General features: G+C 58.4%; 45 protein-coding genes and 1 tRNA gene (1 of these 46 running past the window's edge). 27 read left to right on the forward strand and 19 right to left on the reverse strand.

Going from position 1 to position 57,671, the window contains the following annotated elements:
- From AC5S3R_RS06205 to AC5S3R_RS06225, 5 genes are all read left to right on the forward strand, one after another.
- Positions 1–1,216, forward strand: a 1,216-nt coding sequence (locus tag AC5S3R_RS06205) for a circularly permuted type 2 ATP-grasp protein (RefSeq protein ID WP_494266145.1), incomplete at its 5' end; no start/stop codon positions are given.
- Positions 1,198–2,208, forward strand: a complete 1,011-nt coding sequence (locus tag AC5S3R_RS06210; RefSeq protein WP_494266146.1) for an alpha-E domain-containing protein — start codon at positions 1,198–1,200, stop codon at positions 2,206–2,208. The genes AC5S3R_RS06205 and AC5S3R_RS06210, both read left to right, overlap by 19 nt.
- A 7-nt stretch (positions 2,209–2,215) precedes the next feature.
- The gene (locus tag AC5S3R_RS06215) at positions 2,216–3,199 is read left to right on the forward strand and encodes a transglutaminase family protein (protein WP_494266147.1); all 984 of its coding nucleotides are present in this window, start codon (positions 2,216–2,218) and stop codon (positions 3,197–3,199) included.
- Positions 3,200–3,449: 250 nt separating this feature from the next.
- Positions 3,450–7,244 carry a TonB-dependent receptor domain-containing protein gene (locus tag AC5S3R_RS06220; protein WP_494266148.1) on the forward strand — a complete coding sequence of 1,265 codons (3,795 nt, stop codon included), beginning with the start codon at positions 3,450–3,452 and terminating at the stop codon, positions 7,242–7,244.
- A gap of 541 nt (positions 7,245–7,785) precedes the next feature.
- Complete coding sequence (locus AC5S3R_RS06225; RefSeq protein WP_494266149.1) at positions 7,786–8,766, forward strand: hypothetical protein; 981 nt, start codon at positions 7,786–7,788, stop codon at positions 8,764–8,766.
- A gap of 15 nt (positions 8,767–8,781) precedes the next feature.
- On the opposite strand, the gene AC5S3R_RS06230 is transcribed toward AC5S3R_RS06225, so the two are convergent.
- On the reverse strand, positions 8,782–9,459 hold the full coding sequence (locus tag AC5S3R_RS06230; RefSeq protein WP_494266150.1) for a response regulator transcription factor: 678 nt from the start codon (positions 9,457–9,459) through the stop codon (positions 8,782–8,784).
- A 320-nt stretch (positions 9,460–9,779) separates the two neighbouring features.
- Here AC5S3R_RS06230 and AC5S3R_RS06235 point away from each other — a divergent pair, with 320 nt between their 5' ends.
- From AC5S3R_RS06235 to AC5S3R_RS06265, 7 genes are all read left to right on the forward strand, one after another.
- Positions 9,780–11,444: an NAD(P)/FAD-dependent oxidoreductase gene (locus tag AC5S3R_RS06235; RefSeq protein ID WP_494266151.1), complete on the forward strand. Its 1,665-nt coding sequence runs from the start codon at positions 9,780–9,782 to the stop codon at positions 11,442–11,444.
- Between the two features lie 228 nt (positions 11,445–11,672).
- On the forward strand, positions 11,673–13,127 hold the full coding sequence (locus AC5S3R_RS06240; protein ID WP_494266152.1) for a sensor histidine kinase: 1,455 nt from the start codon (positions 11,673–11,675) through the stop codon (positions 13,125–13,127).
- Between the two features lie 88 nt (positions 13,128–13,215).
- Positions 13,216–13,599 carry a hypothetical protein gene (locus tag AC5S3R_RS06245; RefSeq protein WP_494266153.1) on the forward strand — a complete coding sequence of 128 codons (384 nt, stop codon included), beginning with the start codon at positions 13,216–13,218 and terminating at the stop codon, positions 13,597–13,599.
- A 129-nt stretch (positions 13,600–13,728) separates the two neighbouring features.
- Positions 13,729–16,623 (forward strand): TonB-dependent receptor, encoded by a 2,895-nt coding sequence (locus AC5S3R_RS06250; protein ID WP_494266154.1) that lies wholly within the window; start codon positions 13,729–13,731, stop codon positions 16,621–16,623.
- Between the two features lie 176 nt (positions 16,624–16,799).
- Positions 16,800–17,198: a LysM peptidoglycan-binding domain-containing protein gene (locus AC5S3R_RS06255; RefSeq protein ID WP_494266155.1), complete on the forward strand. Its 399-nt coding sequence runs from the start codon at positions 16,800–16,802 to the stop codon at positions 17,196–17,198.
- Between the two features lie 159 nt (positions 17,199–17,357).
- A complete protein-coding gene (gene motA, locus AC5S3R_RS06260; protein WP_494266156.1) occupies positions 17,358–18,230 on the forward strand; it encodes a flagellar motor stator protein MotA in 873 nt (290 codons plus the stop codon).
- Between the two features lie 14 nt (positions 18,231–18,244).
- A complete protein-coding gene (locus AC5S3R_RS06265; RefSeq protein ID WP_494266157.1) occupies positions 18,245–19,018 on the forward strand; it encodes a flagellar motor protein MotB in 774 nt (257 codons plus the stop codon).
- Positions 19,019–19,654: 636 nt separating this feature from the next.
- Here the strand turns inward: AC5S3R_RS06265 and AC5S3R_RS06270 are convergent.
- From AC5S3R_RS06270 to AC5S3R_RS06280, 3 genes are all read right to left on the reverse strand, one after another.
- Positions 19,655–20,419, reverse strand: coding sequence for a DUF6454 family protein (locus AC5S3R_RS06270; protein ID WP_494266158.1), 765 nt, complete (start codon positions 20,417–20,419; stop codon positions 19,655–19,657).
- 104 nt (positions 20,420–20,523) lie between these two features.
- Complete coding sequence (locus tag AC5S3R_RS06275) at positions 20,524–21,522, reverse strand: acyl-CoA desaturase (RefSeq protein WP_494266159.1); 999 nt, start codon at positions 21,520–21,522, stop codon at positions 20,524–20,526.
- Positions 21,523–21,780: 258 nt separating this feature from the next.
- A complete protein-coding gene (locus AC5S3R_RS06280; protein WP_494266160.1) occupies positions 21,781–23,253 on the reverse strand; it encodes a hypothetical protein in 1,473 nt (490 codons plus the stop codon).
- Between AC5S3R_RS06280 and bcp the strand changes: the two genes are divergently transcribed.
- From bcp to AC5S3R_RS06295, 3 genes are all read left to right on the forward strand, one after another.
- Positions 23,236–23,757: a thioredoxin-dependent thiol peroxidase gene (gene bcp / locus AC5S3R_RS06285; protein WP_494266161.1), complete on the forward strand. Its 522-nt coding sequence runs from the start codon at positions 23,236–23,238 to the stop codon at positions 23,755–23,757. The two genes, AC5S3R_RS06280 and bcp, sit on opposite strands and share 18 nt — an antisense overlap.
- Complete coding sequence (locus AC5S3R_RS06290; RefSeq protein ID WP_494266162.1) at positions 23,757–24,455, forward strand: DNA-3-methyladenine glycosylase; 699 nt, start codon at positions 23,757–23,759, stop codon at positions 24,453–24,455. The genes bcp and AC5S3R_RS06290 overlap by 1 nt, the downstream gene beginning before the upstream one ends.
- Before the next feature lie 143 nt (positions 24,456–24,598).
- The gene (locus AC5S3R_RS06295; protein WP_494266163.1) at positions 24,599–25,114 is read left to right on the forward strand and encodes a c-type cytochrome; all 516 of its coding nucleotides are present in this window, start codon (positions 24,599–24,601) and stop codon (positions 25,112–25,114) included.
- 173 nt (positions 25,115–25,287) lie between these two features.
- Here AC5S3R_RS06295 and moaC read toward each other — a convergent pair whose 3' ends face one another.
- From moaC to AC5S3R_RS06315, 4 genes are all read right to left on the reverse strand, one after another.
- Positions 25,288–25,752: a cyclic pyranopterin monophosphate synthase MoaC gene (gene moaC / locus AC5S3R_RS06300; protein ID WP_494266164.1), complete on the reverse strand. Its 465-nt coding sequence runs from the start codon at positions 25,750–25,752 to the stop codon at positions 25,288–25,290.
- A 9-nt stretch (positions 25,753–25,761) separates the two neighbouring features.
- Positions 25,762–26,988: a molybdopterin molybdotransferase MoeA gene (locus AC5S3R_RS06305; protein ID WP_494266165.1), complete on the reverse strand. Its 1,227-nt coding sequence runs from the start codon at positions 26,986–26,988 to the stop codon at positions 25,762–25,764.
- Positions 26,989–27,051: 63 nt separating this feature from the next.
- Complete coding sequence (locus tag AC5S3R_RS06310; RefSeq protein WP_494266166.1) at positions 27,052–27,453, reverse strand: DUF1801 domain-containing protein; 402 nt, start codon at positions 27,451–27,453, stop codon at positions 27,052–27,054.
- 110 nt (positions 27,454–27,563) lie between these two features.
- Complete coding sequence (locus AC5S3R_RS06315; RefSeq protein ID WP_494266167.1) at positions 27,564–28,745, reverse strand: tetratricopeptide repeat protein; 1,182 nt, start codon at positions 28,743–28,745, stop codon at positions 27,564–27,566.
- 334 nt (positions 28,746–29,079) lie between these two features.
- Between AC5S3R_RS06315 and AC5S3R_RS06320 the strand changes: the two genes are divergently transcribed.
- The 3 genes from AC5S3R_RS06320 (at position 29,080) to AC5S3R_RS06330 (ending at position 32,279) form a co-directional block, all read left to right on the forward strand.
- Positions 29,080–29,574 (forward strand): GNAT family N-acetyltransferase, encoded by a 495-nt coding sequence (locus AC5S3R_RS06320; RefSeq protein WP_494266168.1) that lies wholly within the window; start codon positions 29,080–29,082, stop codon positions 29,572–29,574.
- Positions 29,575–29,650: 76 nt separating this feature from the next.
- Positions 29,651–31,006, forward strand: coding sequence for a methylenetetrahydrofolate--tRNA-(uracil(54)-C(5))-methyltransferase (FADH(2)-oxidizing) TrmFO (trmFO, locus tag AC5S3R_RS06325; RefSeq protein WP_494266169.1), 1,356 nt, complete (start codon positions 29,651–29,653; stop codon positions 31,004–31,006).
- 31 nt (positions 31,007–31,037) lie between these two features.
- A complete protein-coding gene (locus AC5S3R_RS06330; protein WP_494266170.1) occupies positions 31,038–32,279 on the forward strand; it encodes a DUF6599 family protein in 1,242 nt (413 codons plus the stop codon).
- Between the two features lie 587 nt (positions 32,280–32,866).
- Here AC5S3R_RS06330 and AC5S3R_RS06335 read toward each other — a convergent pair.
- Positions 32,867–33,142, reverse strand: coding sequence for a hypothetical protein (locus AC5S3R_RS06335; RefSeq protein WP_494266171.1), 276 nt, complete (start codon positions 33,140–33,142; stop codon positions 32,867–32,869).
- A 92-nt stretch (positions 33,143–33,234) separates the two neighbouring features.
- Between AC5S3R_RS06335 and AC5S3R_RS06340 the strand changes: the two genes are divergently transcribed.
- The 7 genes from AC5S3R_RS06340 to AC5S3R_RS06370 all read left to right on the forward strand — a co-directional run bounded on the left by AC5S3R_RS06340 (position 33,235) and on the right by AC5S3R_RS06370 (position 44,793).
- Positions 33,235–33,310 (forward strand) — tRNA-Thr (locus AC5S3R_RS06340).
- Positions 33,311–33,704: 394 nt separating this feature from the next.
- Positions 33,705–34,691, forward strand: coding sequence for an Ig-like domain repeat protein (locus AC5S3R_RS06345; RefSeq protein ID WP_494266172.1), 987 nt, complete (start codon positions 33,705–33,707; stop codon positions 34,689–34,691).
- Between the two features lie 57 nt (positions 34,692–34,748).
- Complete coding sequence (locus AC5S3R_RS06350; RefSeq protein ID WP_494266173.1) at positions 34,749–36,776, forward strand: alpha/beta hydrolase domain-containing protein; 2,028 nt, start codon at positions 34,749–34,751, stop codon at positions 36,774–36,776.
- Between the two features lie 310 nt (positions 36,777–37,086).
- Positions 37,087–38,079, forward strand: a complete 993-nt coding sequence (locus AC5S3R_RS06355; protein WP_494266174.1) for a tetratricopeptide repeat protein — start codon at positions 37,087–37,089, stop codon at positions 38,077–38,079.
- Positions 38,080–38,633: 554 nt separating this feature from the next.
- Complete coding sequence (locus AC5S3R_RS06360) at positions 38,634–41,681, forward strand: S53 family peptidase (protein ID WP_494266175.1); 3,048 nt, start codon at positions 38,634–38,636, stop codon at positions 41,679–41,681.
- A gap of 108 nt (positions 41,682–41,789) precedes the next feature.
- Positions 41,790–42,956 carry an acyl-CoA dehydrogenase gene (locus AC5S3R_RS06365; protein ID WP_494266176.1) on the forward strand — a complete coding sequence of 389 codons (1,167 nt, stop codon included), beginning with the start codon at positions 41,790–41,792 and terminating at the stop codon, positions 42,954–42,956.
- A gap of 121 nt (positions 42,957–43,077) precedes the next feature.
- On the forward strand, positions 43,078–44,793 hold the full coding sequence (locus AC5S3R_RS06370) for a M1 family metallopeptidase (protein ID WP_494266177.1): 1,716 nt from the start codon (positions 43,078–43,080) through the stop codon (positions 44,791–44,793).
- Positions 44,794–44,882: 89 nt separating this feature from the next.
- Here AC5S3R_RS06370 and AC5S3R_RS06375 read toward each other — a convergent pair whose 3' ends face one another.
- From AC5S3R_RS06375 to AC5S3R_RS06410, 8 genes are all read right to left on the reverse strand, one after another.
- Positions 44,883–46,313, reverse strand: a complete 1,431-nt coding sequence (locus AC5S3R_RS06375; protein WP_494266178.1) for a metallophosphoesterase — start codon at positions 46,311–46,313, stop codon at positions 44,883–44,885.
- A 48-nt stretch (positions 46,314–46,361) separates the two neighbouring features.
- Positions 46,362–47,189: a LytR/AlgR family response regulator transcription factor gene (locus tag AC5S3R_RS06380; protein WP_494266179.1), complete on the reverse strand. Its 828-nt coding sequence runs from the start codon at positions 47,187–47,189 to the stop codon at positions 46,362–46,364.
- A 173-nt stretch (positions 47,190–47,362) separates the two neighbouring features.
- Positions 47,363–47,887 (reverse strand): zinc ribbon domain-containing protein, encoded by a 525-nt coding sequence (locus AC5S3R_RS06385; RefSeq protein ID WP_494266180.1) that lies wholly within the window; start codon positions 47,885–47,887, stop codon positions 47,363–47,365.
- A 174-nt stretch (positions 47,888–48,061) separates the two neighbouring features.
- A complete protein-coding gene (locus tag AC5S3R_RS06390) occupies positions 48,062–48,562 on the reverse strand; it encodes a hypothetical protein (protein ID WP_494266181.1) in 501 nt (166 codons plus the stop codon).
- A 95-nt stretch (positions 48,563–48,657) separates the two neighbouring features.
- The gene (locus AC5S3R_RS06395) at positions 48,658–50,106 is read right to left on the reverse strand and encodes a bifunctional 2-methylcitrate dehydratase/aconitate hydratase (RefSeq protein WP_494266182.1); all 1,449 of its coding nucleotides are present in this window, start codon (positions 50,104–50,106) and stop codon (positions 48,658–48,660) included.
- A 67-nt stretch (positions 50,107–50,173) separates the two neighbouring features.
- Positions 50,174–51,325, reverse strand: coding sequence for a bifunctional 2-methylcitrate synthase/citrate synthase (gene prpC / locus AC5S3R_RS06400; protein WP_494266183.1), 1,152 nt, complete (start codon positions 51,323–51,325; stop codon positions 50,174–50,176).
- A gap of 477 nt (positions 51,326–51,802) precedes the next feature.
- Complete coding sequence (locus tag AC5S3R_RS06405) at positions 51,803–53,803, reverse strand: ArnT family glycosyltransferase (RefSeq protein WP_494266184.1); 2,001 nt, start codon at positions 53,801–53,803, stop codon at positions 51,803–51,805.
- A gap of 170 nt (positions 53,804–53,973) precedes the next feature.
- On the reverse strand, positions 53,974–54,240 hold the full coding sequence (locus AC5S3R_RS06410; protein WP_494266185.1) for a transcriptional regulator: 267 nt from the start codon (positions 54,238–54,240) through the stop codon (positions 53,974–53,976).
- 210 nt (positions 54,241–54,450) lie between these two features.
- On the opposite strand from AC5S3R_RS06410, the gene AC5S3R_RS06415 reads away from it, so the two are divergent.
- Together AC5S3R_RS06415 and AC5S3R_RS06420 are read left to right on the forward strand one after the other, a co-directional pair.
- Positions 54,451–54,924, forward strand: coding sequence for a hypothetical protein (locus tag AC5S3R_RS06415; RefSeq protein WP_494266186.1), 474 nt, complete (start codon positions 54,451–54,453; stop codon positions 54,922–54,924).
- A gap of 128 nt (positions 54,925–55,052) precedes the next feature.
- Positions 55,053–56,618, forward strand: coding sequence for a Ppx/GppA phosphatase family protein (locus AC5S3R_RS06420; protein WP_494266187.1), 1,566 nt, complete (start codon positions 55,053–55,055; stop codon positions 56,616–56,618).
- Here the strand turns inward: AC5S3R_RS06420 and sixA are convergent.
- Entirely contained in the window at positions 56,570–57,097 is a 528-nt protein-coding gene (gene sixA / locus AC5S3R_RS06425) for a phosphohistidine phosphatase SixA (protein WP_494266188.1), read from the reverse strand. The two genes, AC5S3R_RS06420 and sixA, sit on opposite strands and share 49 nt — an antisense overlap.
- Before the next feature lie 152 nt (positions 57,098–57,249).
- On the reverse strand, positions 57,250–57,671 hold the 3' portion of the coding sequence (locus AC5S3R_RS06430) for a class I SAM-dependent methyltransferase (protein ID WP_494266189.1). The gene runs 349 nt beyond the window's last position; the window shows 422 of its 771 coding nt (coding positions 350–771); its start codon lies off the right edge, out of view — the gene reads right to left on this strand; its stop codon occupies positions 57,250–57,252.

Consider the following 57,671-nt stretch of genomic DNA (forward strand, 5'->3'; position numbering starts at 1 on the left):
CTATGACCTGCTCCCGCGCCTCATCCGCGCCAGCGAGTGGGAACTCATTGAGCGCGGCCTCACTCAGCGCATCACCGCTCTCAATCTCTTCCTTCGCGACATCTACTCGGAAGCCCGCATCCTCAACGAGCGCGTAGTCCCGCAGGAGCTGGTCTATAGCTGCAAGCAGTTCCGCCGCCAGATGCGCGGCCTTCAGGTTCCGCGCAACGTTTACATCGCCGTCATCGGCTCGGACCTGCTGCGCCTCAACACCGGCGAATTCGTAGTCCTCGAAGACAACCTGCGCGTTCCCTCCGGCGTAAGCTACATGCTCACCAACCGCCGTGTCATGAAGCGCACCTTCCCCGAGCTCTTTCACAACTACGGCGTGCGCCCCATCGAGCGTTACCCGCAACTGCTGCTCAACACGCTCCGATCACTCGCGCCCGAAGGCCGCCCCGAGCCGAACATTGTCCTGCTCACTCCCGGCGTCTTCAACTCGGCTTATTTCGAGCACACCTATCTCGCCCGCCAGATGGGCATCGACCTCGTAGAAGGCCGCGACCTCGTCACACACGACAACATCGTTTATATGCGCACCACTGACGGCCTCAAGCGCGTCGATGTCATCTACCGCCGCGTTGACGACGACTTCAGCGACCCGCTCATCTTCCGTCCCGATTCGATGCTAGGCTGCGCAGGCCTCTTCAACGCCTATCGCGCCGGCAACGTAACGGTGACTAACGCCTTCGGTACCGGCGTAGCCGACGACAAAGCTCTCTACGCCTACGTCCCGCGCATCATCCGCTACTACCTCGGCGAAGACCCGATTCTCAACAACGTAGAAACCTATCTGCTGACCGAAGAAAAGGAACGCCAACACGTTCTTGCCAACCTCGACAAACTCGTCGTCAAAGCCGTAGGAGAAAGCGGCGGATACGGCATGCTCATCGGCCCGCAGTCCACCGCGGCGCAGCGCGAAGAGTTCGCCCGCCGTATTGAAGCCAACCCGCGCAACTACATCGCCCAGCCCACGCTCGATTTTTCCCGTGCGCCATGTCTCATCGGCGACCACCTCGAACCGCGCCATGTCGATCTGCGTCCTTACATCCTCTTCGGCGACAAGGTAAACATCGTCCCCGGCGGACTCACCCGTGTAGCCCTTGAAAAGGGCTCGCTCGTGGTGAATTCCTCGCAGGGCGGCGGCAGCAAAGACACATGGGTACTGCAGGACTGATGAACACAGCCATCCGAGAAAACGCAAGCATGTTGAGCCGCGTCGCAGACAGTCTCTACTGGATGAGCCGTTACCTGGAGCGCGCCGAAAACACCGTGCGCCAGCTCGACGTAACCATGAATCTTATGCTCGACCCCGGCGGAGCCAGCGCAGACACCCGCTGGCATCGCTTCGTCGCCGCTCTCGGCAACCCGCCCAACCTCGAATGGAACGGCAACCTCGACGAGATGGCCTGGAGGCTCATCTTCGACAGCACAAACCACGCATCCGTGGTCTACTGCATTAACGCCGCCCGCGAAAACGCCCGCCAGGTCCGCGAAGAAATCTCCTCCGAACAGTGGCAGCGCCTCAACCGCCTCTATCACCACATCCATTCGCCCGCCACGCAGGCGCAGGCCCGCGTCAACATGAGTGATGTCTTCTCCTCCATCCTCGACGGCATCCACCTCTTCAAAGGCGTGAGCGACACCACCATGATTCACGGTCAGGGATGGCAATTCATCCGCCTTGGACGCTACCTTGAGCGCTCCTACAGTACGGCCACCCTGCTCGAAGTCTCCTACCCCGATCTAGCCGCCATCTGCGATCAGGAGCAATCCAGTTATAGGTATCTCGAACAGGTCGGCCTCCTCCGCTGTTGCACAGCCTTTGAAGCCTACTGTCAGGTCTACACCGCCGACATCGTAGCCGACCGCATCCTCGAATTCCTCCTGCTCAACCGCGACTTTCCTCACGCCATCCGCTACTGCGTAGAAAGCACGCTCGACGCCGTCGAAGCCATCCAGCGCAGCGGTGGCCGCCGTCCTCCCGAAGAACTCCGCGCCTCTATCGGCCGCCTCAATGCCATGCTCGGATACACCACCATCAACGAAATCGTCTCCGAAGATGCCGCCACATTCCTGCACTCCATCCGCAAGCAATGTATGGCCACCCACGAGCAGATCTATCGTCACTACGTCCACTACAGCATCCAATCGGCCCTGACCGTCTGAGAGCGAAATGAACTTCTATTCCATCCGCCACCTCACCCGCTTCCGCTACTCCCGCTCCATCAGCGAGAGCATCATGGAAACGCGCATGCACCCGCGCTCGGACGCTCTCCAGCACTGCCTCTCATTCTCGCTCTCCGTCAGCCCCCGTTGCCGCGTCTTCGCCTACCGCGACTACCTCGGCAACAACGTGCACCACTTCGACATTCCCGGCGACCACAAGCAGCTCATCATCATCGCCGAGTCCGTAGTCGAGCAGCAGACCGCACCCGACGTCCCCGCCTTTCTTTCCCCTGACGCATGGCAAGCCCTCGACGATCTCATCCAAACCGGCGACTATCAGGAAATGCTTTTGCCAAGCACCTACGTCATCGAATCCCCCAAACTCATCGAATTCGCCAGGCAGTTAGAAGTCACCCGCCGCGATGACCCTGCCATGCTCGTCCATGAGCTGAACCAGCGCCTCTTTGAGTACTTCGAGTACGTCCCCAAATCCACGCGCGTCGATTCCCCCATCGACGAAGCCATCGCTACCCGCCGCGGCGTCTGCCAGGACTTCACCCACACCATGATCGCCCTGCTCCGCCACGTCGGCATCCCCGCCCGCTACGTCTCCGGTTATCTCTATAGGGGAAGGGAAGATCACGACCGCTCCACCCCCGACGCCACCCACGCCTGGGTAGACGTCCTGCTCCCCTACCTGGGCTGGGTAGGCTTTGACCCCACCAACAACCTCGTCGCCCATCACCGCCACATCCGCACCGCCGTAGGCCGCGACTACGCCGACGTCCCGCCCACCCGCGGCATCTTTCGCGGCCAAACCGACTCCGAACTCTACGTAGCTGTCCACGTCGAAGCCGGTGAAAAAGCTCCCGAACTCGACCGAAACCTGCCAATTCCTGAGGATTGGTCCGTTCTCGTCGAGCGCGCGCAGGAGCCAGTTCCCGCCGCCGCGCCCTCTCTGGAACTCCAGCAGATGCAGCAACAGCAATAAAGTCAGCAATCTTTATGGGATCTTTTGACTTCCCTTTATAGATTCTTCATTGAATACCCAGTGAATTTCCGAAAAGATCTCTTTTAAGATTCTTCCGCCACTTCCGTCCCCGCGGCATACGGAGAATTCTCAAACTCTGATTTTGTTTTTCAGAGTACTGCCAGCTACGCTCGGCAGTACTCCCTGCAACAAAAAGAAGCGGCAGAAATTTCTTCCGCTCGCAATTGAGTTTTTCTTTGGAGGAACAGACGTGAAAAGATTCCTTATGGGATGGATGCTTCTCTGCATCCTTTCCATCACTTCCTGCCTTTGTGCCCAGACTGCATTTACCTCGCTGCGCGGCACCATCAAGGACCCCGCCGGAGCCCTTGTCCCCGGAGCCAAGGTCACCATCAAGGACAGCACCTCGGACCGTACCTACACCGCCACCGCAAACTCTGGTGGTGAATATCTGTTCGCGCAGATTCCTCCCGCGAAATATGTAATCACGGTCTCGGCTTCCGGCTTTGGTGACCAGTCCAAGTCCGCAGAACTGCTCGTCAACCAACCGGCCACTATCGACTTTGTTCTTTCAATTCAGTCCACAGCCGTCACCGTGGACGTCTCCGGCACTGCCCAGACGCTCAACACCACCGACGCCTCGCTCGGCAACTCCATGGGCAACACCATGATTCAGGCCATACCTACGGAAACCCGTAACGTGCCTGACCTGCTCGCCCTCCAGCCCGGCGTTCTCTATCTTCCCGGCACCACCGACTCCCGCACCGGCGCCGTCAATGGCGGCCGCTCCGATCAGGGCAACATCACCATCGACGGTATCGACGACAACGACCAGATCAGCGGTACCGCCTTCACCGGCGTTCTCCGCCAGACCCAGGACTCCATCGAGGAGTTCCGCGTCGTCACCGGCGGCGGCAACGCCGACGCGGGCCGCTCTTCCGGCGCACAGGTCTCCATGGTCACCAAGTCCGGCACCAACAAATTCCACGGCGGCGCCTACGAGTACCATCGCCCCACCTTCACCGTCGCCAATGACTGGTTCGTCAAGCAGGCGCAGGTCGCAGGCGACCAGCCCAACATCCCCGGTAAGCTCATCCGCAATATCTTCGGCGCGGATCTCGGCGGTCCCATCAAGAAGGACAAGCTCTTCCTCTTCATGAACTACGAAGGAAGCCGTCAGGCGGAAAACGCCCCAGTGCAACGGACCGCGCCGACAGCCTCTTTCCAGCAAGGCATCCTCAGGTATTTTGATGGGGGCAATAATGTCATCACTCTGGAGCCCGGTGATGTGGCCAACCTTGACAGCGGCTGCACTGCAGTCTGCAACTCGGCTGATTATCCCAACCCGCCCGGACCCGACCCGATGGCTGTTGAATACTTCAACTCCATGCCCGCAGCAAACGGCACCGGCCTGGGAGATCATCTCAACACCGGCTCCTACACCTTCTCATCTCATAATCCTAAGAACTACGACACCTACATCGCGCGGCTCGATTACACGCTCTCCCCTCGCCACAGCATCTTCGTGCGCGGCCAGTTGCAGAAAGACGCTATTCTTGCGGTCGAGCAGTTCCCCGGACAGGGCCCTTCCAGCAGCACCGTTGCCGATAACCGCGGCCTGATTGCCGGCCACACTTGGACCATCAAGAACAACCTCATCAACGATTTCCGCTACGGCTTCGTCCGCCAGGCCGGCGGCACTGCGGGCGCTGGCAAGGGCAGCTACGTGGACTTCCGCGGCATGGACACCGCCACCTCGGAGTCTCGCAGCACCATTACTACTACCCCGGTCAACAACATTGTGGAAACCCTCTCGTGGACCAAGGGAAGCCACTCCTTGTCCTTCGGCTTCAACTGGCGCGGCGTCTCCCATAGCAGCATCTCCGACAGCAACTCGTATGATGGCGCCAGCACCAATCCATCATGGCTCGCCGGTAACGCTCCCTCGCCTGCCATCACCCCCGCATCTGCCACTGATTACAAGTACGCTTTTAACAACTTGGTAGGCTCTATTCCTTCGCGTACAAACAACTACAACTATCATGTAGATTCAGCTTCCTCCGGCACCGCGCTGGCCGAGGGCGTACCCGTCGAGCGGCACTTCAAGGCAAACGAGTATGAGGGCTACGCGCAGGACTCCTGGCGCATCAAGCCGAATCTTACCTTCACCTTCGGTCTCCGCTACACCATCCTCCAGACCCCTTGGGAGACCAAGGGGCAGGAAGTCATTCCCACCGTGGATACGCACCAATGGTTCGAGGAGCGCGGAAAGGCTGCAGCAGCCGGCAAGGTCGACCAGCCGCTGCTGAGCTTCGCGCCTGGCGGTAAGTTCTACAACAAGCCCGGCTTCTTCCCCATGAACAAGAACAATTTCGCTCCGCGCCTGGCTATTGCCTACGCGCCAAGCGCCCACACCTCCTTCCGCGCCGGCGCCGGTATCTTCTATGACCACTTTGGCGAAGGTATGGTCAGCACCCTCTCCAGCCGTGCCTCCTACGGCATGTCCACCTCCATCACCAATCCTGCCTCGGTCTATGGCATTGAAGGTTCCTGCGCCGTCTACGATGCGGACACCTGCCCCCATCCGGCCGCGCCGCGCTACACGGGACGCAACAACCTTCCCAACATCGATCTGGGGCAGGCGCCGCCTACCACGGCAAGCTTCCCGTATACGTATCCCGATTATTCGCTTGCCATCAAGGCAGGCGTGGATAACCACATTAAGGCTCCTTACTCCGAGACCTTCAACCTCTCCTTCCAGCACGAGTTTGCCGGAGGTCTCACCTTCGAGGCTGCCTACGTCGGTCGCATCGGGCGCCACCTCCTTCAGAACCTCGACATCGCCGAGCCCGTCAATTACGTCGATCCCAAAGGCGGCGGCGACTACTTCTCCAATGCCACCAAGATGTCTAAGCTCGCTGACGCAAATGGTGGCGCTGGCGGCCTTACAGAAGGCACCTACAATAACCCCAGCGACTGTAGGGGAGCAATCGGTTACGCTGTGACACTCGCCCCCATTCCATACTTCGAAGATGTCTTCCCCTTTATGAAGAACGTCTGCGGTCTGGGCGAAAACGCCACTACGGCCATTTACAACAACGAGTGGGCATGGGCGCGCTATACGTACGGAGAAACCAACGCCATCTATGACCTTGACTACGGCGACCCGAGCGCAGTTGACTCGCTCGGTAACCCGGAGCTTCACTTCTTCCAGAACCAGTTCTCCTCCTTCTATACCCTCTCCTCAATCGGCAATAGTGCCTACAATGCTGGGCAGTTTACCCTTCGCCACCCCATGAGCCACGGCTTCGCTGGCGACCTCAGCTATACCTGGTCCAAGTCCATCGACATGGGCTCCGACACGGAAGCGCACTCCTTCTACGGCGGCAGCTCCCTGTCGTCCATCTACAATTCTTGGAACCCCGGACTCAACAAGGGGGTCTCCGAATTCGATACCCGCCACCTCATCACCGCCGACTACCTCTATCTGCTGCCTTTTGGCCGCGGCAAAGCCTACGGCGGCAACTCCAACGTCCTCCTCGACGCCCTCATCGGCGGCTGGCAGCTCTCCGGTGGCCTCCACTGGTCCAGCGCGCTTCCTTTCTCGCTCTACGATCCCGGCTGGAACACCAACTGGGAGCTTTCGAGCTACACCACCGTCACCGACCCATCGAAGACCAAAGTCAAGCGTCGCTATGATGCGAACGGCAATCCGCAGTACTTTGACGACGATGGGAACACCATTGCGTTTGGCGCTTATACCGGCACCCCGGTCCGTCTCTCCTATCCCGGGGAAGCCGGTCAGCGCAACCGCTTCCGCGGCGACGGCTTCTTCAACCTTGACTCCGGCCTCTCCAAGACCTGGAAGACCGGCGAATTCGGCAAGCTCAAGTTCGCCTGGGAGGTCTACAACGTCACCAACACTGTTCGTTTCGACCCGCAGTCGATTGCGGCCCAGCTCACCTCCACTGGCCTTGGCATAGCCAGTAACCCCACGCTCTCCACCCCCCGCCGTATGCAGTTTGCCCTGCGCTACGACTTCTAAGCCGCAGCGTCACAAACCAGAACGCCGGAAGAGCCTAAGCTCTTCCGGCGTTTTCCTTTTCTCTGCCTTCCTGTGGAAAACCTGTGTCAAGCCTTTTCATAGGAAATATTTCCTAAGTCCTTTATCATCAACGCAAAAATCCTCGACCAATTTGCGCTCAATTATGGGCATTTATGCCACACTAAGAATGAGTAGAAAAACGGCCCGGTTCCGCAAAGGAACCGGGCCGTTCTATTTTCCCGTTAACTCGCTGACTCGCTAAGCGCCGCTAACTAGCCAACCCAAAAGAAAGGAGCCCACATGCACCCAATAGTAGGCACACCCCACTTGTCCCTTGTCCCTGCCTTCCGCACAGTTCCACCGTTCACGCATAAAGATTCTGCACAGTCCCTGTGCAATCCATCGCAACCCAAACAAAACAAACAGCCTGGGAAAGCACCCCGCTGTGCGCATACACACGGCGTCCATTCTGCTTGCTATCCCGTCAGCAACGCGATACAAATGCGTAACGCTCCGGGCCCTGAAAACACGAACGTCCAGCATGCCCACAGACAAAAGCAAAGACAAGCCAACAACTGGCAGACGAATCGACGTCTGGGTGGTATTCGCCATGCTCGGAATGCTCGCCATTCCGGCAATCCCAACCCTGCACACTGTCCATCGCACCGCCTACACGGACGTAACCGCACAAAACCCTTCGCCATTCGGCTACACCGTCAGCCTTTTGCTTTTCGTCGTCCCAATCCTGATGATTGCTCTGTGGTTCCTGCCGCAAGCCGGAATCAAAATCTCGCAAAAAGCCTTCTGGACAACAATTGCAATCCTGTTCCCGCTAGGCGCCCTGTTGGATTTCTTCTTCGCCACCAACTTCTTTCTCTTTCCCGATCCCTCGGCAATGCTGGGCATCTTTATCCCCGCCTGGCGTGGTGCGGTGCCGGTGGAGGAGTACGCCTTCTATCTCACCGGCTTCATGGCCGTTCTGCTGCTCTACATCTGGCTGGACGAGTACTGGCTGAACGCATACAGCGTCCCAGCGGACGCCCTGAGCCGCAAAGCCTACGACCGCCTGCTCCGTTTTCACCCCTGGTCGCTGGTTCTGGCCGTACTGCTGATTGCCGCAGCCTTCGTCGTTCGCAACACACTGCAACCGGGTGCGCCCGGCTTTCCCGGCTACTTCCTGTTTCTAGTAATCACATCCCTCGGCCCGTCAGCGCTGCTACTACCCTCAGCCAGACCCATGATTAACTGGCGGGCTTTCAGCCTGACGCTGTATATCATCGCCCTGACAAGCCTGCTCTGGGAGGCAACATTGGCGTTACCCTACGGCTGGTGGGGATACCAGAAATCGCAAATGATGGGGCTTTCGATAACCGCGTGGGATGGCCTGCCGGTTGAAGCCGTTGTAGTCTGGTTAGCCGTCACGTTCACAACGGTAATTGCCTACGAAACAATAAAAAACTGGAAAGCATCCGGCAAACCTGCTCTCCACGCCTTCTTCGGAATTGTGCCAGGACGGGATTGAAGCGAGAACAGCCTGTTACGCGACCGCAGAGGCCGCCTGCTCTTCCGCTTCCAGCTTGCTGCCGACTTCAGCGGCAGCAGCCGCCAGAACCCGGTGGTGGATCGTAAAAAGAGCCAGTTCAAGCCGGTCGCTCACGCCAGTCTTGTCGTAGATGGAGCGCAGATAATTTTTGATGACCTGCTCCGTAGTTTTGAGACGGTGAGCAATCTCGCGATTCTTGCAGCCCTGCACAATGAGGGCAACAATGCGCATCTCTTTCGGCGTAAGCCGATCACGTACGCGACGCCCGACAACATCATCTTCCGTCGTATCCTGCACAACCAGTTGCGGCGGAATCCACGTTTCACCGGCAGCAACGCGCTTGACGCAGTCCACCAGGGCCTGCCCGGTAACCGACCGGAAGACGACTCCCTTGAAACCCTGCTGAACATACTCGGCGGCTGTTTCGTTGTTTTCGGCAATTACAATTCCGCGGCTCCCGGATGTTTCCAGCGTTTTGCGCAGCACGGCGAGGTCTGGCTTGAGCGATGCGGCTATCAGAACCACTGCGCCGGGAAACGTGGCAACCGCATGCAGCAGGCGCTCCAGATCGGCGCACTGCGCGATAATGCGCAAGTCGTCGTCCGTGGCCAGCACCTTGGCTGTACCGGCGCGAAAGATTGCCTGAGAATCTGCCAGAATAATCTTGTTCATGCCGTTCATCTCACCAGCCGCCGGACCTGGATACCGTCCGGGTCCACCGTTTGCTGAGCGCTTCCGCTCTTGAACGTCTATCGACCTTAGAGTTTGGACTCCCCACTATGGTCGAAATTGACACATCTCCCGACAGGTATGTGATTTCTATCGCCTGCCCGTATCTAACAGATTAACTTGCCGATGCGGAATTCTTTATCTTTGAAGATAGCAAGCATTGGCCATTTCCTGCAGCAATAAACCGAATTTTTCCGATTAAAAAGCCGGGCAGGTATCCCAAAGCTCCCGAAGCAGGAGCCTGAGGCCCTACACTGGTGCGTATGGCACGCCCAATTCTTCTTGCTGTAGATGACGATGTTCACGTGCTGGAAGCCGTGGTGCAAGACCTTCGCCGCCAATATGGCAATGAGTACCGCGTGCTGCGCGCCGCAAGCGGGCAGGCGGCGCTGGATACACTGGCGCAGATTAAGACACGCAAAGAGCCCGTTGCGCTGATTTTGAGCGACCAGCGCATGCCGGGGCTTACTGGCGTTGAATTTCTGGAGCGGGCCCGGGTAGTTTATCCTGATGCGCGGCGCGTTCTGCTAACGGCTTATGCCGACACAGAAGCTGCGATCCAGGCCATCAACTCCGCGCGCATCCACTATTACCTGACCAAGCCCTGGGACCCGCCGGAAGAGAAGCTATATCCGGTCCTGAATGACCTGCTGGATGATTGGAAAGCCGGTTATCGGCCACGATTTGACGGGCTGCGTGTAATTGGCCATCGCTGGAGCCCGCGCGGCCACCAGATGCGCAGCTTCCTGACGTCGAACCATGTGCCGTATCGCTGGCTGGATGTCGCAAATGATGATGCCGTTGCACTGCTGAAAGAGCGCGCAATTGTGGCGGACGAGTTAAGGCCTGAACAGCTTCCCATTGTGCTGTTCGGCGATGGTTCTACCCTCATGGCTCCCGATGCAGAGACTCTGGCAGCGCGTGTAGGACTGAGGGTACAGGCCTCGCAAGAGTTTTATGACCTCACCGTGGTTGGAGCGGGCCCGGCAGGGTTGGCAGCGGCTGTTTATGGCGCGAGTGAGGGGTTGCGTACGCTGGTAATTGAGCCAGAGGCTCCCGGAGGGCAGGCAGGCACGACTTCGCGTATTGAGAACTACCTCGGTTTTCCTGCCGGAATCACAGGGGCTGATATGGGGCGCCGGGCGCTCATCCAGGCTACGCGCTTTGGCGCGGAATTTGTTACGCAGCGGGCAACCGGACTGAGAATCGAAGGGCAATACCGCTACGTGGAGATGGCCGACGGACGTTCCATTTCCTCGCATGCAGTGTTGCTGGCTCCGGGTGTGCAGTACCGCCGGCTGGAGATTCCCGGCGCAGACAAACTAACTGGGTGTGGCGTCTATTACGGCGCGGCATTGGTGGAAGCCCCCTCCTGCAAAGACGAAGATGTTTATGTCGTAGGCGGGGCTAACTCCGCAGGACAGGCCGCGCTACATTTCGCCAAGTATGCGAGCAGCGTAACCATGCTGGTTCGTGGGCCGGGACTGGCCGCAACCATGTCGAAGTACCTGATTGATGAAATTGAAATCACCCCGAATATTGCACTCAAGCCATACACCGAGGTTGCCGAAGTATTTGGTGAGGAGCATTTGGAGAAGCTTTGTCTTAAAGGACCAGAAGGCCAATGTACCGTGCCAGCCACCTCGCTCTTTATCTTCATCGGAGCGGCGCCACGGACAGAATGGCTGCCTTCTGCCATTAAGCGTGATGAGTCAGGCTTTCTCCTTGCGGGGCCAGATCTTCACGTAAACGGCAAGATGCCGCCAGAATGGCGTGAGCCGCGTGAGCCTTATTTATTGGAATCGAGCGTGCCGGGAGTTTTTGTGGCTGGGGATGTGCGGCATGGCTCAATCAAGCGTGTAGCTTCAGCGGTGGGAGAGGGGTCGATTGCGATTCAGTTTGTGCATCAGTACCTGGCTAGCTTCTAGGATCCTTGAAAGGTGCATGATAGGAGCTCCCAAATAACGGGCTAGCAAGAATTTAGACTTTTGCCTTAGTGGTCTTGCGGTATAGGCTTTGGTTTTCATTCCGAAAACGATTTATTAGGTACAAAAAATCGTGCCAACAATCTGAATCATTCGCTATAAGCCGCGAATCACACCTTACTGGGAGGAAAACGAAGAAAGGCAATGGGCTTAGGCAGTCAAACGCTCGAGGTGGAACAAGTTGTATTTCAGGAGATTGCCGGCAAAGTTGCCTGCCTTCCCGACTCCGCCCAGTCCAGCCTTGTTGCCGTATTTGGCAATGAGCGCGTCGATCTCGTTCATGCCCCCGCCGGGGAAGTCCTCGTGAATGTCGGGGATTCGCCGGTTGTTTACTACTACGTAATTGAGGGCAAGCTGCGCGCTGACCGCCTTGAGCAAGATGGCACGGTTGTGATTGTGGGGTATGCCTCTGCGGGAGAGGGATCGGGTGAAACGCCGATCATGCACGGCAAAAACCATGCGCCTTTCCGTATCGTGGCAGATCAGGACACGGTGCTTGTCCGCTTTACCGTTCCACAGTTCTGGGATTTGCTTGCTACCTGTCCAGAGATTCGTGCAATTGCGATTCGCGATATGAGCAACCGCGTTCAGGCTTACCAGGTGGAAGCTCTGCATCGTGAAAAGCTTGTGACCCTGGGGACGCTTGCTGCCGGTTTGATGCACGAGCTGAATAATCCTGGAACAGCCGCCAAGCGCGCCGCAGCTACATTGCGTGAAAATCTGACTCGCCTGCAGGAGCTCAGTCTGCGCTCGAGCGAGCATCCCAAAACAGCGGAACAGATGCAGTGCATGAAAAGTCTGCTGACGCATGCTGTGAAGAGTTGCCGCCTGCAGGCGTTGAGCACACTGGACCAGTCCGAAGCGGAGGAAGCGCTCTCTGAGTGGCTGGCGAACGCTCACGTTGAAAATGCCTACATCATTGGACCGGCGCTGGTCGAGATGGGTTTCAATCCGGAGGAGCTGGCCTGCGCGCAACATACGTTCGATGCGGAGTCTTTTTCGACTGCGCTCAACTGGTTGGGGTCGCTTGTCTCCAGCATGTCGCAGGTTTGCGCGATTGAAGAAAGCATTGGACGTGTGAGCGACTTGGTTATGGCGGTGAAGAAGTTTGCATGGGACGACCGTGCATCGTGCCGCTCTCTGGACGTGCATGACACGCTGCAAAGTACGCTTACGATTCTTGGCCACAAACTCCGTATCAAGCACATCAAGGTAGAAAAGAAGTTTGATGCCTCGCCTGCCACAATTGAGACGCACGGTTCCGCGCTTTCACAGGTGTGGACGAATCTTATCGACAACGCTGCGGATGCTTCACCGCTTGGCAGTCAGATTGAAATTGCTACATGGACAGAGCCGGACATGCTTGTCGTCTCAATTGCGGATCATGGGTCTGGTATTCCTGCAGAGGTTCTGCCTCATATCTTCGAGCCATTCTTTACTACAAAGCCTCAAGGATCAGGTACAGGGCTTGGGCTTGAAATTGTGCACCGCATCGTGACGCAGAGTTTTGGCGGCCGCATTGAGGTGGCGTCAGTGCCTGGCAACACGAAGTTCACTATCCGTCTACCGCGCAAGAGCGCTCCTGCGGTGAAGCAATCCCAGCCTGCAGTAGCGGCTGCGGTTTAAATATTTCCCTGAAATCTTCCGCCGCGGATTTGTTCTCCTGTGGGGCTTTGGTACACAATAGAAGCCAAAGCCAGTTCCCCGAATCCTTATGCGGCAATTCAAAGCAATCTCGGCGCTTGTTCTCCTGCTGTTTGCATGGAGCGCGCCGCTGCTTGCCGCTGTCGCTTCGGGCTCACTGAATAATTTACCCGCCTGCTGCCGGCGCAACGGGAAGCACCATTGCATGATGGATGGGGAAGCAATGCCGGTGGATACCACGGCTGTCTTCTCCGCGCCGCATGAGCGTTGCCCGTTCCTGCCCAAGATTGTCCTACCTGTTTCCAGCAATGGACATTTCTTCACGGCTCCGGCGAGCGAATTATTTTATTCCGCTGTCCAGAGCCACCCAGCAGTTTTTGCACAGACTCAAGCACATTACCGCATAGCCTGTGACCGTGCCCGTCTGAAGCGCGGCCCACCATCCCGCCTCTAGCTTGTTCTCTAGACTCTCTCTCGAAAGATAGCCATGCCGCGTGCGTTTGCATGTGCATTCCCAGCTTTCTTTCGGTTGGTCTTCATTATTCGCGCATGCGCGAAGCACAGGCACAATAAAGGCGGTCCAGTGAAGCTGCAGAATCATACATGCAGGAATCTCTTTTGCACTGCGTTTTTTACGCTCATCACACTCGTGTGTTTTCAGCCACAGACTCTCCATGCTCAGGAATCTCTTACTAATGCCTCACTTACCGGGCGCGTTCTCGACCCCAGCGGCGCCGCAATTGCGCATGCGATGGTGTCAGTGAACCACGATGCGACCAACCAGCATTTCATGACGGAATGCGACAGCCAGGGACGTTTTCGGTTTGCGTATCTTCCTTCCGGGGAGTACATCGTTCACGCCCATGCTGCAGGCTTTCAGGCTTCCGAGCGCCAGATTCAACTCACGGTTGGTGCGGCTTTCGACCTTACAGTGAATCTTGCAATGCCACAGGCCACGGTGAATGAAATGGTCTCTGCAGAACCGCCGGTGATCGAGACGGACCGCAGTCAGGTAGCGCAGACGATTCATCCGGATGAGATTGCGAATCTTCCCTATGAGGGACGTAATTATCTTGACCTTGCTTTGCTTGCTCCGGGCGTTTCTCCGACGAACACCGCGAGTACGCAGACGCTTGCAGAGACCTCGGAGGTGGCGGGACAGGGCTACTCAGTGAATAGCCAACGCAACTTTTCAAACAGCTTTATTGTGGATGGACTCTCGGCGAATGATGATGCTGCCGGGGTTGCGGGCAATGTTTTCAGCATGGATGCTGTGAGTGAGTTTCAGGTGGTCACTTCCGGAGGGCAGGCAGAATTTGGGCGTGCTCTGGGTGGCTACTTCAACCTCGTTACTCGCAGCGGCACCAACCAGTTGCATGGCACGGCTTATGGATTTTTGCGTAACCAGCGGCTGAATGCGGAAAACGCGCTTTCACAGAGCAAGCTACCGCTTACGCAGGGCCAATATGGAGCGAGCCTTGGCGGACCTATTCGCAAGGACCGCACTTTTGCTTTTAGCAATTTTGAAGAGCAGCGGTTGAATACCAATGGCGTTATTACGACTACGCCAGCCAATGCCGCGCTCATCAACGCAAAGCTTTCAGCAATCGGTTATGCCGCGCCGCTACTGCCGGTTGGTATCGGAGCTGGACTTTATCCCACTACTCTGCATACAGATACGGCCTTTGCGCGCGGAGACCATCATTTCAACGACAACGACCAACTCAATGTGCGCTATAGCTACTACAACCTCAGCAGTATCAATGCACGAGGTGTTGGCGGGCTTAATGCTGTGTCGAACGGAACTTCAGTTTACGATACAAACCACGCGATTGCGGTTAGCAATATCGCGATGCTCTCTCCGCATGTCTTTAATGAAACACGCGGACAATTCGTCTCGGATGAGCTGAGTGCCCCGCCGAATGACGCGGTAGGTCCGGCTGTTACTATCTCCGGCATTGCTGTTTTTGGGCGTTCAACGTCTTCGCCTACGGGGCGCAGCAACAAGCTCTACGAAGTGGTGGATAACGTGGTGCTGGAACGTGGCGCACATACGTTCAAAACTGGAGCCGATTTTCTCTTTAATGACGACACGATTACATATCCTCAATCGTTGCGCGGCTCTTACTCGTTTTCGTCATTAGCCAATTTTTTGGATGGTACGTACAATTCGCAAGGGTACACGCAGAACTTTGGTATTCCCACAGTGCAGCAAAACAATCCGAATGTTGGTTTCTATGCACAGGATGAGTGGAAGATTTCGCCTGCGTTGACACTCAATGCGGGGCTTCGATACGACCTGGAGTTTTTGCACACCATTGATACTGCTTTTGCCAGCGTCTCTCCACGCATCGGGCTTGCGTGGTCACCGTTTGCAAGCCGGCGCACGGTTGTACGTGCGAGCTACGGACTTTACTATGACCGCATCCCGCTACGGCCGTTGGCAAACGCGCTGCTCTCTGCGCATAACACTACGGATCCAGCACAGGCTGCACTGTTGAGCTACACGTTTTCACCGGGACAAGCTGGAGCGCCGGTGTTCCCAGATGTTGCCAATGAGCCGCCTGCGGGAGCGAAAGAAAACTATTCGCTGATGAACCGCGATATCCAGACGCCTTACTCGCAGCAAGCTAGCCTGGCTGTTGAACAACAGCTTACATCGAAGAGTACGTTGGAGATGAGCTATCAACACCTGCGCGGCGAGCATCTCATCGGCGCCATTAACACGAATATCAACCTGGATGGCACTCGGCCTGATTCCACGCGCGGCAACATTAAGCCTTACTCATCCGCCTTCGATTCTTATTACGACGGGCTCGAGGTTTCGTTTTCACAGCGGCCAGTAAGCTGGGGTTCGACGCGCGTTTCTTATACGTGGTCGAGGGCTATCGACAATATCAGCGAGTTCTTCTTCAGTTCTCCGATTAATAACTTCAACCTGAGCGAAGACCGCAGCCGCGCAGATGACGACCAGCGGCATCGGGTTGTTTTCAGCGCGGCACTGAATTCACCAACGCAGTCTGCGTCTGACTGGGCGGGGCGCATTACGCACGGGTGGAGGCTTTCAGGTATTTTGCAATACTACTCGCGGCCGCCGTTCAACATTGTTACCGGCGCGAATACAAAACAGGCTACGTCCCAGCGGCCTTGCGCTGCAGGTTACAGCTTGAGTGCGGATGGCGGGCTGAATCCATGTACTGAGGCGTTGCCCGGCGCGGTGATTGGACGTAATGCCGGCACGGGGTTTGATTTCTTTAATCTCAATGCTCGCCTGAGCCGGACTTTTCCACTTGGAGAACGTGTGAAACTGGAGACGATGGCGGAGGCGTTTAATTCGCTCAACCATCGCAATGACATGATTCCCAATGCAACATGGGGTTCTGGCGCGTATCCGGAGAAGCCGAACGCGACTTTTGGCCAGCCAACTGCAGTAGGTGACCCACGCAGTGTGCAATTTGCAGCACGGATTCTGTTTTAACTGCTACGGGCGCTTGTAGGCTGCTCTTCGCGGGTTTGTTTTATCAATTTCTGGCAAACGGCAAACCCGCACGCCGCACATCACATCTCATCCATCCATGGGACATTCTTCGGGGAATTTTATTTGGGCTTCTTTCCGTTGAACGCCTCATTACTGAACGAACAGGAGCCAACACAATGGCAGATCTTGATGCACTTAAGCAGAAATACCAGGGCGTCCTCGACACCCTCCAGAATTTTTCGGACCTCGGCGCCACCACGGATGCTGTTGACCTCGACGGCGACAAGCTGCACATCAAGGGAACGGTCCCTTCCAAGGTTGTTCTTGAGCGCGTATGGGATGCCATTAAGTCGGCTGACCCCACCTACGCTGATTTGCACCACGAGATTGAAAACAAGGGCGGCGATGAGCAGGCGTACACCATCAAGTCTGGTGACAACCTCTCGCACATTGCCAAGCGGTTCTATGCCAATGCCAACAAGTACACGGAGATTGCTTCGGCAAACGGCATCAGCGACCCCAACCTCATTAAAGTGGGCCAGGAGCTGAAGCTTCCCTATATTGCTCCGGCTTAATCCAAACTCTGTATAACAAACAGACATTTCAACCCCATCTTTACGGCTGAGCCTGTTGAGCCGAAGGGTGGGGTTGTTGTTTTGCTCGGAGCCTTTGAAGTTACTCCCCGAACTGCCGATAGAGACAGAACCGGCATTTTCACCCTTGGGGAGGCAGGGATGTTCGCCATTATTGGCATATTGGTAGTTTTTGGTGCGGTTATCGGCGGCTTTCTCATGGAGAAGGGGCAGATTGCCGTGCTTCTGCAGCCGGCCGAGTTGCTGATTATTGCTGGTGCGACTGCCGGCACGCTGCTTGCCGCTAATCCTGGATACATTCTTAAAAGCATCAGCAACGGACTTGTGGGTGTTCTCAAGGGTTCGCGCATTGATAAACAGCGCTACCTGAGCACACTCAAAATGATGTATGCGCTGCTTGGCAAGGCCCGCAAGGAAGGGGTGCTGAGCATTGAGCAGGATGTTGAAAAGCCTAAGTCCAGTGTACTTTTCAAGGCCTATCCGGGATTTCTTGCAGACCACTCGGCGTTGAACTTTGTGTGCGACACGATGCGCATGGGCATTACCGGCGGCGTGGAGCCATTTGATATGGACCAGATGATGGAGCTCGATATGGAGGTTCATCACCATGAGGCTACGCAGCCGGTGAGTGCGCTGGCGACGGCTGCTGATGCGATGCCGGGACTTGGCATTGTGGCGGCTGTGCTGGGTGTTGTGATTACGATGGGCGCGCTGGGCGGGCCACCAGAAGAGATCGGGCGGAAGGTTGCTGCAGCTCTGGTTGGTACGTTCCTTGGCATTCTGCTTTGCTATGGCGTGGTTGGGCCGTTGAGCCAGCATATGTCGAAGATTGCGGATGACCATAATGCTTATCTGCATGTGTTGAGAGTCTTGCTGCTTGCGTTCCTTAAAGGGTCGGCGCCGCTGATTGCGGTTGAGATGGCGCGGCGCGCGATTCCTGCGCGTGTGCGACCGAGCTTTGACGAGATGGAAAAGCACTGCAAGGGACAGGCTCCCGCGGCGAAGGCTGCTTAGAGAGATATTGAGTGATGGCTACCCCTAATAAGACGCATCCGGTAATTATCAAGCGCAAGAAGCGGCACCACGGCCACCACGGCGGTGCATGGAAGGTGGCTTATGCCGATTTTGTGACGGCGCTGATGTCGTTGTTTATTGTGCTGTGGCTGATGAGCCAGAGCGCGAAGATTAAAGAGGCCGTAGCTGGATACTTTAACGACCCGCATGGCACGCAGAGCCTGATGGGTACGACGATGAAGGGCACGGGGATTCCTGTGCCGATTCCGCAGACGGATTTGAACGCGCTGAAGGACCGGCTGCTGCAGGAGATTAAGGCGAAAAAGGAGTTGGAGAAGCTCTCCAAGCAGATTGAGATTACGGTGACGCAGGAAGGGCTGCGGATTGAGCTGCTGGAGGGCAAGGACAGCACGTTTTACGAGAGCGGGAGTGCGCAGTTGAGTCCGGATGGGCAGGAGCTGCTGCAACTGCTGGCCGGGGAGTTGAAGACGCTGCCGAATCATCTGCTGATTGAGGGGCATACGGATTCGAAGCAGTACTCGACGGGTGCGAATTACACGAATTGGGAGTTGTCGGCGGACCGGGCAAACTCGGCGCGCAGGCTGATGCAACAGGATGGAGTGCGCGGCGACCAGGTGACGCAGGTGCGCGGGTATGCGGACCAGATGCTGCGGGTGGCGAAAGACCCGTTTGACCCTGGCAATCGGCGGGTTTCGATTCTGGTGAAGAATGAGGCCGGGGCTCCGGCGAAGCTTCCGGGGAAGGCTGCGGAGCCGGCGGCCCGGTAGACCGTGCGTCTGTGCGATGCCGTGTGTATGCGCACAGTGGGGTGGTTTTGCATTTCTTTTGTTTTGTGTTGGTTGCGGTGGATTGCACAGGAACTGTGCAGTTTCTTTATTTGTGAACTGTGGAGAAGGCAGGGACAAGGGAAGAGGGACAAGTGGGTTGTGCCTGCTGTTGATGGCATAGGGTCTCCTTTCTTTTGATATAGCGAGTCAGCAAGTTAGCGGAAAAACAGAACGGCCCGATTCCTTTGGAATCGGGCCGTTCTTCTGCTTTATTTCTGTTCATTCTTAGTGTGGCATATTTAGGGTTAATTGAGCGCAAACTTGGCCAGGAATTTTGCTTAATGGAATCAATGAGTTAGAAAATATTTTCGGGTTTGGGGCTTGACAGGATTTTTCCACAGGCTGGGGAGCGCTTGATGTGGGAGAGCTAGCGGTATGGGTATCCCATCCCTTGTGACAGAAAGAAGTCGCAAGGATGGGGCACGGGGCTTTGTGGGGAGAACTGAGAAAAGGCAACTGCAAGAGCTACCGCAGATCCTTCACTCCGCCTACCCCACTTCGTGGGACCCCAATGCGCTTCGTTCAGGGATGACACTGCCTTCTTTTGTGGGAGAGCTGGATGCGTGCGTAGGGCCGTTATTGTGGTGTTAGCTTGAAGTGGAAGAGACGGGAGGGATTGTCTTCGGGGAGCAGGTAGAGGTCGTTGCCCTGGATGGCCATGCCTTCGCCGGTCAGGATACGGCCTCGGTCGGTCTGGCCTACCTTGAGGCTGCGGATGGGCTGGAAGCTGGGCCAGCTATACCAGTCTACGGAGCCGATGGTTTCTGACGGGCTGCTGCTGCCGACTAAGAATCCATTGGCCAACTTGATGTCCTGGTAGCTGGTGTTCTTGGGCGTGTCGAGGACGCGGAGCTGCTTGCCCTGCATGTCGAAGACGTAGAGCTGGCGGCTGTCCCAGTTGCCGGCTATGAGGGTGTTTTCCGTGACGGCGAGGCAGCCGATGTGGTCGTTCACAGGGATTTTGCGCTTGATGGCAAGTGTCTGCTTGTCGAGCTCGATGAGGACGGCGGAGCTATGCGCTTTGTATTCGGCTACGGGAACCCAGATGGAGTTGCCGTAGAGCGAGAAGCCGCCGGGGTGGAAGCGTGGGCCGTCGGTTAGCTCTATCTGCTGTTCGAGCTTTGCGGTTGCGCGACTGAACTGGTGCAGCCATGCCTTGTGGCTCTGACCGTCTACGGAGGTGACCCAGATGTGGGTTGCGTCGAGGTCTACACCTTGAACGTGGTAGACGGTGCCGTCGAGTGGTGTGATTTCGGCGAGTTTGGCGTTTTCTATGATGGTTGGTTGCTGGGCGTGGAGCGGGAGGACGGCGAGAAGGGAGATGAGGATTCGTTTGAGCATGGCTGGAGTTCAGGTGACAGATTACAGGGGACAGGTTACAGAAAAGACAATGGCCGCGAATCTATCGAGATTCGCGGCCATTTTTTGATTCTGCAAGCTGCTTGCTAATTTGTGCCGGCGGGCTTGGGGTTTTCGGGGTCGTACTGGGCTACCTTGATGCCGCGGGCGAGGCCGAGCTTGGCAAGGAGCCAGATTCCCCAGAAGTTGGGGTCGATTTCGTACCACTTGAGGCCGTGGCGGGCGCTTACGGGGTGGGCGTGGTGGTTGTTGTGCCAGCCTTCGCCGCCGGTGAGGAGAGCTACCCACCAGCTATTGCGGGAGTCGTCCTTGGTCTCAAAGCGGCGGCTGCCCCACATGTGCGTTGCCGAGTTAACGAGCCAGGTGGCGTGCAGGCCGATGGTGACGCGGAGGCCTACGCCCCAGAGGACCATGCCGACGCCGTTCTTCCAGCCGCCAAAGGCCCAGCCGAGGCCGAGGAGCAGGAGTCCGCTGGCGACGATGGTGAGGTAGTGATACTTAGAAATCCAGCGGTGGAAAGCGTCCTTGTGGAGGTCGGGCGAGTAGCGGGCGAGGGCTTCCGTCTGGTCGTGGAGCGACTTGCCGACGAGAATCCAGCCAGCGTGAGCCCACCAGCCGCCTTCATGCGGGGTGTGGGGATCGCCGTCGTGGTCTGAGAGCTGGTGATGTACGCGGTGGGTGGAAACCCAGAAAATCGGTCCACCTTCAAGCGAGAGCGTGGCGCAGAGCGTCATGGCGTATTCCAGCCACTTGGGAACTGTGTAGCCGCGGTGCGTGAGCAGGCGGTGGTAACACATGCCGATGCCTACGTTAATGGCGAGGATGTAGAGAATGGCCGAGACAGCGAGGCGCGTCCACGAGAAGAAGAAGAAGGCCGAGAGAGCTGCCGCGTGGAAGAAAACCAGCGCAATCATCGTTGTCCAATTGACGCCTTTGCCAGCCGTGGCTTTCCGTCCCATCTTAATCTGCTCGCGCGTGGGGATGACGTGAACCTTGACGGTCGCGCTGGAGCCGGGTGCTTTGGGAAGCGGTGTGGCGGGGACTACGGTTTCGTTGGACTGGGGCGCAGGAGCGATAGATGCCATTCGTTAGGGTTTCCTCACACGAGTGGCGTGAACTTCCACTCAAATTGGGTTACTCAAATTGTATATGAGGGGAAGATTTGTGTCTGTGATTCGTGAGGATTTTTGGGGAAATGATATGGAAGGCAGCGACTGAGGCGGGTTTTGGGGAGAACTGGATGTGTGGGGCTATTTTGTGGGGAGGTGGCTGGCGGTGAAGCAATCGTAAGGGCTTAGGTATACACGGAAGGGGGAATGCATGGTTGGGGTAGTTATGTCCTGTTATTGGGCAGTGTAGGAGCCGAAGGGGATGCTGGTGGTGGCGAAAATCTGCTCGGAGGAGCCGCGGAGGACGCGGTAGAGGACGAACTGGCGCTGGGTGGCTCCGCGAAGCTCGAAGAGAAGCTCGCCGCGGTTGTCGGTGAGGGCTTCTACGGCGTCGATGAGGATCATGCGTGGGGTGTCGTCGAGGTGGGAGCCGTCGGCCACGTTTTTGTGGAGGACGTTGATATTGCCGTAGAGGTCGGGCTGGGCGATTAGCGTTACGTATTTCTGCTGCTTCGGATCGGGGTTGGCGGTGTGTGCGGAAAGGACGAAGGTGGCTCCGGAGCCGTAGGCCAACTCGAAGACGCGGAACTGTTCGCCTTCCAGCGGGACGGGCTCGGGGGCTGGGACAGGCTTGGGTGCGGGCTTGGCGGCTGCGCGGCCTTTAGTGGTTGTGGTGTGGTGGGTTGGTGCGGGCTTGGGGGCTGGCGCTGGCGGCGTGGTGAGGCCGAGGGCTGCGCGGGCCTGGTCTTCGAGAGCGGCCTTCATGCGGGCTTCGTCGGCGGGGTTGGCCCAGTTGTAGGTCCAGGGGTGGTCGGGGCGGTCCTTGGCGTCGGAGATGCCTACGGTCTGGCGGAGGTCGGCAGGCATGCCCACGAGGCTGGGAAGGACTTTGAGGGCCTGCGAGGTGTCTTGGCCGCGGACGAGGCGGGGGCGGTCGGGGTCGCTGATTTGCGGGAGCGAGCTGACGCGGGCGGTGTCTTCTTCCGGCTTGGCCTTGGGCTTCTTCATTACAGGGCGGTCCGGGTCGTCGGCGGGGGGCTTGGCGGTGCTTGCTGTGCCAGAACTGCTGGTGCTGGAATCGTCTTTGCGGTGCAGCGTGGGGCGGTCGGTGTCATCGGAACTGCTGCTTGAGCTGGTGCTGCCGCTGGAGTCTTTTTTGTGGAGCTGCGGGCGGTCGTTATCGTCGCCTGACTTGCTGCTTGTGCTGCTGCTGCTGTCGTCGTCGTGGTGCTTGCGGCGGAGAACGGGCTTGTCGTCGTCTTCGTCATTCTCGTCGGCTTTAGCGACGGCGGCATAGGAGGGTTGCTTGGGGGCGGGAGCGGCTTTCCATGTGCCATAGCCTACCCAGGAGCCTTCTTCCTGAGCGGCGTTTTGTACGTCGAAGAGGCCGACGGTTTTGCCGTTTTGCTTGAGCTGGTACTCGACTTCACTGGATATGGCGATGGGCTGGGGGCGGGCGAGATAGAGGCCGGCATCTTCGAGCGTTTGGCCGTCGTAGATGCTGATGGGGACGAGACGGGACTTTTTGGGATGGGACGGGTCGTCGCCGGTCCACTCCAGGACGGCGATGGCACGGAGGGTGGGGGCGTCCTGTTGTTTTTTTGCGGCCTGCGCGGGAGATTGCGAGAAAAGGCTGAGAGTCGAGCCGAGAGCTGCCGTGCATGACATGAGGCGGAGGGCTCGGGAATAATGCAGTGTGAGGTTCACGATTTTCATCCTACGCGAGAGGCCGTTTCCATGGAGATTGGTGAGGTAGTTCCGAATTTTGCGCTGCAGACTGACGAGAACAAGACTGTGAGCTTGTCCGATTACAAGGGTTCGCCGGTGGTGCTGTTCTTTTATCCGCGTGCCGATACGCCGGGCTGCACGATTGAGGCCTGCGGGTTTCGCGACCAGTTCAAGAAGCTGCAGAAGGCCGGGGCCGTTGTTCTGGGCATCTCCCGGGACACGGTGGCGAAGCAGGCGAAGTTTAAGAAGAAGTACGATCTGCCGTATACGCTCCTTGCTGATTCAGACGAGAAAGTGCTGAATCAGTTTGGTCTCATCTACGAGGGAACGATGTATGGCAAGCCGGTGACGCGCGTGAAGCGGACAACGTACCTGATTGCTCCGGATGGGAAGCTGGTTCACGTGTTTGAGAATGTGAAGCCGGAAGGGCATGCGGATGAGGTGCTGGAGCTGCTGAAAGAGTGGTCGAAGAAGAATTCGTAATGAACGTGTTGCCCAGGGAGTTTTATGAGCGGACTCCGGAGGTGGTGGCTCCGGAACTGCTGGGCAAGGTGCTGGTCTCTCGTGCGGGCGGCGTTGTGACTGCCGGGCGGATTGTGGAGGCTGAGGCTTACCTGGGGCCGCACCATGCCGGCCTGAATGGTCAGCAGGGGGATGCGGCGGCGCATTCGCACCGTGGGCCTACGCCGCGGAACCGCGTGCTGTTTGGGCCGGCAGGGTTTGCTTATGTTTACTCCATCTATGGGCAATATTTTTGCATGAATGTTTCCTGCGAGCCGGAAGGGCAGGCGGGATGCGTGTTGCTGCGTGCGCTGGAGCCGCTGAAAGGGATTGAGGCGATGGCGGTGCGTCGTGGCGTTGATGGGAAGTCGCTGCGGGCGCTGACTTCCGGGCCTAGCCGGTTGTGCATTGCTTTGGGGATTGCGCGGGCTTTGCATAATGGGGTGGATTTGACTGCGGCGGATTCCGAGTTGGCGATTGTGGACGATGGGTTTGTTGCGGGCGACGTGCGGGTGACGGGGCGGATTGGGATTAACGCGGCGAATGAGGCGGTGGATTGGCCGCTGCGGTTTTGTCTGGCGGATTCGGGGTTTGTTTCGGGACCGGGAAGGAGTGCTGCCCCACCCTTGCGGCGGAAAAAAGCCGCAAGGGTGGGGCACGGGAGTTTGCGGGGGAGATGAGCAGAAAGCAAAAAGCAGATGTGTCGAAGCAAAAATGTTGTGGCGGTATAAAAAGGCTTTTTGCTTGGCTGGGAATGTAGCTGTATCGCGTAGAATTTCGTCAAGCAAGCCAGTAGAGACTTCTCCGCGAGGAATTTTACCCCTTGAAACTAACTTCGTATTTGCTTCCCGCAGCCGCCGTAGTGGTGACCGCAGCGGCGATTCTTGCTTCCACAACGGCGCAGGTGAGCGCTGCTCAGCAGGCTGCTGGACAGGCTCCGGCTCCTGCGCAGCATGCGCACGCAGCTCCGACCAACCTGCAGGTTTTGCCGAAAGACACCAGCGGGGAAAAGCTGCACGAGATTATGCACGCGTGGACGGATGCCGTGGGCGGAAGCTGTGCGACGTGTCATGCCGCCGATCCGAAGAACCTGGCTCCCAATGGCAAGCCGCGGCTGAACTATGCGGATGACTCGAAGCCGGAGAAGGCTACGGCGCGCAAGATGTACCTGATGACGGAAGAGATCAATACGCAGTACATCTCGAAAATTGAGAGCGATGGGCAGCCGGTGACTTGCGGGACTTGCCATCGTGGACACCTTGGGCCGCAGCCGTTCAAGCCGGATGCGGATGAGGATCATGACCACGATCATCCGGCGGCGGCTGCGCCTAAGAACTAGCTGTCAGCTATTAGCTTTTAGTTTGGATGTGGAGAACGAGGCTTCTGTGCGATTGCGCGGGAGCCTTTGTTTTTGGGGCGAATGAACATGGGGGGCGAGCGGTAGAGGTATCCCAGGTCCCCAACTGCAAGGACCTGGGCACCCGGCTTTGCCTTATACGGATGAACTAAAAGCTATCTTTTGTAGTCGCCGGATTTGCCGCCGGTTTTGGATTCCAATTGCAGGTTGCGGATGACGATGGCTTTATCGAGGGCCTTGGTCATGTCGTAGACGGTTAGGGCGGCTACGCTGGCGGCGGTGAGGGCTTCCATCTCTACTCCGGTTTGGCCTAGCGTTGCTGCTGTTGCGGTGATGGCTACTCCGGTGGCGGTGATTTCGGCTTGCACGTCAATGTGCGTGAGTGGGAGCGGGTGGCACATGGGGATCAGCTCGCTGGTGCGCTTAGCAGCCTGAATGCCGGCGAAGCGGGCTACTTCCAACGGGTTGCCCTTGGGGTTGGAGGGCAGGGCGGCGAGGACTTGCTGGGATAGCTCGACGAAGGCTGTGGCTGTGGCGGTGCGGCGTGTGGTTTGCTTGGCGCTGACATCGACCATGTTGGCCTGGCCGGATTCGTCGTAGTGGGAGAGTTTTTCTGACATGGAAATAGCTTAGAACGGCAGGATGGTGGCGATTTCGTTGGCGGGGAGGTTGGCTTCGCCTTCGGGGACTACGAGGAAGCAGTTGGAGCGGGCGAAGGAGGCCAGGTCGCCGGAGCCTTTGGCGCCTTCCGGGGTGACCTGGGCGTCGGCGGTGACGGTGGAGGGGACGAAGCGGGTGAGGTCGGGCTTGGCTTTGACTTCGCGGGTGAGACGGGCGTAGGTGAAGCGCGGGAGTTGGACGGTTCTTCCGGCTAGCGTGGCGAGAATTGGCGCGGCGAAGAGCAGGAAGGTGGCTGCAGACGAGATGGGGTTGCCGGGGAGTCCGAAGAAGGGCTGCTGGTGGGTGTTGCGCGGGATGCTGCCGAAGACGACGGGCTTGCCGGGCTGGATGCGGGCTCCGGTGAAGTAGAACTCGGCGTCGAGGCGGGCGATGGCTGGTTCGACGAGGTCGAATTTTCCGGCAGAGACGCCGCCGGAGAGGAGCACGAGATCTGCTTCGGTGACTTGCTGCAGAACGGCGTCAAGGGCTTTTGGTGTGTCGGCGGTGGCGGGGAAGAGCTGCGGCTGGCCACCGAATTGTTCGACGAGCGCGCCTAGCATGGAGGCGTTGGAGTTGCGGATCTGGCCGGGGTTGGGCGTGGCGGTGACGGGGACCAGCTCGTCGCCGGTGGTGAGGATGGCCACGGTGGGCTTGCGGAAGACTTCTACTTGCGCGAAGCCGCAGGAGGCCGCGGCGGCGATGTGGGAGGCGGAGAGGCGGGTTCCGGTGGGGATGATGAGGTCGCCGGTGTGGGCCTCTGAGCCGATGGGATTGATGTTTTCGCCTTCGGAGAGGGTGCGGGGCGGCAGGAGCCGGATGTAGCCGCTGGCGGTTTCTACGTGCTCGACCATGACGACAGTGTCGGCGGAAGGAGGAACGGCTGCGCCGGTCATGATTTCGACGGCGGTGTTGGGGAGCAGCGGCGTAGAGCTGGGTGTGCTGCCGGCGCGGATGCAGCCGGTGATGCGGAGGAGTGAGCCAGTGTTGAGCTCGTCGGCGCGGATGGCGTATCCGTCGCGGGTGGAACGGGGGAAGGGGGGCATCTCGCGGTCGGCGTGGATGTTGGCGGCGAGGATGCGGTTGGCCGCTTCGTGGAGGGGGATGGTTTCGGTGGGGCGGGGTTGTGTGGCGAACCTGACCGCGTGCGCGGCTACGATGGCGGAGGCTTCTTTGTAGCTTGGGAGAAGCGGGCTCATAAGAGACAGGGTACAGGGTACAGGGAACAGGGTGTAGGGAAAAACAAAAACAGGCTGTGCCTGCTAGCTGTTTTCTACGCGGGATTTTATGTCTGCGTATGCGGCCTGGATTAGCTTGTCCAGTGCTGCGGTGTTTGTTGGTGTTTCGGGTTTCAGTTTTACGTGGCGCATGTGTTTGCCGGCACCCTGTAACAGGCGTGCGGGATCGCGCAGTGCTGCGCCGTGATAGAAGCCTACGTTGGCGTGCGAGGTGAAGACGTTGACGTAGGCGAAGGGCGCGTCGCCGAGGCAGGCGACGGGGCAGCCGTCGTGCAGGGGCTCGCGGACTTCGTCTCCGCAGTGGCGCATGACTTCGAACCACTGCTGCGCTATGGCTCCTAGTTCGCCTTGATGCTGCTTTAGCCATGCGTCGATGGCGGGGTCGCGTTCTACGGCGCCGTTGAATCGCAGGAATTCTTCTTTCATTGCCGCTCCATTGTGCACCAGCGGACGGCAAAAAGAAGAAGGCGCTGCGATTGAGTTCGCAGCGCCTTAAGGTTGCTAAGAGCTAATAGCTAACGGCTGATAGCTGTTTTTTACGACTTCTTGCCTGCCTTGTAGGAGTTGCCGATCTTCTGGCCTGCGGAGTTGAGGATGCCCTGGGCGTCGGCGGCATAGGGGCCGTTGGGAGCCAGCTCAAGGTACTTCTGATAGGCTTCCGCGCAGCCCGGAGGCAGAACAATCTTCTGCGTCTTGGGGTCTACGGTGGCGTTGCCTACGAGCGCCTGGCCCTTGAGGTAGTAGAGCAGAGCGTTATTCGGGTCGGCGGTGATGGCCTTGTCCGCTGCTGCGGCCTGCGCCGTGGCGTTGCCCATCTGGAAGTAGATAACAGCCTGGTTCTTGAGGTAGACGGCTGCGGACTTGGGATTGGCTGCCGCGGCGGCGTCATAGGCCTTGGTCGCATCGTCTACCTTGCCGGTGCGGGCGTAGACTTCGCCGAGACCGCTCTGGGCAAGGCCGAGAACTTCCGGATTCGGCTTGGGGTTCTTGGATTCGAGATCGATTGCCTTCTGGAAGGCCTGGATGGCGGGATCCCACTTCTTGAGGCCGGCTTCACCCTGACCGAGGCGTGCCCAGAGGATGGAGGCGTCGGGCTTGGCGGTCGTGTCCTTGGTCATGAGGGTTTCGATGTCGGTGTACTTGGCGGTCTTGATGTCGTTGGCCTTGGTGGCGACATCGGTCTTGCTGGCGCTGGCGCCGAGCTCCTGCTGAGCAGCAGCCTGCGCGCCGTCGGCATCCTTGATGTCCTGCGTGACGGTGCCGAGGTCGGTGTTGATGCCCTTGATGACGGAGTTGGCGGAGAGAGCAGCGGCGTTCTTCTTCTTGAGCTCTTCGAGCTGCTTCTGAGTGTCAGGCGGCAGGGCCTTGATGTAGGCTTCGCGGCTCATGTCGAAGTCCTGGAGCGTGTCCTGACCTGAGACGATTTTCACGTTCTGGAAGGAGTCTACCTGCTTGTCCTTGGGTGTATCGAGATTGCGGTAGATGACGGTGTAGGTGCCGGGCGCTGCTTCCCCGGAGTAAGCGCCGTTGGTGACCTGGAAGGTGTACTTTTCCGTGTTGCCTTCATTGAGGCTGACGGTGCCGGTGGGCTGAACCGTTCCAACGGGGTTGGTGACGGTGCCGTGAATCTTGCCGTTGGCCTGTGCTGCGTCTTGTGCGGCGAGCGGCGCGATGGCCAGTCCAAGAACGGCGAGCCAGAGAGTGAGAGTGCGCTTCATTGGGTGTTCTCCTTGCGAGCGACGCGGCCGCGAGGGCGGCGCGCTCGGAAAAATTCAAAATGCTGCATCCACCGGCGGCGCTGACGTGCGTAAGGAGGGCCGGGCGGAGAGAGGTGCTGGCACTGAAACGTTAAATCAAGACAGGGAGGAGGGACAAGGGACAAGGGGTAAGGGAAGGGCAACTGCAACGGCAGATTCGTGGTGGATTGGAGCGTGAGCATGACTCTAGCGGCTATCTGCAGCCGCATGTTTGTGAGGAGAATTATGGCGCTGGGGTTGCATGGCGGGCTGTGGCGGGCGTCACAGGGAAGGTTGCGGTTGCGATAATGAAGGAATGGCAGAGATTGTGATTCGCGAGGCGGTGCGGGAGGATGTTGGCACCATTTTGAGGTTTATTCATGCGCTGGCGGTGTATGAGAGAGAGCCGGATGCGGTGAAGGCTACCGAAGAGGCGCTGCTGGAGCATGGGTTTGGCGATAAACCGTACTTTGAGTGCGTGATTGCGGAGTGCGACGGCAAGGCTGCGGGGTTTGCGTTTTATTTCTTTGACTACTCGACGTGGCTGGGGAAGCCGGGGCTGTATCTCGAAGATTTGTTTGTTGACCCGGAGTTTCGCGGCAAGGGCGTTGGGAAGGCTCTGCTGGAGCGGCTGGCAGCGATTGCTCTGGAACGCGGGTGTGCGCGGATGAAGTGGGAAGTGCTGGACTGGAATGAGCCGGCGATTGAGTTTTATCGCGCGATGGGCGCGGAGTTTCTGGATGAGTGGCGCAATGTGCGGGTGAGCGGGGATGCGCTGAAGAAGCTGGCAGGATTGGAAGTGGCGAAGTGAAGATTCGGGTGATTGGCGGGTCCTGCGCGGACGGCGGGCGGAAGGTACATCCTACAATTTGTGGGGTAGTTGTTGCATGAAGAAGATTCGAGTGATTGGCGGTGGGCTTGCGGGTCCGGAGGCGGCGCTGATGGCGGCGCGGCTGGGCTGCGAGGTGGATTTGTACGAGATGCGGCGGATGGTGGGTGGGACGCCGATTGTGACGCCTGCGCACCAGACTACGGATTTTGGCGAGCTGGTCTGCTCGAACTCGCTGAAGAGCGAGAGCCCGAATACGGCTCCGTGGCTGCTGAAGCAGGAGATGCGGCGGGCGGGGTCGGAGCTGTTGAAGATTGCTGACGAGACGGCTGTGCCGGCGGGGCATGCGCTGGCGGTGGATCGCGTGGAGTTTTCGCGGAGGATTGCGGAGGAGATTGAGCGCGAGCCGAAGATTCGGGTGATTCGCGAAGAGGTGACTTCGCTGGAAGGCGATGAGCTGACGATTGTGGCGAGCGGGCCGCTGACTTCGGACGCGCTGAGCCAGGAGATTTTGCGGATTACGGGGTCGCAGCACTTGTCGTTCTATGACTCGATTTCGCCGATTGTGGATGCGGAGTCAATTGATATGGACCGCGTGTACTTTGCGGCTCGGTGGGATAAGGGGACGGCGGATTACATTAACTGTCCGATGACGAAAGAGGAGTACGAGACTTTTCTTGATGCGTTGACTGCGGCGGAGGCAGCGGAAGAGAAGGAGTGGGAGAAGCTCGATTATTTTGAGGGCTGCCTGCCGATTGAGGTGCTGGCACGGCGCGGGAAGGATACGCTGCGGTTTGGGCCGATGAAGCCGGTTGGGTTGCGTGATCCGCGGACGGGGAAGACGCCGTGGGCTGTGGTGCAGCTTCGCAAGGAAAATGTGCGGGCGGATAGCTACAACCTTGTTGGCTTTCAGAATCATTTGAAGTGGAATGAGCAGGCTAAGGTTTTGCGGCTGATTCCGGGGCTGGAGAATGCGAAGTTTTTGCGCTATGGGCAGATTCACCGGAATACGTATATCTGCGCGCCTGCGCTGCTGGATGGAACGCTGCGGTTGAAGTCGAAGCCGAATGTTCTTTTTGCCGGGCAGCTTTCGGGCGTTGAGGGATACACGGAATCGATGGCTACGGGGATGCTGGCGGGTCTTTATGCGGCGAAGGTTGCTGCGGGCGTGGAGCCTGTGGCCGTTCCGCGCGGGACGGCGCTGGGGTCGCTGGTGCATTACATTACGCATGCGGATGTGAAGGACTTTCAGCCTGTGAATATTACGTTTGATTTGCTGATGCCACTGGAAGAGGAGCTTCGCAAGAAGATTCGCGATAAGAAGGAACGGCACAGGATTCAGTGCGAGCGGGCGCTGGCGGAGTTTGATGCGTGGTGGGCGGGAACTTTTTCGGCTGGCACAGTGTCGAAGTAGAGTAGGCGTAGTCTGATGAGTGGAGAGATGGATGCATAAGTTTGTACTTTTTGCCGCTGCTGCGTTTGCGGCTGGTTCGACGATGGCGATGGGACAGGCTCAGAAGCCCGCGCCGCAGGTGCAGACTGCTGTGCCTCCGAAGGCTGTTCCGCAGAAACCTCTGTTGCCTTCGGCGTTTGCGGGGTGGGTGAGTGAGGAGGCTCTGAAGAGCGTGGCGGATGTGGCTGCGGTTGACGGTGCGAATGCGGCTGCGCTGAAAGAGTACGGCTTTACGGGCGGCGCTACGGCTACCTATAAGCGCGATGGCGAGACGCTGACGGTGAAGGCGCTCCAGTTTCCGGATGTGAGCGGGGCGTTTGGGGCTTACTCGTTTTATCGCGATGCGAAGTGGCCGAAGGAAGAGATTGGGCAAGGCGCGGCTTCCAATGGGAACCGCGTGGTTTTCTGGAATGGGACTACGGTGGTGGATGCGACGTTCTCGAAGGTGAGGGCGGAGTCTGGTTCGGAGCTGCGCGAGCTGGCGGAAGAGTTGCCGCAGGCGAAAGGGAACAAGGCGCTGACGCCTCCTGTGCTGGATTTGCTGCCTAAGACGGGTGTTGGTGATCCGGGGCAGAAGACGCATTACGAGAAGGTTCCGAATGGGATTAAGCTGGTGCCGGGCGCGGGGCTGCTGACGCGGCTGGAGACGCTTTCTCCGCGCTATGCGCTGGGCGCGGTTGGCTATGCGGGTTCAGGCGGCGTGCTGCCTGCGGAGCTGGTGGGCTTTGAGATGGATGCCGAGGCGGTGACGGCGAATTACTCGCTGAGCTCGGGGCCGGCGGTGCTGACGTTGATTTCGTATCCGACGCCGCAGATGGCTACGGCGGCGGAGGGGAAGATTCGGGCTTACATCCAGGCGGGGGTGCAGAAGGCCCAGCCGCCGTTTACGCAGGCGCTGAAGGACTCGGACCAGGCCTCGCTTGAGGTGCGGCGCACGGGACCGGTGGTGGCGCTGGTGAGCGGCGATGCGGTTCCGGATGAGAGCCACAGGCTGCTGGAGTCGGTGCACTACTCGTCGGATTTGACGTCGATGCCGATGCCGGGGATTTCCGATGTGTCGAAGACGGGAAGCCTGCTGATGAATATCGCCTACTTTGTGGCGGTGGTGGGCGGAGCGGCGCTTCTGCTGGGGCTGGTGTTCGGCTTTGGCCGGGCGTGGTGGCGCGTGGCGCATGGGAAGACGGCGTCGTCGATGTATGAGGCGGAGTTTACGCGGTTGAATTTGAAGGACTAGGTTTCCTGCCCCAATCGGAATGCGGTAACGGGTAGTATCAGTGCGCTCGGTTTCGCTGGAGACTGGGTAATGAGGTATCTCTGCATGCAATACGCAGGCCATTGACAGGAGGAAATCCTGTGGAAAACCGGATGAAAACCTATGGAAATACCGGGAAAACCGTGTAAATTCAAGAGAATAAACGGCGAAGACGCGGAAATTATGCTCCCATTTCGGGAAAATGGGAGTTGATTGTAAGTCATTGATTATATTGTAGATATTTCTTTCTGGAATTGTTCTTGACACGCCGAATCTGCGAACCTACTATGCAGCCAGAAAGTTCTGATGGCTTTGCCTCCGTTGGAACTATTCTCCCTAAGGAAGGAGCTGCCCTGTTGCCGGGCGGCTCTTTCCGTTTTTAGAGGCAGGGACTAGGAACATAGGGACTAGGGATTAGAAAAGGCGACTGCAAGGGCAAAAGTAACTGCAGATCTTATGGTGAGTTGGCTTTTGTGGTATCCCATGTCTCCAAAAGAAGGAGACATGGGGAACCCGGCTTTGGTGGGACACGATGGGTTGTGTGACGTGGCCAAGGGTTCTTCTAGTCCCTATGTTCCTAGTCCCTGTTTCACCATGCCGAAGTCTGCGAGCATGGCTCGGAGGACTACGAGGATGGTGACGGTGACGGCGGCCCAGATGCAGGTCCAGAAGCCGAGACGGTTGAAGGAGACTACGAAGGCCTGGTCGTGGTAGTGGAAGCCGAGGCCGAAGTGGTCGGGGAGCATGGCGCGGATGGCTACAGCGAGAAAGATTCCGCCGGCCCATACGAAGGCGATGCGGAAGGCGAGGACGAGGGTTTGCGCGATGACGGTTTGCGATGGCACGAAGGGTTCCTCTTTCGGGATGCGGAGTGCGTGCAATCTGTTAAGACCCAACTTTACCGAAATGGCTGCTAACGGTACAATCGAATGAGTACGCCGACGTAGCTCAGCTGGTAGAGCAACTGATTCGTAATCAGTAGGTCACCGGTTCAAATCCGGTCGTCGGCTCCATGTACAGCGCAAATTCTTTGTTCTCAGCCGAGAGCTAAGAATGCGAAGAGATTTTGAGACGATCAGGCGAAAGACCAATGGCTTTATAGCCATTGGTCTTTCGCTTTTTGTGCTTCACAAGTATCCCAGCAGGGTAAGTTAAGTGGGCAGATTCAGGCATAAGGTCCGGGGCTAAAGCCCCTATCTCTATCTTTCCGGCTTTTCAGGGGCCTGAAGGCCCCTGCTCCCTCCGGCTGGTCTTTCCTTGTTTGTTGGGATAGTCACCAAGAGAATTCAGGAGTCTGCTGCGCTGTATGGCCGATAAGAGGAGATTTGCGAGCTATCGCCGGGATTTTTCCGTCTAGTGAGACAGAGGGGTTGATGCAAGACACCTCGTTTCACGAAAAGGCACGGAATGGGATCGAAGATTTTTGGCGGCAGATGGTGGAGCCTGGTTTTTCTTGCGGCGCTGACAGCGCTAACTCTGGCAGTTTCGGGCTGCTCCGGTTTTTGGGACCCGATTGCCGGGACTACTACCAGCACAGTTACGCTTACTTCGTCTGCCACTTCGGTGGAAGTGGCGGCTAGCGTTACGTTGACGGCGACGATTTCCAGCACGTCGGCGACGGGAACGGTGGAGTTTCTGAATGGAAGCACGTCGCTGGGCACGGCAACGTTGAGTGATGGCGTGGCAACGCTTACGACCACGTTCAGCACGGCTGGAACTTATTCTCTGACTGCCTATTATGAGGGAGACACGACCTACGCTACGAGCACGTCGAGCGCTGTTTCGCTTACTGTGAGCGCGAGCCTTCTTTCTACAACTACTACGCTTACTGCGTCGAGTACTGCGCCGACCACGGCGGATAGCGTTACGCTTACGGCTGCTGTTTCGCCTACGGCAGCAACGGGGACGGTTACATTTTATGACGGCAGTACGTCGCTGGGTACCGGGACGCTTAGCTCGGGCAAGACTACCTATGCCACAACGTTCGCTGCCGGAACGCACTCGGTGACGGCCAGCTACGATGGCAGCAGCAGTTATGCCTCCAGCACGTCGAGCGCGGTCTCGATTACTTCTACGACGGCTTCTTCCGCGAGCGTGCAGTATACGTCGATTGTTGTGAGCGCTGGCAGCAGCACTACGCTTGCTGCGGGAGATAGCGTGGTGCTTACGGCTACGATTTCTGATGTGGATGCTACGGGGAAGGTCCGGTTCTATGATGCCTCGACTTCTCCGGTGAGCTTGCTGGGGACGGCGACGCTTGATTCCGGTACGGCATCGCTTCCGGTGACGTTTGCAACTGCGGGTACGCACCAGATTATGGCGAGCTACGCAGGGGCGAGCGGGTATGCCGTCAGTACATCCAAGGACGCGTTGCCTCTCATTATCGAGAAGTGAGAATCGCCTGCTGAGCGCCTGCGTTTGGAGAGGCATTATGAGTGGTAGGCTACGGGCATGCTTGGGAAACTTGTCCGCTTGTCTTCGTTGCTGCTGATTGTGGCGTCTGCACAAACTCTCTTTGCCCGCGTGGAGCGGGTGGAGGTTCGCTCGCGCGAGGATGTGCTGGGCGGGAAGAGCTTTGGCGATGCGGGGGCGTACGAGCGCCTGCGCGGGACTGTCTATTTTGCTCTGGCAGTAGATAACAAGCACAATGCTGCGATTGTGGATTTGAAGAATGCGGCGAACCTGCGCGATGGCAAGGTGGAGTTTGCCGCGGATTTTGTGGCGCTGAAGCCGAAGGACCCGAAGAAGGGCAATGGGTCGATGTTGCTGGAGAATCCGAACCGGGGGCATAGCGGGATTTTGCGGCTGGTGGATGGCGGCGATTGGGACGCTGAAAAGAGTGCTGGGGATGGGTGGCTGCTGCAGCAGGGCTTTACGTTTGTGGCGCTGGGGTGGCAGTGGGATGCTCCGGCGGGTAAGGATGTGCTGGGCTTTCAGGCTCCTGTTGCGAAGGAGAATGGCAGGACGATTACGGGGTTGCTGCGTGGGGACCTGATGCCGTCGAAGGTGATGGCGGAGATTCCGCTGGGGCATCTGATTGTGGGCAATATAGGCGGCACGGAGTATCCGGTGAGCGCTCCGGAGGATGCGCGGAATGTGCTGACGGTGCGGGATTCGCGCAATGCGGCGCGGACGGTGATTCCGCGGGCGGAGTGGCAGTTTGCGCATACGGTGGATGGGAAGCTTGTGCCGAGTGACAGGTTCATTCATCTGAATGGCGGGTTTCAGCCGGGGAAGATTTACGAGTATGTGTACGTGGTGCAGGACCCGGTGGTGGCGGGCGGCGGGTTTGCGGCGATGCGGGATTTTGCATCGTACGCGAAGCATGATGTGGATGCGCTGACGCCGGTGGAGCGCGTGTATGGGCAGGGGATTTCGCAGAATGGACGGTTTCTGCGGGATTTTCTTTATGAGGGATTCAATACGGATGAAGAGGGCAGGATTGCCCTTGATGGCGTGCTGGCGCATGTAGCCGGGGCTGGGCGAGGGAATTTCAATTACCGCTTTGCGCAGCCTTCACGGGATTCGCAGCCTACTTCCTCCGTGGATTATCCGGTGGATGTTTTTCCGTTTACCGATGAGCCTGAGACGGACACTGTGACGGGTGAAAAGGGCGGGTTGCTGGACAAGTCTGTCGCGGATAAGACGGTGCCGAAGATTTTCTTCTCGAACACTTCGTATGAGTATTGGGGGCGGTCGGCGGCGCTGATTCATGTGAGCGCGGATGGGAAGCGGGACGCGAAGATTTCTGACAATGTGCGGATTTATCACTTCACGGGGTTGCAGCATTTTTCGGGGCCGTGGCCTCCGGAAAAGGGGCGGAGTGATTTGGATGGGCAGGAGCCGCAGTCGCCGCTGGTGGTGCGGTATTTCTGGCGGGCGATGATTGCCAATATGGATGCGTGGGTGCGGAAAGGGACGGAGCCTCCGCCGAGTAGTCATCCGCGGATTGCGGATGGGACGCTTGTGCCACTGGATAAGTGGGCGTTTCCTAAGCTGCCGGGTGTGAATCTGCCGCATGAGGCGAATGCGGGTGAGCGGCTGGATTTTGGGCCGGAGTGGAAGCGCGGGATTGCGACGATTGAGCCGCCGAAGATTGGGCCGGCGTTTCCGGTGCTGGTGCCGCAGGTGGATGCGGATGGGAATGAGAAGGATGGAGTGAGGCTGCCGGAGATTACGGTTCCGCTGGCTACGGTGACGGGGTGGAATCTGCGCGACCCCGCGATTGGCGCGCCGACGGAACGGTTGCCGTTTGAGGGTTCGTGGATTTGGTTTGCCAGGACGGCGGAGGAGCGGAAGTTGGCGGGCGATCCGAGGTTGTCGATTGCGGAGCGGTATGCGGATGAGGCGGATTATCTGAAGCGGTATGGGGCGGCGGTGGATAAGTTGATTGCGGAGCGGTGGATTTTACCGGAGGACCGCGAGGCGGTGATGGAGCGGGGGAAACTGGAGTGGGAAAAGGCAGGGAGTAGGGATTAGAAAACAAAGGCAACGGCAACTGCACGTCTGTCGCTTCGCTGAAAAATACTTTGCTCAGGATGACAAGCTGTTTTTGGGGTAGAGCTAGCAGATGAGAGTGGGGATTGGCGGTTAGAAGTGTCTCATGAACCAAAAAAGGCACGTGTTATCCACGTACTTTTTGCGTGTGTTTTAATTCCGGACGGCTTATCCACGCGTATTCTTGGCATAATCGCTGCAAGAGCGGTTCCTCCTGTCCATCGGTCAACGTGCGGGCGGAACGTATCCATTGAGATACGGACGCCTGACATCACCAGGGGAGCTAAGACGAGTGAGCCAGTACCTTCGCCGCCCAGACAGTGGTAGTCAGGCCGTAGCTTGCCGGGATTTCAGCCGCGAGGACGTGCTTCGGATTCTCCAGATTCCTCAACATCAATTGCAGAGCTGGGAACGTGCCGGGTTGATGCCGGTGCGGAAGAAGTACAGCTTTCAGGACCTTGGACAACTGAGGACGCTGCGTTCGCTGCGCGCCGAGGATGTTTCTGTCGCTTCGATTCGCAGCTCGCTGGCTGCCATGCAGGCGGTGAGCGGGATGGCGAATCCGCTGAGCGAGGCGACGGTGGTGCGGAAGGGCAAGCAGCTTATCTTCCGGCATCATGGCGAGGTGATGGACCCGATCCGGCGGCAGCTTTGCTTTGATTTCGATGGCGGAGCGAAGCAGGCGGTGGCGGTGAAGGCTCCGGTGCCGATGCGGAAGGCGGCCCAGTCGCGAGCGCAGGAGATGTTTCTGACCGCGGTGCAGGCGGAAGAGGCCGGCGAAAAGAAGAAGGCGATGGGGATTTACGAGGAGATATTGGCCTCGCACCCGGAATATGCCGCGGCTTATATCAATTTAGGCACGATTTACTTTCATCTGCGGCAGTATGAGAAGGCCGAGGAGCTTTACCGTCGGGCTACGGTTGCCGATCCGGAGTATGTGCTGGCGTTCTTTGATTTGGGCAATGTGCTGGATGAGCTGGAGCGGCTGGATGAGTCGATTACTGCTTACCGGCAGGCGGTGGCTCTTTCGCCGCGCTATGCGGATGCGCACTACAACCTGGCGCTGGCGTTTGAGCGCAAGGGTGAGCGGCGGAATGCGCTGCGGCACTGGCAGGCCTATGTGAAGCTGGACCGCAATGGTCCGTGGGCGGAGCATGCGCGGGGGCAGATTCATAAGCTGCTGCGCGGGGAGAAGCTTTCGATTGCCTGGCGGACGGAACGGTTTGTGGCGCGGGGTAAGGGTAGGGCGGCGCTGCGGCTGGAAAAGGCAGGGGACAGGGTATAGGGTGCGGGGTACAGGGGTTTTAGATACACGGCGAAGGCTATAAAGGGCCGAAAAGCTGTAAAGAACTAAACGGCAGAAGCATAAAAGACAACCGCAGATCCTTCGCTCCGCCTACCCCACGAACGATGAAACTGTTCGCGGGGCCCAAAGAGTTTCGCTCAGGATGACACCACCTAATTTTGTGAGAGAACGGGGATATGGGGGCTTACAGTTGAGGTTTCCCACCCTCGCGACAGGAAAAAGTCGCAAGGATGGGGCACGGGAACTGCATCTCACCCTGTTCCCTGCTTTTCTGCAATTTACTTTCCAATGTCGCGAAAAAGAGGGTGGCTGCCACAACTTTGTGGGGGAAAATGAGTCTATGAAGTCGGTGGCCCATGGGGAAAGTGTCCCTGGGGGCTGCTGTTGTTTCACGTTTTCTGAGGCCAGGCGGGTATGCGCCGGGAATGTTGAAGCCCCCTTCGGCTGCCTGCATGTACGATGTATCGGGAGAGGTTCGGAAAGAGCACCTTTCTTCCTCTACACTTCTTAGAACGACATACAAGGAAGCCCCCATGAAGAGAATGTTCGCGATTGGCAGGCAGAAGCAGTCTTCGCTCCTGAGCCTGTTGGCGGCGTGTGCTTTAGCGGCAGGTTCGTTGAGCGCGCAGAGTGTCAGGCCCCGCATTCAGACAGAGATCAACACCAACCAGCCGAGCGTTCTTAAGGGCTCCCTGCACCCGCTGGCGCAGAGCCGGTTTGATGTGGGACGCATGCCGGGTAACACCGAGTTGCATGGCATGACGATCTTTTTCAACCGCTCGCAGGCGCAGGAAGCGGCTCTGCAGACGCTGATTAAGGCGCAGCAGAATCCAACTTCTCCGCAGTATCACAAGTGGCTGACGCCGGAGGAGTTTGGCGCGCAGTTCGGCATGGCGGATGCGGACGTGGCGAAGGTTGAGAGCTGGCTGGAGTCGGAAGGCTTCAAGGTTACCTCGGTAAACCATGCAAAGAATGCGATTCACTTCTCCGGTACGGCGGCGCAGGTGGAGCGGGCGTTTGCTACGGAGATGCACGTCTATAGCGTGAACGGAGAGAAGCATTTTTCGGCTTCGACGGCGCTTTCGGTTCCGGCATCGATTGCCGGTGTGGTGACAGGGGTGGAGAATCTGCATGACTTCCATCCACGGCCTGCGCATGTGCATGCTCCGGTGCATGTTCGCGCGAAGTCCACCGGCGTGAAGGGCCAGTACACCACCTGCGGCGACCAGGATTGCACCACGTCCAACCAGGGTGTTTTCTTTGCTCCGGGCGACATCAAGATTGCGTATGACGTGAATTCCCTGATTAGCGGGGGAAACAACGGCGCGGGCCAGGTGATTGCGATCATGGGCCAGTCGGCGGTTCAGCTTTCGGATATAGAGAACTTTCAGCAGGCGGCGGGGCTGGCGGTAAAGGACCCGCAGATTACGCTGGTGCCGGGCACGGGCGATTCTACGTTGAATCCTGGCTGCCAGAACGGCGGCAGCTATACCTGCGGCGGCGATGAAGGCGAGAGCGACCTGGATTTGGAGTGGGCCGGGGCGATGGCTCCAGGCGCGACTGTCAATTTTGTTTACACGGGCGGCGATTTGACGAACGGCGTCGCGACGTACGGCGTTTTCGATTCGTATCAGTACGCGGTGGATAACCAGATTGGCAACATCATCAGCATCAGCTATGGCACATGCGAGACAGAGCTGGCGCAGTCGGACTATAGCGCACTGGAATCGATAGGCGAGCAGGCAACTACACAAGGGCAGACGGTGCTGGTGGCTTCCGGCGACTCGGGTTCAACGGCGTGCGAGGGCTTTACGGATCTGAGCGCATCGCAGCAGTCGGCGCTGGCGGTAAGCTATCCGGCATCGAGCGCGTATGTGACGGCTGTGGGCGGTACGGAGATAACGGCTGCGAATACAGCGGTGGGGCAATACTGGTCGGCTGCTTCCAGCAGCGATACCGGCGGCGTTGCGCTAACCACGGCACTCTCCTATATTCCCGAGATTGCGTGGAATGACGACGACTTTACGTATGGCGGGGAGACCTACCAGAATCTGAGCGCGAGCGGTGGCGGTATCAGCACGTTGACTGCGCGGCCAAGCTGGCAGACTGGCGTGACGGGGATTCCGTCGGGCAGCTTCCGGCTTGTGCCGGATGTGGCGCTCTACTCTTCGCCGAATTTTCCGGCGTACCTGTTCTGCTCAAGCGACCCTAGTGACTGGAATCCAGGCGATGGCACTGTGAATAATCCGGGGCAGACGGCGAGCTGCGGTGCGACGAATGGGGTCTACGAATTTTTCGACAACTCTGGTTATGGCTACTTTACGGCAGCCGGCGGCACGAGCTTTGCCACGCCGATTTTCGCGGGCATGCTGGCAATTGTGAACCAGGCGAAAGGCTACACGACTGGACAAGGGCTGGTGAATCCGGCGCTTTATACGCTGGCGGCGAATAGCTCGACGTATGCTTCGGCTTTCCATGACGTGACAAGCGGGAACAATAACTGCACGGGCGGCTCGAAGTACTGCGGAAGCCAGACGGGCGGCTATTCGGCGGGCACGGGATACGACATGGTGACGGGCCTTGGCTCGGTGGACCTGGCGAACCTGGTGACGTCGTATACGGGTAGCAGCACGACGGCGATTAGCACCACGACGACGGTGACGCCTGCGAGTACGACGCCAACGGTAGGAGCCAATGACACGATTACGATTTCGGTTTCTGCGGCTTCTGGCTCGGCGGCTCCTACCGGCACTGTGACCGTGAAGATTGATGACACAGCGGTGACTGGTTCACCGTTTAACCTGACTGCGAGCGGCACGGCGGCAACGGCTTCCTTTGCGGCTACGTTCGCGGCTGCGGGCGCGCACACGATTACGGCGAACTACACTCCCGCTGACGCGACCTTTGCGAGCTCGACGGGAACAGCGACGGTGACGGCGCAGGCAACTAGCTCGGGTACGGGCAAGATTGCGGTTGCGGCAACGCCGAGCACGCTGACGGTTAGCCAGGGCAGTTCCGGCACAGAGAACCTGACGGTGACGGGCAGCAATGGCTATTCGGGCACGACGACGCTGAGCATTGATTTTGGTTCGGCTGACAATAGTCTCGGAAACCTGTGCTATGGCTTTGGCTCGGGTCTGGCGGCACAGGGAACGGTGACGATTGGTACGGCGAATGGCTCGGGAAGCACGACGCTTCAACTGGATGCTAATTCTGCAGATTGTCCAACGGAAGATGTGTCTAAGGCATTACGCCTTAAACCGTTGAGGGCGCTATTTACTCCGAAGAATAAGTTAAAAGCGCAAGATAATTTTCGTAATCTTTTTCCGGAAGGCGTCACATTTGCTGGCCTGCTGATGATTGGTTACTTGGGGCGACGGTCACGGAAGCTGCGTGGGCTGGTTGCTGTGCTGATGCTGGCTACGGTTGGCATGGCGATTTCGGCTTGTGGTGGCGGCAGCGGCAGCGGTAATACGCCTTCCAACCCGCCGAAAGGAAGCTACACCGGAACCATTACGGCTGTGGATACGGCGACTTCCTCTATTACTTCAACCACTACGTTTACGTTTGTGATTGATTAACTAAGCAGGTAAGAAACGAACGGCGGGCGCTTGATACGCGCCTGCCGTTTTTGTTTGGAGCCAAGTGTGCATTGGCTTTGATAGACTCCGGGCCGGAGGTTATATATATTGACTCATTCTGCTGTTTCTCCCCTTACACAACTTAGCGAAGAGGAAGAACTGTTTTTCTCGACGGTGCAGAAGTTTGCTGAAGAACGCATTGCGCCGGAGGTGCGTGCGATGGATGAGGCGCAACAGATGGCTCCTGCGCTGGTGAAGGAGATGTTTGCGCTGGGGCTGATGGGGATTGAGATTCCTGAGATGCTGGGCGGCGCGGGTGGCAGTTTCTTTGATGCGGTGCTGGCGATTGAGGCTATCTCTACTGTTGATCCTGCAGTTGCTGTGCTGGTGGATGTGCACAATACGCTGGTGGTGAATGCGATTCGGAAGTGGGGGAGTGAGAGGCAGCAGAAAAAATGGTTGCCGATATTGGCTGCGGGCGCTGTGGGTGCGTATGCGCTGAGTGAGGCAGGGTCGGGATCGGATGCGTTTGCGTTGCAGAGTCGTGCGGAGAACGTGGAGGGCGGTTTTCGGCTGAGTGGACGCAAGCAGTGGATTAGCAATGCTCGCGAGGCGGGGCTGTTTCTTGTGTTTGCGAATGCTAACCCTGAGGAGGGCTATCGCGGCATTACTGCGTTTGTGGTGGAGAAGAATTCGGCGGGCTTGAGTGTGGGACACAAAGAGGACAAGCTTGGGATTCGCGCGAGCAGCACTTGCGAGTTGAGCTTTGATAATTGCGAAGTGCCTGCGGCGAACGTGCTGGGAGAAGTGGGCAAGGGATACAAGATTGCGATTGAGACGCTGAATGAAGGGCGTATTGGGATTGGCGCGCAGATGCTGGGGCTGGCCGAGGGTGCGTGGAAGCATGCGGCGAAGTATGCGCAGGAGCGGAAGCAGTTTGGGAAGGTGATTGCGGAGTTTCAGGCGGTGCAGTTTGCGCTGGCGCGGATGGCGACAGAGATTGAGGCGGCGCGGTTGATGGTTTATAACGCGGCTCGGCTGAAAGATGCGGGGCAGGCGTATGTGAAGGAAGCAGCGATGGCGAAGCTGTTTGCTTCCGAGGTGGCCGAGCACGTGGCTAGCGAGTGCGTGGAGATTTTTGGCGGCAATGGATTTGTGCGCGATTATCCGGCGGAGAAGTTTTATCGCGATGCCAAGGTGGGGAAGATTTACGAAGGCACGAGCAATATGCAGTTGATGACGATTGCGAAGCAGGTGCTGAGTGGCGCTCGCTGAAAAGCGGTTTGGAAAATCTTAGAGCAGAACAAAACGCGATGGAGAATCTTGCAGCTCTCCATCGCGTTATTGCGTGCGAAGATGTATACAACAGGAGCAAAACTGAATGAGGGATGCTGGGATGATGCGGATTGGTTCGCTCGTTGTGATGGCTTGTATGGGGTTTTCGCAGGTGCTGATGGGGCAGGCTGCTCAGGGGACAACGCAGGCACAGAAGAAATCGGATGCCAATTCCAAACAGGAGAAGCCGAAGCCGCGTGTTCGTCCGAATGATGCGGGTGCGCCGGTTCCTACGCGGGAGCAGATGCTGCGCGGGGCTTATGGGCCATATCGTGAGAACAACGACTTGCTTTATTACCATCTCGATATTCGCGTGGACCCGGCGAAGAAGTGGATTGGTGGGAAGAATACGATTCGCTTCAAGATGCTAAAGAATGGGGAGCGCATTCAGCTTGACCTGACGGACAAGTTGAACATCGACAAGATTGTGATGGGGGATGCGACGCTCAAGTATGAGCGTGACGGCAGCGCGGTGTTTGTTGATTTTCCGAAGACGCTGATTGCGGGGCGCGAGTACTCGATTGACTTTTATTACTCGGGGAATCCGCTGGAGACAGGGCGGTTTGGCGGGATTACGTTCAAGAAGGACCCGAGCGGGCATGACTGGATTAACACTGCCTGCGAGGGGATTGGCGCGAGCGTGTGGTGGCCGAACAAAGACCAGTGGCAGGATGAAGTCGAGAACATGGACATCAGCGTTGCGATTCCGAATGGGCTGACGGATGTTTCCAATGGGAAGTTTGTGGGTAAGACCGATCTTGGCGATGGCTACACACGGTGGGATTGGCATGTGAGCTATGGCATCAACAACTATGATGTTTCGCTGAATATTGGGAACTATGTTCACTTTGCCGATACGTATGGAACGGAGCCTCTGGATTTCTGGGTGTTGCCGGAGGATCTGGATAAGGCGAAGGCGCAGTTTGCGCAGGCGAAAGGAATGATTGAGGCGTATACGCATTACTTTGGCGAGTATCCGTTTATCAAGGATGGGTACAAGCTGATCCAGGCGCCGTATACGGGCATGGAACACCAGAGTGCGGTGACGTACGGGAATATGTTCAAGAACGGGTATTATGACCGTGACTGGACGGGTGTGGGGATTAGTCCGTGGTTTGACTTCATCATCATTCACGAGAGCGGTCATGAGTGGTTTGGTAACAGCATTACGGCGAAAGACCCGTCGGATATGTGGATTCACGAAGGATGGGACACGTATCTTGAGAGCCTGTATGTGGAGTACCGGTGGGGCAAGGCGGATGCTATCAAGTATCTGACCGGATATAAGCCGAAGATTTATAACCTGCGGCCGATTATTGCGGAGCGCGGCGTGAATGCGGAGCCTACGGAGGACCAGTACTTCAAGGGCGCGCTGATGTTGAATACCCTGCGCAGCGTGGTGGATGATGATGCGAAGTGGTTTGCGTTGATTAAGGGGATGTATCAGCACTTTCAGCATCAGCAGATTATGACGGAAGATATTGTGTCGTATTTCAACCTGCACACGGGGATGAATCTGACGCCGATTTTCAACCAGTATTTGCGGCAGTCGCGGATTCCGCGGCTGGAGTTGCTGTTTGGTGAGTCGAAGAATTTAGTCGGGTATAAGTGGGATGCGGATTACGATGATTTTGCGATGCCGGTGAAAGTGGGTACGCCGGATCATTGGCAGGTAATTCATCCGACGACAAAGTGGCAGTGGATGGAGTCGCCGCTGAGCAAAGATAATTTTCAGGTGGCTGGGGATTACTACTACATTGATGTGAATAAGCAGTAGTTGTGTGGGTGAAACGAACGGCGGGGGCTGAAGCCTCCGCCGTTTTCTTTTATAGCTGAACTGGTTTTTGGCCGGGCGGCTGCCCTGCTCTACCTTGCAGGGCAGCGGCAGGCGTGGTAGCTGTCTGCGGTGTAGTTTTCCAGCGCGCAGGTGTACTGCGGCCAGAAGGGGGTCAGTTCGGGAGACTTGCTGCCTACGAAGTAGTTTTCAAGATAGCTTTGGCTGGCCGCTGACTCAGCCTTAGGGTCGGCGGAGAAGGCGTTCAGGAGTGACTGGACTTCCTTCGCGGCGTATGCGGGCTTGTGGTAGGTCTTGCCGTAGTCGTACTCCTCTTGCCATTGTGTGTTGATGCCCGTCTGGTTGGAAGCGGCGATGACGCGGTAATTGCGCAGGATGGCAGTGCGTGGGTCGATGGTGGCGATGGTGAAGGCCGGGTTGTTGCCATCGACGGGGGAGATGGAGGGAACCATCTTGAGCGCGATGGGCGCTGCGCTTGTGTCCGGCGATTTGATGAGGCGCATTTCGTCCATGTGGGTGTGAGCGAAGAGGGCGAGGCGAATTATGTCGCCGTACTTTGCCAGCGTATTGGGAAGCTCATCGGAAGAGAGGAAGAGATCGGGATCTTTGCCGCCGCACACGTTGCGCATCTTCGAGATGGTTGCGTAGGGATCGATGCCGGGCGGAATGTGGCCCATGATCCAGATTTTTTCGTGATGTGTGCGGGCTTTGTCGAGTTCGGTGCGGAGCCAGTCGATTTGCGCTATGACGGCTGTTGGGTCGTCTTTGCCGCCGCAGGTTTTGTATTTGCGGGACTGGAAGAGGTCGTCAATGACGATGAGACGCGTGTGCAGGAATGGCGCGGGGAGCGTGATGGAGAAGTTGCCGCCCGCGGCGAAGTTGGCTTCGGCTGTTTGGCGCTCTTTGAGTGGAAGTTTTGTGGTGAAGACTTTGCCGGATGCGGCGAGGAAGGCGGAGTTGGAGTCGAGTTTGTAATCATCGCAGCCGGAGTCGTTGTTGCCGAGTGCGGCGTAGACGGGCGTGCTGGGGAATGCTGTGTGGAATTCGGCGAGGACGAATTCAATGGTTTTGGCTACGAAGGCTTCGTACTGTTTGGGTGTTGCGTTGGGGAAGATGGCGTTGTATTTGCAGGGGAAAGAGTGGGCGATGAGGTCGCCGCTGATGGTGAGGAAGTGTGCGCCGCGGGCGTTGGCGCGCATGGCGGCGAGGCTGGATGCGAGCAAGGGGTAGCTGGTGTCTTCGCCGCGGGTTTTGCAGGTTTCTTGCAGCGCGGCGAAACGCCCTGCTTGATCTGGGGATGCGGGAGCGGCGAGGATGGCTTTCCACTGGCTGGATGGCGCGGCGTCAAGTTGCGGGAGTTTTGCGGGGTCCCAGAAGGGCTCGAAGTGAACGTCGCTTACTAGCAGGGCTGCTACGGGATGTGCGGGCGCGGCGCTTGATGAGAAGGATAGTGCGATGGCAAACAGGGCAACTTTGAATAAGTGCAGGGAAGTGCGGGGCATGCGTGCGTCTCCGTTGAGATGGACGTCCTGGAATGCGACCGGGATTTGCTAGAGATTGAAGAGCTCGCGCAAGTGGCGCGTTTGCGAACGGCTTACTGGGATTTCGGTTTGCTTTTTGTCGTCCATGCGGAGCTGGTAGCTGGATTTGAACCAAGGCACTACTTCGCGGATGTGATTGATGTTGACGACGAACCCGCGATGGGCGCGCCAGAAGCGCGTGGGGTCGAGCAGTTCGAGGAGTTCTTCCAGTGTGCGGCACTTGGACTGGCCTTCAAACTGTTGCGTGACGACGCGAATGACGCCTTCATCAATGGCGGCGTAGCAGATGTCGGCCTGGTCTACGAGCAGGAGGCGGCTTTGTGCCTGCACGATGAGTTTGTTGGGCTGCTGCGCTGAGGGCTGCGTGCGGTTGAGCAGCTTGAGCAGGGCGTCGATTTGCGACTGCGGCTGCGTGCCTGATTCGCCATTGCCGGCGAGGCGGCTTTTGACGCGTTCGACGGCTTGCTGCACGCGGGTGCGGTCGAAGGGTTTGAGAAGGTAATCGACTGCGTTCACGTCAAAGGCGCGGACGGCGTACTGGTCATAGGCCGTGGCGAAGACGATTTGCGGCAAGGGCTCGGGCTCTTCGTCAGGATGCCGCTGGCTCTTTGTCGCGCTGTGCTCAGCCAGTTTTTGAAGAACACCGAAGCCGTCGAGACCGGGCATTTGCACGTCGAGGAAGATGAGGTCGGGGTGGTGCTCCTCAATTAGATCGATGGCTTCAATGCCGTTGGAACCTTGTGCGACGACATCTACGTCGCCTACGGAGTCGAGGAGATACTTCAACTCGTCGCGGGCCAGTTGTTCGTCGTCGATGATTAGGGCGGAGAGAGACATCTATGGAGATTGTAGGACAAGGGACAAGGGACAAGGGACTAGGGACTAGGGACTAGGGACTAGGGGACGATGCGCTCTGGCTGGCATCGGCTGTACTACTTGCTTAAAAGAAAGCGGCCTGCTCGATTGTGATTCGAGCGGGCCGCGTTTTTCTTGTCCCTCTTCCCTATTTTTTAACTTCCTAGAACTCGTAGGCGGGCGGGCATGTGGTCTTGTGCCAGCTCGTGGCCGCAGCGGGTGCAGAACTGGTCTGTGGCGCGGACGGTGCGGAAACAGCTACCGCAACTGGCCGTGAGCTGATAGCTGCACTGCGGGCAGAAGTGGAAGTCACTCTGGACAAAGGTTCCGCAGGCGGGGCAGGCGGAGACGAGGGGCTGGCGCAGCAGGAAGTAGAGCACGGCGCCGATGCCGCCGGGCATGACGACGCAGAGGACCATCCAGAAACGGGTGCTCATGGCGCGGCGGGGCGCGTCTTTGCTTACGAAGCCGAGCATGAGGCAGTAGACAGCCGCGAGGATGCCCCAGGAGAGATTGAAGTAGATCCGGAAGCCTAGCGGTGGCGGCGCGTGGTGACGGAACGCGGGAAGCACCATCCAGAAGTAGTACTCGACGACGGCAAAGGCAGCGACGGCGAGTGCGATGGACCATGCGGGAATCAGGTGGGCGTCGTTATCGGCTTGGATGGGCGGTAGGTTCATCTGTTTTAAAGCACTTCTAGTAGAGTGCAACGGAATTCAAGTGCACTTCTATTGAATCATGACGGCTTGGGGCGGGGAGAAGTTGCGGGTTGGGGTTGGAAAAACTGCAATTTTTCGGGGAAATTTGCCGGGAAGGGCTTGGTGCGGTGGGGTGAGGCGCTTCCCGGCGGCGGGCTAGCGGGTGAAGTCTACATATTGCCGGCCGGAGTAAAGGCGGAAACCTCCGGAGGGGGCGGGCAGGAACTGGAGCGGGGTGGGGCGTTTGATGGCGGAGTCGCTGGTGGCGGGGACGGTTAGGACGTCGTGGCCGCCTACGTCGGTGATGACAAATTTGCCGGAGACGAAACCTTCGCCGTAGACGCCGGCGGGGAGGGACTGGCCGGAGATTTTGAGGGGGGCTTCGGTGATGAGGTAGCCCTGATATTTGGCGGCGACGTCGCTGGAGTAGCCGCTGTTGTCTACGAGCGTGGCGAGGACGTAGAGGCCGTCGGGGAATTTGACGCCGCCGGAGTTGCGGAGCTGCGTGGGGGCGGACTGGCCCTTGTAGTAGACGGAGGCGGGGAGCAGCTTTTGCGTGTCGGCGGGCTTGAGGATGGCGCCGGATTGGGCGGATGCGGCGGTGGTGACCGTCATGACGACTGCGGCGGCGAAGGTGCGGAGTGCTTTGAGTTGCATGGTCTTCCTCGTGGTGGTTTAGGGACCCGGTTGCAGTTTACAAACGGGCGGAGCGGGGGATGGTGCGTGGCGTCACAGCCATTGTATGCGGGAGTTCATGGCAGGTAGAGGTCTACGTATTGATGGACGGGCATGGTGTCGAGGTGTGCAGGGTCGAGGGATGCGTCGAGGATGCGCTGCTGCTGTGCCTGCGGGAAGCGGCGGGCGAGATTGGTTTGGAATTTGGCGATGAGGAGCGGGAGGCCGTCGGAGCGGCGACGGCGGTGGCCGATGGGGTATTCGACTGTTTGTTCCAGAACAGTGCCGTCGTTGAGGACGGCTTGAAGGGTGTTGGCGATGGAACGCTTTTCGGGGTCGTGGTAGTCGGCGGTGAACTGCGGGTTTTCTACGCAGGTGATTTTTTCGCGCAGGGCGTCAATGCGCGAGTCTTGCGCGGTGGTGTCTTCGTAGTCGGCGGCGGTGAGGCGGTTGAAGAGGAGCGGGATGGCGACCATGTACTGAATGCAGTGGTCGCGATCAGCGGGGTTTGAGAGCGGGCCACGCTTGTCGATGATGCGGAGGCAGGCTTCATGCGTGCTTATGGTGATTTGCTGGATGTCCTCGGCGGTTTTGCCTTGCTTGTCGAGTTCAGCGCGCAGGGCCATGGAGGCTTCTACGGCGGTTTGGGCGTGGAACTCGGCGGGGTAGCTGATTTTGAAGAGGACGTTTTCCATGACGTAGGTGCCGTAGGGGCGTTGGAACTGGAAGGGCTGGCCTTTGAAGGAGACGTCGTAGAAGCCCCAGGTTTTGGCGGTGAGCGCGGTGGGATAGCCCATCTCTCCGGCGCGGGCCATTAGGGCAAGGCGGACGGCGCGGCTGGTGGCGTCGCCGGCGGCCCAGCTTTTCCGGCTGCCGGTGTTGGGGGCGTGGCGATAGGTGCGCAGGGATTGGCCGTCTACCCAGGCGAGCGAGATGGCGTTGATGGTTTGCTCGCGGGTGAGGCCGAGGAGTTTGCTGACGACCGCGGTGGAGGCTACTTTGACGAGTACGACGTGGTCTAGGCCCACCTTGTTGAAGGAGTTTTCGAGGGCGAGGCAGCCCTGGATCTCGTGGGCCTGAATCATGGCTGCCAGCACGTCGCGCATGGTTAGCGGGGGCTTGCCTTCTGCGATGTTGGTGCGGGAGAGCCAGTCGGCTACGGCTAGGATGCCGCCTAGATTGTCCGAGGGATGGCCCCACTCGGCGGCTAGCCATGTGTCGTTGAAGTCGAGCCAGCGGATGATGGCGCCGATGTTGAAAGCGGCTTGTACGGGGTCGAGTTGATACGGCGTGCCGGGTACGCGTGCTCCGTTGGGGACGACTGTGCCGGGGACGATGGGGCCGAGGAGCTTGGTGCAGGCGGGGTATTCGAGAGCTTCAAGGCCGCAGCCGAGCGTGTCGATGAGGCAGGTGCGGGCGGTGGACCATGCGAGGTCGCTTTCGATGGTGTAGTTGAGGGCGTAGTCGGCGATGTCGGTGATTACAGAGTCGGGCGCGGGGCGGTCGTTTGGGATGTGCGAGGACAAAGCGGGATTCCTTTAGCAAGTTAGCTGCGCTGCGCGCAGTAGCGAGTTAGCAGGTTAGCGGAGGGAGCTAGGTGCGTTGGCCGAGTGGTATGAAAGTCTGCGGTTCAGGGCCGGTGTAGTTGGCGCTGGGACGGATGATTTTGCCGTCGGCGCGCTGCTCCAGGATGTGCGCGGACCAGCCTGCGGTGCGGGCGATGACGAAGAGCGGGGTGAAAAGGTCGATGGGGATTTGGATTTCGTTGTAGGCCACGGCAGAGAACCAGTCGAGGTTGGGGAACATGCGCTTGGTTTGTTGCATGACGGACTCTACGCGTTCGGCTATGGCGTAGAGGTTCTTATCTTCCGGTGAATGTGCGAGGGATGCCGCGATTCGCTTGATGATTTCGTTGCGCGGGTCGGCGATGGTGTAGACGGGATGGCCGAAGCCGATGATGACTTCGCGGTTTTCGATGCGGCGGCGGATGTCCTGCTCGGCTTCGTCGGGTGAGGCGTAACGCTGCTGGATTTCGAGGGCGACTTCGTTGGCTCCGCCGTGCTTTGGACCTTTGAGTGCGCCGATGGCTCCGGTGATGGCGGAGTAGAGGTCGGAGCCGGTGCCGGCGATGACGCGGGCGGTGAAGGTAGAGGCGTTGAACTCGTGCTCAGCGTAGAGGATGAGGGACGCGTGCATGGCGTTGGTCCACTCTTCGCTGGGCTTGTTGCCGTGGAGCAGGTGCAGGAGATGGGCGGCCAGGGAGTCGTCGTCGGTCTGCACTGCTACGCGCTTGCCGTGGCGGGCGAACTGGAGCCAGTAGCCGAGCATGGAGACGAGCTTGGAGAGGAGTTGGTCGGCGAGGGTGATTGCGGTGGCGGTGTCATGGGCGGCGGGTTCGGGTTCGATACTGCCGAGGACTGAGACTCCGGTGCGGAGTACGTCCATGGGGTGTGTGGCAGCGGGGAGGAGTTCGAGAGCCTGAAGGACGGCTTGGGGGAGTGTGCGGGCGGCGGCCAGGGTTTGCTTGTAGGCGGCTAGCTCGGTTGCGTTGGGGAGGTGGCCGTGGAGCAGGAGGTGGGCTACTTCTTCGTACTGGCAGTTGGCGGCGAGGTCGTGGATGTCATAGCCGCGATAGTGGAGGTCGTTGCCGGAGTGGCCTACGGTGCAGAGGGCGGTGTTGCCGGCGGGCGTGCCGGAGAGGGCTACGGATTTTTTGGGTTTGAAGGCAGGTATGGGCTCCGGCATTGAGGCTCCTGACTGAGAGCTTCAACGTAATGGATGGAGAGTGCGGGTGTCCAGATGGGGTGGAGATTTACAGATTTTGGGTGGGGAGGGTGATTCTTCTAATTGGTTCAAGGCTGCTGCCGGCTTTCTATGCCTGATGGCTATGGCGTTGTTGCTTCTCTTGTAAGATTTTGAAAATTAAATAGATAGTCGGTATTTATGGTGTTTATTGATTGGTTAATAGGTTTTGGTAAAGTGGTTACTTTGCAGAAAAAATGCCTCGAAAAAAACTTTTTCCTTTGCCTGGGCAGGTGTTTTGGGCTGTGGGTTCACAGTTTCACAGTCCCAGTATTAAGAGGGGGGAGGGGGATACCCTTCTGCCTGAAAAATGTAATGGCCCGATTCTTTTGGAATCGGGCCATTGCTCTGGTGATTATGAGTGTGACATAAAACCCCTTAATTGAGCGCAAGAGTTATCCACAGATTTGGAATTTATTTTTAGGGCTGTGGAGTTAGTGGGCGGTCGGTCCATAGGGTTTTGTCGGCGATGGACTGGACGGGGTAGAGGCGTCCGGCTAGAAGCTGCTGGGCCTTGGTCTCGTTTTTGTCCTGGGCGAAGAGCCATTTGCGCTCGCCGGTGCCCCATTGCTTGGAAAGCTCGTCCGGGGTGAGGAAGATTTTTGGCGCGTCGGGCCAGCAGGAGCCCCAGAGCATGGAGGAACCTATGCCTGCAGGTGAGCAGGGCTGGATGACGATGTCGGCTGGCTTCTTGAAGAAGTTGTGAGTGTAGAAGATGACCGAGGATGCGTCGGACTGGTCGCCGTAGATGATGAAAGTGTCGGCGGGGGTGCCCTTGGCGAGGATTGTGTCGGCCAACTGCTTGGAGCTGAGCATGGGATCGAAGCGCGCGAAGGCGATGTGCGCGGCGATGAGGAAGACTGCCGAGGTGAGCGCCAGCGACGTGGTTGCGGCGAGGTGCTTGCGCTGACGGCGCAACTGCCAACTGACCGCCGGGCCGATGAGCAGTGCGATGGCCGCGAGAGAGGCGGGCAGGCGCAGGGCGGCGAAGGACGGGCCGGTGAGGTCGAAGAAGTGCGAGGTGGCAAGTGTGTAGTCGCCTACGTCGCGATGGGCGAGAAGCTTGCCGATGTCGGAAACGAAGGGGAGGTTACGCGACTCCCAGAGCCCCCAGCCGAGGGCCAGTGCCGCAACGACGCCGATGACGGCGAAGACGGCCTGTGCGCCGGTGAGCCATGCGATCGAGAGCAGTGGGCGGGTTGTCTCCGCGTTGGTGCGGCTTTCTTCCGCGTTGGCCAGGAGGCCAGCGATGAGGATGAAGAGCGCGGGCCAAGCGGGGAAGGTGTAGTACTCCTGATTGGTGGAAAGCGAGAAGAAGAGCAGGACAAAGGCCGCGTAGAGGCCGAGGAGCCAGTTGGTGCGGACGCGGAATTTGAGGCGCGCTACGTAGGTGGCTACGTCTTCGCGGGCGGCGTTGTCGAGATAGAAATCGACGGTTTGGCCTGCGCCGGAGCGGAGGTGCTGGAGCCAGTTGTGGCGGGTCTTCCAGGCGACGATGACGAGCGCGGGAAGGAAGAGGCTCCACGGAAAGAGCCAGACGAGGTGCGCGAGCCAGTACCAGGCGACGGGCATGCGGTTGTAGTCCACGGGCCAGCGGGTGCCGAGGAAACGGAAGACATGCTCGTTGAGGAAATAGAAGTACCAGAAGCCGTGGACGTTGCCGGGCGTGGGACGGTTGCCGATGGGGGTGCCCTGATCGGGGTTGGCGAGTCCGGCGAGGATGTGCCATGGGGCGGCGATTACGAGGAAGAGCAGGATGCCGCTGAAGGGTTTGAGGTCGCGCCAGCGACGCCACTGGCCGCTGAGCGACAGCAGGGGAATGGCAGCGGCGAGGAAGAAGACGGGGGCGATGAGTCCCTTGGTGAGGGTGGCGAGGGCGAGCGCGGCCCACATACCGTACATGCGGGTGGGGCGCTGGCTTTCGAGGCCGGTGAGGAAGCTGTAGAGCGCGAAGAGGAGCAGGAAGCTCAGCAGGGCTTCGGGGATGGAAAAGCGTGTCCAGAGGAACGGGCCGATGGCTGTGAGCACGCCGAGGGCGGCGTAGAAGCCAGCGCGGCGTCCCCAGGCGCGGAGGGCCCAGAAGTATGCCAGCGCGGCGAGGCCGAGAATGGCGAGCGAGTTGGCGAGGTGCGTGGCAAAGACGTTTTCGCCAAAGACGCGGTAAAAGCCGGCGGCGAGCCAGTAGGGCAGCGGCGGCTTTTCAAGGTAGCGGATGCCGTTGATGTGCAGCGTAACGAGGTCGCCGGTTTCGGCCATGTGCTGCGCGGCCTGGGCGTGGCCGGCGTCTACGTCGTCGAGCAGCGGCGGGCTGAAAAGGGAAGCGAAGTGCACGGCGGCGAAAATAAGCGCCAGAACAAGCCATGCAACAAGCGGGCCGGGGCCCGACTGCGTGCGAATTTTCTGCGGTATCTGTGTCGTCATTGCGTAAAGAACAGCCTTAATAGGATATCAAGGCTTGTTTGCCGGCGGGCTGGCTATGACGATGTGAGACCGCGCTTTACGAAAGATTTATGCGGCTTTTGCCCGGCTGGTTCGGGTTTTTACGACTTTGACCTCGATAGTGACGCCGTCGGCTTTTTGCAGGTAGGCGATCAGGTCCATGAGATTGCGGGCCTGGGGGGGGGGCCAGTGGCGCTTAACATGTGCATCAGGCTTTTGGGGGAGCGGTTGAGGGCTTTGCCGGCGGCGATGAAGCCTACTGTGCCGTTGATGTATTCGCGGAGCATGGCTTTGGCGAAGTCCAAGTCGCCAGTGAGCAGGTCGTTCAGAACGTCGCTGAGGAATATGCGGCGGAACTCTTTGCGCTGAAGATGTTCTTTGACAGTTTCCCGAAAATCGCGTGTGAGAGGCTGTGGCATCTTATTTCTCTTTCTAGCAGCGCTTGTAGTTGCCCCAAGACGGTGAGCTGACGCAATGTCGTTTTGATGCCGATGTTTGGTACCGCCAGTGAGCGTCGTAATTGTGCCTTTGTAAATCAACATACTCACGGGTAGGTATCATTTGCATGGTAACGTGAGGGTTACCATGTGTCGAGCACTTTTGGCGGTTTGTGGACGCGGCGGCAAGTCATGATTTTTATTGATTGGCGGCATGTCATTATCGGTTGTATTCCGCTATTGCTTTCCATATTGGCGCTCGTGGGATTGCGCTATACGGGTAAAATTTCGCATCCACTTTTCAAAGCTACGGCATGGGTGTTTGGCTTGCCTGTTTTCTTGTTAGGCAGCCTGCTTTTTGTGCTCGTTCTGGCGGGTTTGGGGTGTAGCAGCTATTCCGCGCCAATTTATTCGCCATCGGGAAAGATGGCTGTGCGATTAGAAACTATGGACGCAGGCGCAGTTGGTGGGGATACGGCCGCGACGCTGCACTGGGCTTATGGCTTGCGTGACAGCACGATAGTGGCGGGATCGTACATGGTGATCGAACCAAAAGATGTGCATTGGGTGAACGATTCGGAGTTGCAGATTCGCTACGCTGGTGATGGAAGTATCTATAAGTGCGAGAGCATGGCAAACGTGAAGGTAAAGTGTCTGCCGAGATAGCAGATATTGCGGTTTAAGCATCTCTATTGCAAGAAATAGTCATTCCTAATTTTGTTCCCTTGTTTTTGGCGTTGCGCGATTGCAACATCGGTCGTGTATCTTCGGTGTGAAGAGCACTTCTTTCCTACATGCCTACTTTTGCTGCGATTGATATTGGGTCCAACTCCTGCAGGTTGAAGATTGCGCGGGTTGTCGCGCACCGCTTGAAGACGGTGCACGAGGACCGCGAGGTGACGCGGCTGGGGTCGAGCGTTTTTGAGTCGGGGCTGGTTTCTCCGGAGGCGATGGCGCTGACGCTGCGGGCGCTGAAGCGGTTTCAGCGGGCGGTGCAGACGCATGCGGTGGACCAGATTCGCGTGGTGGCGACGGCGGCGCTGCGCGATGCGCGCAATGGCGCGGCCTTTCAGGCGTGGGTAAAAGCCGAGACGGGCTGGAATCTTGAGATTATTTCCGGGCTTGAGGAAGGACGCCTGATTCATCGCGGAATTATGGGCATCGAGCCCGGAGTTGGCGGGCGCGTGCTGCTGGTGGACCTGGGCGGCGGCAGTTGCGAGATTACGCTGAGCGAGCACAAGCGGATTAAGGAAACGGTTAGCTTGCCGCTGGGCGCGGTTCGGCTTACGGAAGGCTTTTTGACGGCGGACCCGGCTCCTGTGGAGGGGCTGGCGCAGATGCGGCAACTGATTGGCCGTGAGCTGCGGCGGGCGCGGAGGAAGATTTCGCCGGAACGGGTTTCTCTGGTGATTGCGACGAGCGGGACGGCAGCGGCGCTGGCTGAGGCTTCAGCCGTGCTGGCGAAGAGCTCGAAGCGGGTAGCGAAGAAGTCGGCGGTGCGCGGCGGGCTGCAGCCGGGGCCGGGTGTGGCGCTGACTCCGATGGTGCGGAAGCTGGCGGGCAAGCTGGCGAAGATGGCGCTGCCGGAGCGCGAGGCGATGCAGGGCGTGGGGCCGCGGCGAGCGGAGATTATTGTCGCCGGAGCTTATGTTTATGCGGAACTGCTGGAGCATTTTGGGCTGCCGGGGTTTCGGTATTCGGAGCTGGGGCTGCGCGATGGGATCTTGGCGCAGATGCTGGCGGAGCAGGATACGCGGGCGCTGGGGCATCGCGAGTTTGAGCACGAGCGCTGGGAGAGCGTGCTGGGTACGGCGCGGCGGTATGGGGTGGACCCAAAGCAGGCGGAGCCGGTGCGGGCGCATGTGGTGCAGTTGTTTCGCGAGCTGAAGGCGCTGCATGGGCTGCCGGAAGATTATGAGCACTGGCTGGTCGCGGCAGCGCTGTTGCGGGATACGGGGAAGTTTATTAACCACCAGGGGCACCACCGGCATACGCAGTACATTATTTCGAGTTCGGAGATGTACGGGTATACGCCGGTGCAGCGGACGATTGTTTCGGCGATTGCTCGCTATTTAGGCAAGAGCCGGCCGGAGCCGGGGGACCGGGCGCTGCGGAATATTCCAGCGGATGAGCACAAGAATGTGCGCCGGGCGGTGGTGTTGCTGCGGCTGGCGGTGGCACTGAACCAGGACCGCGCCAGCGATGTGCTGCGGGTGGTGGTGAAGGTTTATCCGAAGCGCGTGTATGTGGAGATGAAGCCGGGACGTACGGGCGCGGAACTGGAGCTTTGGTCGCTTCGCAAGGAAGCGGACTACTTCCGCGAGGTCTTTGGGCGGGAGCTTTTTCCGACGCTGGCATAGATGTTGCGGGCCGTGCGAGGGTCGATGAGCCACTGGAGCTGCGCGGGGTGGCGGTCGAGATCGACGCGGGCGATGGCGCCTTTGCGGAGGCGCAGGCTGGCTCCGCCGTTGCCGGTGACTAATTTTCCTAAAAACTGAATGAGGTTGGGGTTGTGGCCTACGACGAGGACGCCATCGGCGCTGGAGTGCGCGGCGAGTAGCTCCTGAAAGGTGGCGAAGGTGCCATTGGGCGCGAGGGCGGGGCTGACTTCGATTTTGGTTTCGTAGCCCAGTTCGGTGGCGACAAATTGCGCGGTCTGCAGGGCACGCTTGAGCGGGCTGGAGACGACGGCGTCGATTTGCACCTTGAGGGAGCTGAGGACGCGGGCCATCAGGATGCACTGTTCCTTGCCGTCTTTCACAAGGCCGCGCTTGGCATCGAGAAGAGGATTAGGTTTGCTAAGGCCCGCGTTGGCGTGGCGCATTACGTACAGGTTCATGGGGGGTCTTTCCGGCGGGGGAAACGTTCAGACGCCTAATTTAGAACAGAATCCGCATAGGCGCACACGGCTTAGAAATATGAGCCGGATTTTTCCTGAGGAAAAATCCGGTTAGCGTCCCTGACGCTGAGTAATGCCGTGCGGTTTCTGGTCTAACTTGCCGATTTTAACACTACCGTAATATTTGTGTCGGAGCTTCTCTGGCGTTTTTGCCAGAGTTCGCTGACTAAGAGGCCTCCGAGGTGGGTTTTACGGGCAGCAAGAGAAAATCCGGAATAGAGGATGGAGGAGGAGTAGTCGGGGAGTTGGCGGGTGGAGAGGCTGGTGAGGAGACCGAATGCCGTATAGAGAAGCTTCACGAGGGGGCGGGCGACGAGCTTGCCGTAGAGACCGGAGGGGATGGCGAAGTCGGAGACGACCCAGTAGGCGTTGGGCGCGAGGTGATGACGGACGGTGCGGGCAAGGGCGCGGACTTCCTTGCTGGTGAGGCAGTCGAGGAAGAAATGGCTGATGACGAGATCGTAGGGCTGGGTGGTGGAGGGGAGTGAGTCGAGCCAGGTGCGGGCGTCAGCGG

This window comes from Occallatibacter sp. FHG110214_02 (assembly GCF_059115385.1).

Bases quoted from the DNA above. Each gene is read 5' to 3' on its own strand.
- sixA (WP_494266188.1), bottom strand. From the start codon at position 57,097: ATGAACCTGTACGTAATGCGCCACGCCAACGCGGGCCTTAGCAAACCT.
- AC5S3R_RS06370 (WP_494266177.1), top strand. From the start codon at position 43,078: ATGATGCGGATTGGTTCGCTCGTTGTGATGGCTTGTATGGGGTTTTCG.
- AC5S3R_RS06380 (WP_494266179.1), bottom strand. From the start codon at position 47,189: ATGTCTCTCTCCGCCCTAATCATCGACGACGAACAACTGGCCCGCGAC.
- AC5S3R_RS06360 (WP_494266175.1), top strand. From the start codon at position 38,634: ATGAAGAGAATGTTCGCGATTGGCAGGCAGAAGCAGTCTTCGCTCCTG.
- AC5S3R_RS06390 (WP_494266181.1), bottom strand. From the start codon at position 48,562: ATGCAACTCAAAGCACTCCGCACCTTCGCCGCCGCAGTCGTCATGACG.
- AC5S3R_RS06385 (WP_494266180.1), bottom strand. From the start codon at position 47,887: ATGAACCTACCGCCCATCCAAGCCGATAACGACGCCCACCTGATTCCC.
- AC5S3R_RS06215 (WP_494266147.1), top strand. From the start codon at position 2,216: ATGAACTTCTATTCCATCCGCCACCTCACCCGCTTCCGCTACTCCCGC.
- AC5S3R_RS06210 (WP_494266146.1), top strand. From the start codon at position 1,198: ATGGGTACTGCAGGACTGATGAACACAGCCATCCGAGAAAACGCAAGC.
- moaC (WP_494266164.1), bottom strand. From the start codon at position 25,752: ATGTCAGAAAAACTCTCCCACTACGACGAATCCGGCCAGGCCAACATG.
- AC5S3R_RS06345 (WP_494266172.1), top strand. From the start codon at position 33,705: ATGGGATCGAAGATTTTTGGCGGCAGATGGTGGAGCCTGGTTTTTCTT.
- AC5S3R_RS06405 (WP_494266184.1), bottom strand. From the start codon at position 53,803: ATGACGACACAGATACCGCAGAAAATTCGCACGCAGTCGGGCCCCGGC.
- AC5S3R_RS06235 (WP_494266151.1), top strand. From the start codon at position 9,780: ATGGCACGCCCAATTCTTCTTGCTGTAGATGACGATGTTCACGTGCTG.
- AC5S3R_RS06415 (WP_494266186.1), top strand. From the start codon at position 54,451: ATGATTTTTATTGATTGGCGGCATGTCATTATCGGTTGTATTCCGCTA.
- AC5S3R_RS06410 (WP_494266185.1), bottom strand. From the start codon at position 54,240: ATGCCACAGCCTCTCACACGCGATTTTCGGGAAACTGTCAAAGAACAT.
- AC5S3R_RS06225 (WP_494266149.1), top strand. From the start codon at position 7,786: ATGCCCACAGACAAAAGCAAAGACAAGCCAACAACTGGCAGACGAATC.
- AC5S3R_RS06310 (WP_494266166.1), bottom strand. From the start codon at position 27,453: ATGAAAGAAGAATTCCTGCGATTCAACGGCGCCGTAGAACGCGACCCC.
- AC5S3R_RS06265 (WP_494266157.1), top strand. From the start codon at position 18,245: ATGGCTACCCCTAATAAGACGCATCCGGTAATTATCAAGCGCAAGAAG.
- bcp (WP_494266161.1), top strand. From the start codon at position 23,236: ATGCAGTGTGAGGTTCACGATTTTCATCCTACGCGAGAGGCCGTTTCC.
- AC5S3R_RS06305 (WP_494266165.1), bottom strand. From the start codon at position 26,988: ATGAGCCCGCTTCTCCCAAGCTACAAAGAAGCCTCCGCCATCGTAGCC.
- prpC (WP_494266183.1), bottom strand. From the start codon at position 51,325: ATGCCGGAGCCCATACCTGCCTTCAAACCCAAAAAATCCGTAGCCCTC.
- AC5S3R_RS06275 (WP_494266159.1), bottom strand. From the start codon at position 21,522: ATGGCATCTATCGCTCCTGCGCCCCAGTCCAACGAAACCGTAGTCCCC.
- trmFO (WP_494266169.1), top strand. From the start codon at position 29,651: ATGAAGAAGATTCGAGTGATTGGCGGTGGGCTTGCGGGTCCGGAGGCG.
- AC5S3R_RS06350 (WP_494266173.1), top strand. From the start codon at position 34,749: ATGCTTGGGAAACTTGTCCGCTTGTCTTCGTTGCTGCTGATTGTGGCG.
- AC5S3R_RS06270 (WP_494266158.1), bottom strand. From the start codon at position 20,419: ATGCTCAAACGAATCCTCATCTCCCTTCTCGCCGTCCTCCCGCTCCAC.
- AC5S3R_RS06375 (WP_494266178.1), bottom strand. From the start codon at position 46,313: ATGCCCCGCACTTCCCTGCACTTATTCAAAGTTGCCCTGTTTGCCATC.
- AC5S3R_RS06315 (WP_494266167.1), bottom strand. From the start codon at position 28,745: ATGAAGCGCACTCTCACTCTCTGGCTCGCCGTTCTTGGACTGGCCATC.
- AC5S3R_RS06230 (WP_494266150.1), bottom strand. From the start codon at position 9,459: ATGAACAAGATTATTCTGGCAGATTCTCAGGCAATCTTTCGCGCCGGT.
- AC5S3R_RS06245 (WP_494266153.1), top strand. From the start codon at position 13,216: ATGCGGCAATTCAAAGCAATCTCGGCGCTTGTTCTCCTGCTGTTTGCA.
- AC5S3R_RS06290 (WP_494266162.1), top strand. From the start codon at position 23,757: ATGAACGTGTTGCCCAGGGAGTTTTATGAGCGGACTCCGGAGGTGGTG.
- AC5S3R_RS06255 (WP_494266155.1), top strand. From the start codon at position 16,800: ATGGCAGATCTTGATGCACTTAAGCAGAAATACCAGGGCGTCCTCGAC.
- AC5S3R_RS06420 (WP_494266187.1), top strand. From the start codon at position 55,053: ATGCCTACTTTTGCTGCGATTGATATTGGGTCCAACTCCTGCAGGTTG.
- AC5S3R_RS06320 (WP_494266168.1), top strand. From the start codon at position 29,080: ATGGCAGAGATTGTGATTCGCGAGGCGGTGCGGGAGGATGTTGGCACC.
- AC5S3R_RS06330 (WP_494266170.1), top strand. From the start codon at position 31,038: ATGCATAAGTTTGTACTTTTTGCCGCTGCTGCGTTTGCGGCTGGTTCG.
- motA (WP_494266156.1), top strand. From the start codon at position 17,358: ATGTTCGCCATTATTGGCATATTGGTAGTTTTTGGTGCGGTTATCGGC.